The organism is Undibacterium sp. Ji50W (genome assembly GCF_049340445.1).
Lineage (GTDB): Bacteria > Pseudomonadota > Gammaproteobacteria > Burkholderiales > Burkholderiaceae_D > Undibacterium.
The window spans coordinates 115,343-172,310 of record NZ_JBMPOX010000002.1; the positions used below are offsets into that span (position 1 = coordinate 115,343).

55 protein-coding genes and 1 tRNA gene (2 of these 56 cut by a window edge) are annotated in these 56,968 nt (G+C 51.4%); 30 read left to right on the top strand and 26 right to left on the bottom strand.

The annotated features are described in order from the left end of the window. Positions 1-171, top strand: the end of a protein-coding gene (locus ACO0K9_RS05780) for an SRPBCC family protein (RefSeq protein WP_422982729.1). The gene continues 480 nt to the left of window position 1, outside the view; the window shows 171 of its 651 coding nt (coding positions 481-651); the start codon falls outside the window, past its left edge; the stop codon is at positions 169-171. 186 nt (positions 172-357) lie between these two features. On the opposite strand, the gene ACO0K9_RS05785 is transcribed toward ACO0K9_RS05780, so the two are convergent. Then, the gene (locus tag ACO0K9_RS05785) at positions 358-549 is read right to left on the bottom strand and encodes a Thivi_2564 family membrane protein (RefSeq protein WP_422982731.1); all 192 of its coding nucleotides are present in this window, start codon (positions 547-549) and stop codon (positions 358-360) included. Positions 550-617: 68 nt separating this feature from the next. Next, positions 618-950: a collagen-like protein gene (locus ACO0K9_RS05790; protein WP_422982733.1), complete on the bottom strand. Its 333-nt coding sequence runs from the start codon at positions 948-950 to the stop codon at positions 618-620. A gap of 388 nt (positions 951-1,338) precedes the next feature. On the opposite strand from ACO0K9_RS05790, the gene ACO0K9_RS05795 reads away from it, so the two are divergent. After that, positions 1,339-2,442, top strand: a complete 1,104-nt coding sequence (locus ACO0K9_RS05795; protein WP_422982735.1) for a carbohydrate kinase — start codon at positions 1,339-1,341, stop codon at positions 2,440-2,442. Next, the gene (locus ACO0K9_RS05800; protein ID WP_422982737.1) at positions 2,442-3,368 is read left to right on the top strand and encodes a pseudouridine-5'-phosphate glycosidase; all 927 of its coding nucleotides are present in this window, start codon (positions 2,442-2,444) and stop codon (positions 3,366-3,368) included. Before ACO0K9_RS05795 ends, ACO0K9_RS05800 begins: the two co-directional genes overlap by 1 nt. Before the next feature lie 56 nt (positions 3,369-3,424). On the opposite strand, the gene ACO0K9_RS05805 is transcribed toward ACO0K9_RS05800, so the two are convergent. The 7 genes from ACO0K9_RS05805 to ACO0K9_RS05835 all read right to left on the bottom strand — a co-directional run bounded on the left by ACO0K9_RS05805 (position 3,425) and on the right by ACO0K9_RS05835 (position 10,288). Further along, positions 3,425-5,167, bottom strand: a complete 1,743-nt coding sequence (locus tag ACO0K9_RS05805; protein WP_422982739.1) for a DUF3426 domain-containing protein — start codon at positions 5,165-5,167, stop codon at positions 3,425-3,427. Positions 5,168-5,172: 5 nt separating this feature from the next. Continuing rightward, positions 5,173-6,084 carry a 50S ribosomal protein L11 methyltransferase gene (prmA, locus tag ACO0K9_RS05810; RefSeq protein WP_422982741.1) on the bottom strand — a complete coding sequence of 304 codons (912 nt, stop codon included), beginning with the start codon at positions 6,082-6,084 and terminating at the stop codon, positions 5,173-5,175. Between the two features lie 387 nt (positions 6,085-6,471). After that, positions 6,472-7,839, bottom strand: coding sequence for an acetyl-CoA carboxylase biotin carboxylase subunit (gene accC / locus ACO0K9_RS05815; protein WP_422982743.1), 1,368 nt, complete (start codon positions 7,837-7,839; stop codon positions 6,472-6,474). A gap of 110 nt (positions 7,840-7,949) precedes the next feature. Continuing rightward, positions 7,950-8,402, bottom strand: coding sequence for an acetyl-CoA carboxylase biotin carboxyl carrier protein (gene accB / locus ACO0K9_RS05820; RefSeq protein ID WP_422982745.1), 453 nt, complete (start codon positions 8,400-8,402; stop codon positions 7,950-7,952). A 144-nt stretch (positions 8,403-8,546) separates the two neighbouring features. Next, positions 8,547-8,984, bottom strand: a complete 438-nt coding sequence (gene aroQ / locus ACO0K9_RS05825) for a type II 3-dehydroquinate dehydratase (protein WP_186946907.1) — start codon at positions 8,982-8,984, stop codon at positions 8,547-8,549. 78 nt (positions 8,985-9,062) lie between these two features. Next, complete coding sequence (locus ACO0K9_RS05830; protein WP_422982747.1) at positions 9,063-9,599, bottom strand: TlpA family protein disulfide reductase; 537 nt, start codon at positions 9,597-9,599, stop codon at positions 9,063-9,065. A gap of 83 nt (positions 9,600-9,682) precedes the next feature. Continuing rightward, positions 9,683-10,288: a hypothetical protein gene (locus ACO0K9_RS05835; RefSeq protein ID WP_422982749.1), complete on the bottom strand. Its 606-nt coding sequence runs from the start codon at positions 10,286-10,288 to the stop codon at positions 9,683-9,685. A gap of 303 nt (positions 10,289-10,591) precedes the next feature. Here ACO0K9_RS05835 and mpl point away from each other — a divergent pair, with 303 nt between their 5' ends. From mpl to ACO0K9_RS05875, 8 genes are all read left to right on the top strand, one after another. After that, entirely contained in the window at positions 10,592-11,998 is a 1,407-nt protein-coding gene (gene mpl, locus ACO0K9_RS05840) for a UDP-N-acetylmuramate:L-alanyl-gamma-D-glutamyl-meso-diaminopimelate ligase (RefSeq protein ID WP_422982751.1), read from the top strand. After that, complete coding sequence (locus ACO0K9_RS05845) at positions 11,995-12,567, top strand: YqiA/YcfP family alpha/beta fold hydrolase (protein ID WP_422982753.1); 573 nt, start codon at positions 11,995-11,997, stop codon at positions 12,565-12,567. The genes mpl and ACO0K9_RS05845 overlap by 4 nt, the downstream gene beginning before the upstream one ends. Positions 12,568-12,601: 34 nt before the next feature. After that, the gene (locus ACO0K9_RS05850; RefSeq protein ID WP_422982755.1) at positions 12,602-13,168 is read left to right on the top strand and encodes a chorismate--pyruvate lyase family protein; all 567 of its coding nucleotides are present in this window, start codon (positions 12,602-12,604) and stop codon (positions 13,166-13,168) included. 537 nt (positions 13,169-13,705) lie between these two features. Next, on the top strand, positions 13,706-15,784 hold the full coding sequence (locus ACO0K9_RS05855) for a ribonuclease catalytic domain-containing protein (protein WP_422982757.1): 2,079 nt from the start codon (positions 13,706-13,708) through the stop codon (positions 15,782-15,784). A 26-nt stretch (positions 15,785-15,810) separates the two neighbouring features. After that, positions 15,811-16,737, top strand: a complete 927-nt coding sequence (locus ACO0K9_RS05860; protein WP_422983169.1) for a TonB C-terminal domain-containing protein — start codon at positions 15,811-15,813, stop codon at positions 16,735-16,737. After that, complete coding sequence (aroE, locus tag ACO0K9_RS05865; protein ID WP_422982759.1) at positions 16,734-17,585, top strand: shikimate dehydrogenase; 852 nt, start codon at positions 16,734-16,736, stop codon at positions 17,583-17,585. Before ACO0K9_RS05860 ends, aroE begins: the two co-directional genes overlap by 4 nt. Then, positions 17,585-18,280 (top strand): monofunctional biosynthetic peptidoglycan transglycosylase, encoded by a 696-nt coding sequence (gene mtgA, locus ACO0K9_RS05870; protein WP_422982761.1) that lies wholly within the window; start codon positions 17,585-17,587, stop codon positions 18,278-18,280. The genes aroE and mtgA overlap by 1 nt, the downstream gene beginning before the upstream one ends. Then, entirely contained in the window at positions 18,277-18,747 is a 471-nt protein-coding gene (locus ACO0K9_RS05875) for a hypothetical protein (protein ID WP_422982763.1), read from the top strand. Before mtgA ends, ACO0K9_RS05875 begins: the two co-directional genes overlap by 4 nt. Before the next feature lie 17 nt (positions 18,748-18,764). Here the strand turns inward: ACO0K9_RS05875 and ACO0K9_RS05880 are convergent, their stop codons facing one another. Then, positions 18,765-19,262: a GNAT family N-acetyltransferase gene (locus ACO0K9_RS05880; RefSeq protein WP_422982765.1), complete on the bottom strand. Its 498-nt coding sequence runs from the start codon at positions 19,260-19,262 to the stop codon at positions 18,765-18,767. A 42-nt stretch (positions 19,263-19,304) separates the two neighbouring features. Further along, a complete protein-coding gene (locus ACO0K9_RS05885) occupies positions 19,305-19,709 on the bottom strand; it encodes a VOC family protein (protein ID WP_422982767.1) in 405 nt (134 codons plus the stop codon). Positions 19,710-19,872: 163 nt separating this feature from the next. On the opposite strand from ACO0K9_RS05885, the gene ACO0K9_RS05890 reads away from it, so the two are divergent. The 3 genes from ACO0K9_RS05890 (at position 19,873) to ACO0K9_RS05900 (ending at position 21,848) form a co-directional block, all read left to right on the top strand. Beyond that, positions 19,873-20,271: a hypothetical protein gene (locus tag ACO0K9_RS05890; RefSeq protein ID WP_422982769.1), complete on the top strand. Its 399-nt coding sequence runs from the start codon at positions 19,873-19,875 to the stop codon at positions 20,269-20,271. A gap of 208 nt (positions 20,272-20,479) precedes the next feature. Beyond that, complete coding sequence (gene corA, locus ACO0K9_RS05895; RefSeq protein ID WP_422982771.1) at positions 20,480-21,448, top strand: magnesium/cobalt transporter CorA; 969 nt, start codon at positions 20,480-20,482, stop codon at positions 21,446-21,448. A 1-nt stretch (position 21,449) separates the two neighbouring features. Next, on the top strand, positions 21,450-21,848 hold the full coding sequence (locus tag ACO0K9_RS05900) for a VOC family protein (RefSeq protein WP_422982773.1): 399 nt from the start codon (positions 21,450-21,452) through the stop codon (positions 21,846-21,848). 33 nt (positions 21,849-21,881) lie between these two features. Here ACO0K9_RS05900 and ACO0K9_RS05905 read toward each other — a convergent pair whose 3' ends face one another. Beyond that, positions 21,882-23,873 carry a hypothetical protein gene (locus tag ACO0K9_RS05905; protein WP_422982775.1) on the bottom strand — a complete coding sequence of 664 codons (1,992 nt, stop codon included), beginning with the start codon at positions 23,871-23,873 and terminating at the stop codon, positions 21,882-21,884. Between the two features lie 317 nt (positions 23,874-24,190). Here ACO0K9_RS05905 and ACO0K9_RS05910 point away from each other — a divergent pair, with 317 nt between their 5' ends. Beyond that, positions 24,191-24,895: a hypothetical protein gene (locus ACO0K9_RS05910; protein WP_422982777.1), complete on the top strand. Its 705-nt coding sequence runs from the start codon at positions 24,191-24,193 to the stop codon at positions 24,893-24,895. Between the two features lie 188 nt (positions 24,896-25,083). On the opposite strand, the gene fusA is transcribed toward ACO0K9_RS05910, so the two are convergent. Further along, a complete protein-coding gene (gene fusA, locus ACO0K9_RS05915; protein WP_422982779.1) occupies positions 25,084-27,189 on the bottom strand; it encodes an elongation factor G in 2,106 nt (701 codons plus the stop codon). A gap of 650 nt (positions 27,190-27,839) precedes the next feature. Between fusA and ACO0K9_RS05920 the strand changes: the two genes are divergently transcribed. Both ACO0K9_RS05920 and ACO0K9_RS05925 read left to right on the top strand, forming a co-directional pair. Continuing rightward, positions 27,840-28,301 carry a hypothetical protein gene (locus tag ACO0K9_RS05920; RefSeq protein WP_422982781.1) on the top strand — a complete coding sequence of 154 codons (462 nt, stop codon included), beginning with the start codon at positions 27,840-27,842 and terminating at the stop codon, positions 28,299-28,301. After that, a complete protein-coding gene (locus ACO0K9_RS05925) occupies positions 28,298-28,570 on the top strand; it encodes a type II toxin-antitoxin system RelE/ParE family toxin (RefSeq protein WP_422982783.1) in 273 nt (90 codons plus the stop codon). The genes ACO0K9_RS05920 and ACO0K9_RS05925 overlap by 4 nt, the downstream gene beginning before the upstream one ends. A 507-nt stretch (positions 28,571-29,077) precedes the next feature. Here the strand turns inward: ACO0K9_RS05925 and ACO0K9_RS05930 are convergent. Together ACO0K9_RS05930 and ACO0K9_RS05935 are read right to left on the bottom strand one after the other, a co-directional pair. Then, entirely contained in the window at positions 29,078-29,293 is a 216-nt protein-coding gene (locus tag ACO0K9_RS05930; RefSeq protein WP_422982785.1) for a hypothetical protein, read from the bottom strand. Positions 29,294-29,427: 134 nt separating this feature from the next. Next, positions 29,428-31,098 carry a SulP family inorganic anion transporter gene (locus ACO0K9_RS05935; RefSeq protein WP_422982787.1) on the bottom strand — a complete coding sequence of 557 codons (1,671 nt, stop codon included), beginning with the start codon at positions 31,096-31,098 and terminating at the stop codon, positions 29,428-29,430. Between the two features lie 156 nt (positions 31,099-31,254). Between ACO0K9_RS05935 and ACO0K9_RS05940 the strand changes: the two genes are divergently transcribed. The 4 genes from ACO0K9_RS05940 (at position 31,255) to ACO0K9_RS05955 (ending at position 39,338) form a co-directional block, all read left to right on the top strand. Beyond that, a complete protein-coding gene (locus ACO0K9_RS05940) occupies positions 31,255-32,463 on the top strand; it encodes a DUF2252 domain-containing protein (protein WP_422982789.1) in 1,209 nt (402 codons plus the stop codon). Positions 32,464-32,849: 386 nt separating this feature from the next. Continuing rightward, complete coding sequence (locus tag ACO0K9_RS05945) at positions 32,850-33,824, top strand: VirK/YbjX family protein (RefSeq protein WP_422982791.1); 975 nt, start codon at positions 32,850-32,852, stop codon at positions 33,822-33,824. 473 nt (positions 33,825-34,297) lie between these two features. Further along, positions 34,298-38,290 (top strand): response regulator, encoded by a 3,993-nt coding sequence (locus tag ACO0K9_RS05950; RefSeq protein WP_422982793.1) that lies wholly within the window; start codon positions 34,298-34,300, stop codon positions 38,288-38,290. Positions 38,291-38,393: 103 nt separating this feature from the next. Beyond that, entirely contained in the window at positions 38,394-39,338 is a 945-nt protein-coding gene (locus ACO0K9_RS05955) for a diguanylate cyclase (RefSeq protein ID WP_422982795.1), read from the top strand. A 40-nt stretch (positions 39,339-39,378) separates the two neighbouring features. Here the strand turns inward: ACO0K9_RS05955 and ACO0K9_RS05960 are convergent, their stop codons facing one another. Next, positions 39,379-39,600: a helix-turn-helix domain-containing protein gene (locus ACO0K9_RS05960; protein ID WP_422982797.1), complete on the bottom strand. Its 222-nt coding sequence runs from the start codon at positions 39,598-39,600 to the stop codon at positions 39,379-39,381. Between the two features lie 90 nt (positions 39,601-39,690). On the opposite strand from ACO0K9_RS05960, the gene ACO0K9_RS05965 reads away from it, so the two are divergent. Further along, positions 39,691-40,377 carry a S24 family peptidase gene (locus tag ACO0K9_RS05965; RefSeq protein WP_422982799.1) on the top strand — a complete coding sequence of 229 codons (687 nt, stop codon included), beginning with the start codon at positions 39,691-39,693 and terminating at the stop codon, positions 40,375-40,377. A 73-nt stretch (positions 40,378-40,450) separates the two neighbouring features. Here ACO0K9_RS05965 and ACO0K9_RS05970 read toward each other — a convergent pair whose 3' ends face one another. The 6 genes from ACO0K9_RS05970 to ACO0K9_RS05995 all read right to left on the bottom strand — a co-directional run bounded on the left by ACO0K9_RS05970 (position 40,451) and on the right by ACO0K9_RS05995 (position 44,564). Then, on the bottom strand, positions 40,451-41,461 hold the full coding sequence (locus ACO0K9_RS05970; RefSeq protein WP_422982801.1) for a ribonuclease T2 family protein: 1,011 nt from the start codon (positions 41,459-41,461) through the stop codon (positions 40,451-40,453). Positions 41,462-41,591: 130 nt separating this feature from the next. Then, a tRNA-Gly gene (locus ACO0K9_RS05975) sits at positions 41,592-41,665 on the bottom strand. 77 nt (positions 41,666-41,742) lie between these two features. Then, complete coding sequence (locus ACO0K9_RS05980) at positions 41,743-42,045, bottom strand: hypothetical protein (protein ID WP_422982803.1); 303 nt, start codon at positions 42,043-42,045, stop codon at positions 41,743-41,745. Then, positions 41,982-42,212: a hypothetical protein gene (locus ACO0K9_RS05985; RefSeq protein ID WP_422982805.1), complete on the bottom strand. Its 231-nt coding sequence runs from the start codon at positions 42,210-42,212 to the stop codon at positions 41,982-41,984. The genes ACO0K9_RS05980 and ACO0K9_RS05985 overlap by 64 nt, the downstream gene beginning before the upstream one ends. Positions 42,213-43,162: 950 nt before the next feature. Beyond that, a complete protein-coding gene (locus ACO0K9_RS05990; protein WP_422982807.1) occupies positions 43,163-43,927 on the bottom strand; it encodes a VOC family protein in 765 nt (254 codons plus the stop codon). Continuing rightward, positions 43,917-44,564 carry a TetR/AcrR family transcriptional regulator gene (locus ACO0K9_RS05995; protein ID WP_422982809.1) on the bottom strand — a complete coding sequence of 216 codons (648 nt, stop codon included), beginning with the start codon at positions 44,562-44,564 and terminating at the stop codon, positions 43,917-43,919. Before ACO0K9_RS05995 ends, ACO0K9_RS05990 begins: the two co-directional genes overlap by 11 nt. An 855-nt stretch (positions 44,565-45,419) precedes the next feature. Between ACO0K9_RS05995 and ACO0K9_RS06000 the strand changes: the two genes are divergently transcribed. From ACO0K9_RS06000 to ACO0K9_RS06015, 4 genes are all read left to right on the top strand, one after another. After that, complete coding sequence (locus ACO0K9_RS06000) at positions 45,420-45,854, top strand: GNAT family N-acetyltransferase (protein ID WP_422982811.1); 435 nt, start codon at positions 45,420-45,422, stop codon at positions 45,852-45,854. Between the two features lie 54 nt (positions 45,855-45,908). Continuing rightward, the gene (locus tag ACO0K9_RS06005; RefSeq protein WP_422982813.1) at positions 45,909-46,493 is read left to right on the top strand and encodes a transglutaminase-like domain-containing protein; all 585 of its coding nucleotides are present in this window, start codon (positions 45,909-45,911) and stop codon (positions 46,491-46,493) included. Between the two features lie 45 nt (positions 46,494-46,538). After that, entirely contained in the window at positions 46,539-46,910 is a 372-nt protein-coding gene (locus ACO0K9_RS06010; RefSeq protein WP_422982815.1) for a nuclear transport factor 2 family protein, read from the top strand. Between the two features lie 80 nt (positions 46,911-46,990). Continuing rightward, the gene (locus tag ACO0K9_RS06015) at positions 46,991-47,434 is read left to right on the top strand and encodes a thioesterase family protein (protein ID WP_422982817.1); all 444 of its coding nucleotides are present in this window, start codon (positions 46,991-46,993) and stop codon (positions 47,432-47,434) included. 66 nt (positions 47,435-47,500) lie between these two features. Here the strand turns inward: ACO0K9_RS06015 and ACO0K9_RS06020 are convergent, their stop codons facing one another. The 3 genes from ACO0K9_RS06020 to ACO0K9_RS06030 form a co-directional block, all read right to left on the bottom strand. After that, a complete protein-coding gene (locus ACO0K9_RS06020) occupies positions 47,501-47,716 on the bottom strand; it encodes a hypothetical protein (RefSeq protein WP_422982819.1) in 216 nt (71 codons plus the stop codon). Between the two features lie 44 nt (positions 47,717-47,760). Next, entirely contained in the window at positions 47,761-48,657 is an 897-nt protein-coding gene (locus ACO0K9_RS06025) for an amino acid ABC transporter substrate-binding protein (protein ID WP_422982821.1), read from the bottom strand. 67 nt (positions 48,658-48,724) lie between these two features. After that, positions 48,725-50,191, bottom strand: coding sequence for an aspartate/glutamate racemase family protein (locus tag ACO0K9_RS06030; protein WP_422982823.1), 1,467 nt, complete (start codon positions 50,189-50,191; stop codon positions 48,725-48,727). 259 nt (positions 50,192-50,450) lie between these two features. On the opposite strand from ACO0K9_RS06030, the gene ACO0K9_RS06035 reads away from it, so the two are divergent. The 3 genes from ACO0K9_RS06035 (at position 50,451) to ACO0K9_RS06045 (ending at position 54,417) form a co-directional block, all read left to right on the top strand. Then, a complete protein-coding gene (locus ACO0K9_RS06035) occupies positions 50,451-51,347 on the top strand; it encodes a LysR substrate-binding domain-containing protein (RefSeq protein WP_422982825.1) in 897 nt (298 codons plus the stop codon). A 186-nt stretch (positions 51,348-51,533) separates the two neighbouring features. Continuing rightward, the gene (gene aspA, locus ACO0K9_RS06040; protein ID WP_422982827.1) at positions 51,534-52,958 is read left to right on the top strand and encodes an aspartate ammonia-lyase; all 1,425 of its coding nucleotides are present in this window, start codon (positions 51,534-51,536) and stop codon (positions 52,956-52,958) included. 157 nt (positions 52,959-53,115) lie between these two features. Next, on the top strand, positions 53,116-54,417 hold the full coding sequence (locus ACO0K9_RS06045) for a dicarboxylate/amino acid:cation symporter (protein ID WP_422982829.1): 1,302 nt from the start codon (positions 53,116-53,118) through the stop codon (positions 54,415-54,417). 75 nt (positions 54,418-54,492) lie between these two features. Here the strand turns inward: ACO0K9_RS06045 and ACO0K9_RS06050 are convergent, their stop codons facing one another. Next, positions 54,493-55,230, bottom strand: a complete 738-nt coding sequence (locus tag ACO0K9_RS06050; protein WP_422982833.1) for a TIGR00730 family Rossman fold protein — start codon at positions 55,228-55,230, stop codon at positions 54,493-54,495. Here ACO0K9_RS06050 and polA point away from each other — a divergent pair, their 5' ends adjacent. Further along, positions 55,231-56,968: the 5' portion of a DNA polymerase I gene (gene polA, locus ACO0K9_RS06055; protein ID WP_422982835.1), read on the top strand. The gene runs 1,052 nt beyond the window's last position; 1,738 of the gene's 2,790 nt are visible here — the first part of the coding sequence; the start codon lies at positions 55,231-55,233; the stop codon falls past the right edge of the window. It begins immediately after the preceding gene.

Here is a 56,968-nt window from a genome sequence, read left to right on the forward strand (position 1 = left end):
TATTTAACTATAAGCCTGGCTCCGTCGGCGGCGGGAACCCTTGTGTCCTGGTCGCAGGCATTCGACGACCCCGATGTTGCTCGCCATATCGAGCACATCGTCGTCCCGGCCAACGAACAAAATCTGGACCGTTTGTCTGCGGAGGTCATGCGCAAGCTGGCTAGTGACTGAGCCGCCCTTGCAGCGAATCCTGTACGAGTGCTGCGCTTGCTAGCGATTTTTGATGCTGTTGGAGGCTGATCTGGTAATAAAGATCGCTTGGAGATTTTCTGCCGGAAGGTTAAAAAAACCGCCAGTAGGCGGTTTTTTCACATCTGTGACACTGGTAACTGGTACATGGTCATTCCTGAAAGGAAGCTACCAGTGTATGGTCGGTATGTGTATGCCGGGCATGATTCCCAGCGCCGACAAAATGATCACGATCAGCAAAATAATAAACAGCACGCGTACTATTTGCCCTACTGGGGCAGGTAAGGGAAGCATCCCCACCAGCCACCAGATTAGCCCGAAGACGACCAGATAGATAATGAGATTGATGATCTGATTCATATTTTCTCCTCAGGTAAAGTACGGGCAGGTCAATGCCCGCATTTTTTGCTAAATGGTATTGCGGCTAATTATTTAGGTGGCAATACAACGATAGTATCACCAGGTTTGCCGGGTTCGCCGGTTTTTCCTTTGGCGCCGTCATAACCAGGGGAACCTGGAACACCTTTTTCACCGGTTGCGCCTTGCATGCCTTCTGCACCTGTTGCGCCGGTAGCGCCAGTTGCACCAACCGAGGCGGGCGCACCTGTTGCGCCGGTAGCGCCGGTTGCACCAGGCGCACCAGCCGGGCCGGGTACTGCTACAGGCACAGGCACAGGAACAACTACCTGAGCCGGTTGGCGATCACATGCGCTTGTCGCCAAAACGCCAATAATTGACAGTAAAAGAATGGAAAATTTCATAATAGGGACCTTGGTTGTAGACAAATAAAGAAGAAAAAGAAGCAGGACCGGGCAAAGGCAGGGAAAGAGTTTTCTTTATACTTACCCATGTCACTGCACTTTTCTGAGGATGCATGTAAAAACATTTACATTCCGTGCGCTAGCAAACATATTGAAAATTAGTTTTGTTTTATATTGGTTGAACCGGTAATAAAGAGTGTTGCTGATACCAGATTTGATAAGTTGTACAAACATCAAACCGGTGTCGGCTTTCATGGAAAGTGATCAAACCCGCTGCCGCAAGGTAAGCGGGATTTTTTTTGTGAAACAATTTAATTGACATTGAAAAGACAAATGTTTATTGTGTTAAACAATTGTTTGTTTGAGATTTTTCCAGGTAAACCTTGCCATGAGTCCCGTTATCTCTAAAAAAGAACAGCTTTACCAGTTGATTGCTGCCCATCCTTTCATCTCACAGCAAGACCTGGCGGATCAGCTTGGTTTGTCGCGTTCTGCCGTGGCGGGGCATGTCGCTGCACTGATACGTGAAAAACGCCTGCTGGGGCGGGCCTATGTCTTGCCGGATCAGCATGCCGTAGTGTGTATAGGCGGGGCAAATATTGACCGCAAAATGCGCACGCTGGGGCCTATGCAGATGGGCACATCCAACCCTGTGAGTCAGCATGAAGCCTTTGGCGGCGTGGCACGCAATATTGCAGAAAACCTTGCACGTCTGGGTTTGCCTGTGAATCTATTGTGTGCAGTGGGTGATGATGCTGCCGGACAGAGCATCTTGACGCAGGCGCAGTCCGTCGGCATTGATGCCAGAGCCAGCTTGCAAATTGCCGGTACCCTTAGCGGCAGCTATACCGCCTTGCTGAATGACGAAGGCGATATGGTGTTGGCGCTGGCGCATATGGAATGCTGCGAAGCCATGACGCCCGAGTATTTGCGTAGCCGTGCCCCCCAGCGCAGTGCCGCTGCTTTCACTATTGCAGACTTGAATTTGCCCGCAGATAGCATAGCCTTGCTATTGGAAGAGGCTCACTTGCAGGCCAGTCCATTGCTGCTGGTTGCAGTGTCGCAACCCAAGATGGCGCGCCTGCCTGAGCAGTTGCAGGGGCTGCGTTGCCTGGTACTGAACCGTGGCGAACTGGAAACGGTAGCGGGGCGCAGTTTGCCTCAGCTAGAGGACGTGGCCATTGCCTGCCACCAGTTACAGCAGCGCGGTGCCCGGGACGTGATCATTACCCTGGGTAGCGACGGTGTTTTATATACCGATGTTGCAGGCAAGCATGGCATCAGTCATCTCGCTGCACCAAAGGTCCGTGTGAAAGATGCGACTGGCGCTGGCGATGCCTTCTCGGCCGGAGTGGCCTGGTCTTTGTACCATAGTGCCGATGATCTGGGACTGGCTTGCCGGCGTGGTTTGAAGCTGGCTGTGCTGACCATACAAAGTGAGGCGACTGTTGCGCCTGCGCTGAACCACCATATTTTTAATGAGGAAACATGATGCAATCTTATCTGGTCTTGTCGGACGAAGTCCGCGCTGCCCGCCTGGCAGCCAAACCCGTGGTGGCGCTGGAATCCACCATCATTTCTCACGGCATGCCTTACCCGCAGAATGTGCAGACGGCGCGCGAGCTGGAACAGATCATCCGTGACCGTGGCGCCGTGCCGGCCACCATCGCCATCATGAATGGCAAGATACACATAGGCTTGTCTGACGCCGAACTGGAATTGCTGGGCAACACGCCGGATGCCATGAAGGTCAGTCGCCGTGATCTGGCGTATGCCCTGACCAACAACAAACTTGGTGCCACCACTGTGGCCGCCACCATGATCTGCGCAGCATTGGCAGACATAGAAGTCTTTGTTACCGGTGGTATAGGTGGTGTACATCGCGGGGCAGAAACCAGTTTTGATATTTCTGCAGACTTGCAGGAGCTGGCAAGAACTTCAGTTGCCGTGGTCTGTGCCGGAGCCAAATCCATACTCGATATCGGTTTGACGCTGGAATATCTGGAAACCCATGGCGTGCCTGTGGTCAGTGTGGGCCAGTCCGCTTTCCCGGCATTCTTTACCAGGGACAGTGCTTACCAGGCAGATTTCCAGCTGGATACGGCAGAGCAGCAGGCCGACTTTATCCATGCCAAATGGACGCTGGGCCTGGCAGGTGGCGTGGTGATTGCCAATCCGGTACCTGAGGTGGCAGCCATGCCAAGAGAAGAAATTGAAAGCATTACCCAGTCAGCCTTGCAGCAGGCCGATGAGCTGGGTATCAAGGGCAAGGCGATTACCCCTTTCCTGCTCAATCGCATCAAGCAGATGAGCGATGGGCGCAGCCTGGAAACCAATATTTCCCTGGTAAAAAACAATGCCGTAGTCGGTGCGCGACTGGCGCTGGCCTTGCATCATTTGCGCAAGCGTACGGTATAAAGAACCATAGCGGTGATGGCGCACAGTGCCGTCACCGCGGATGAATTGAGTCCTGGTCAGGGATAGAAGACACTGACGTGATAGCCAGCTGCTTTCAGCTTGGGCAATTCGAAATACAGTTTGATATTCTGATCGCCGCCTGCCGTGAAGCCTTTCGCCAACTTGTCTTTTTCGGTCAGGTAATCTTCCGGGCCGAAGACGCGTTGTAATACGGCCTTGTCCTTGGTATCGTTCAATATCAACTCTACCGTTGGCCATGCCTGCACGATGCTGCTGCGGTTCTGGATTTGCATGACCAGCAAAAAGACATTCCTGTCCGGTGCCAGCGCCTGCAATTCATTCGACTCTACCGTGATCTGCTCGATTTGTGCCGGCAAGTTAACCTGGCATTGCAATAGCTTGCAGGCTTGTTGCAGATACGGCTTGCTCTCTGGCAGCCAGGCCGCCAGTTGACTGCGAAAAATATATGCACTTTGGGCCAGCAGCAATGGGAAAAGCAAGAGCACCATCAGCGTCAGCATGACGGTCGTGACACGTTTGCGTCGCTGCTGCTTTTCAGCCTGGATGACAAAATTGGGGCGATGTTCATCTGCATCGCTGCTTGAATCTTCGCTGACGGCTGCCTGATTTGCCAGCGCTGCTTCTTCAGCGCCGATATACGCGGCCTTATCGGCTTTATCGTCAGATGGTTTGATCTCAGCCTCAGCCTGTGAGGTTGAATCAGCTTCTACGGGCGCTGTTTCCTTGTGCCGCCAGACTTTGGTCGTCGTGGCTGGCGCTGCATCGCTGTTTGTGGGCTTGGTGTTTTCTACACCTTCATTCATGGACCAGTCTGCAGTTGGCGGATCCATCAATGCGGCGCGGGTTTCCAGCTCGGCTCTTGCGACGTCGCTGTCACTGACATCTTCCATGGTGGTAGGGAAGCTACCATCGCCCAGGTCAAAGTCAATAGTAGAAGCACTGACCACTGGCGCTGGCTTGACGGCAGCAGTGGGCGGTACTGCAGCAGTTATGGCGGCAATAGGTTTGCTTGCTTCGACGACTGCATTTGTCGGTTTGTTGGCCTTGCTTTCGGCCGTTGCAGCGGCAACTGGTTTTGCTGGTACTGGTGTTGTCTTGGGCTGGTCCAGGTTCTCTGCTTCAAATTCTTTTTCTGCCTTGGAAATGGCGGCCAATACTTCATTGCCCGGCTTGTTGACCAAGGGTTTACTTGCGGATGAAGCGGTGGCAGGAGCGGCGGCAGTGACTGGCGCTGCTGGTTCAGCGGGCGAGCGTGTACTGACAGGCGCCTCTGTCCTGGCTGCTGCTTTTATCTCAGGAGCAGGACTTGCTCCTACAGCAGATGCCACTACTGGTGCAGGTTTGGCCGGGTCAGGGGCGGGGACCGGCGGTGTCGCAGCTGTAACCCAAGGCGCGTCCCATAATAGAATGCGATGGGTAGTGTCGGTGACTGGCGGTGTCGTAGCTGTAGCTGGAGCTGGAGCTGGAACACTAGTCGCAGCTGGTGCCGGGGCACTAATGCTTGCTGCCGGTGTTACCGGTTTGGCTGCATTACTGGTCGCTGTTGGCGTGGCTGGTGTAGTTGGTGTGCTTGCCTTGGCAACTGGGCCTGGAACTGCTGGTGTTGCAGCTACTGGTGTTGCAACTACTTTTTGGCCATCAGCCGAGATCAGGTTTTCAACCGCATTAAAGGTTTGCTGACACGAACCGCACCTCACCAGGCCCGCATGCAATTTCAACTGGTCATTCGCTACCTTGAAGGCAGTTTGACAGTGGGGGCAGCGGGTAGCCAGGGCCATTTGCGTTAGCCGTCCAGTCTACCTGACAGGGCAACCCAGCCTTCGTGTTCGGCCCAGACGCTGAGCTGAATGAATGGGGCATACGCTGCGGCCACTTCTTCGGCCTGTCTTGCCAGTACGCCAGACAGTATCAAGGCACCGCCGGGCGCAACACGGCCAGCCAGCATGGGAGCCATCAATTTCAGCGGGCTGGACAAGATGTTGGCGACCACGATATCAAACTTTTCTGGTGCCGGATGCGCAGCGCCAAATGCTTCCGGCAATGCGTATTCGATCTGGCACTGATTGCGTTCTGCATTGTAGTTGGCCGATTCTATCGCCTGCGGGTCAATATCAACACCGATGACTTTGACAGCCCCCAGTTTGCTGGCCACCATCGCCAATATGCCAGAACCGCAACCATAGTCGAGTACTGACAGGTTGTGCGGTGCATGCGCTTCCAGCCATTCCATGCACAGTCGTGTGGTGGGGTGGCTGCCAGTACCAAAAGCCAGGCCGGGATCGAGTTCAAGGATCAGGCCATTGCTGTCAGGAGCATCGTGCCAGCTCGGTACGACCCAGATATTTTTACCAATATGGATGGGGGCAAACTGTGATTGAGTGAGACGCACCCAGTCCTGCTCTTCAACCTGACGGGTGATATAGGCAGGTGCGGTTGCCAGGCTGATGGCAGCTGCAGCTTCGGTTACCAGTGTGGCATGGTCGCAATCTATGTTGGCCAGGGCGACAACGCGGCTGCGGTCCCAGGCGGCTTCATCCGGCTCCATGCCGGGTTCGCCAAACAATGGCCTTTCGGCATCCGTGCCCTCGTCGGCATCCTCGACGGAAACAGACAGCGCGCCCGCATCCATCAGGGCATCCGACAATGCCTCTGCCTGCTCGCGCGCCACTTCAATCACTATTTCTATCCAACCCATATTGCTACTTTCTTATACGACGTTATTGCTTCAAGAAGCTTCAAAACCAAAAGGCTCTCCACAGAGACACAGAGGAAGCACAGAGAAAATCAAGAGAAAAACCAACTCATCATCGATATCAACACTGCGCGTCAGCAATACAGGTCTGCTGCGCTGATTTATTGCATTAAAACATATCAACAGCAAAAAAGCTTACCACAGAGGCTAGATAACAAAGCCAAAAGCACAGGGAAAAACTGGTGTTTTCTCTGTGCTTGTTTTCCCTATTTGTAGATTGGGTCGGGCCTCGCTAGGCCAGCCCAACCTACGATTTTGAGGTAAGCTTAAAGCTTTCCTCTGCACCCCTCGGTGTCTCTGAGTCTCTGTGTTGAGAGGTCTTTACTTCGATTACTTAGACTTTTTGGACAACTCTGGCATATCCGCCAATTTGTGTTCCAGGTAATGAATATTCGTGCCACCTTCAATGAAGCGGGCATCGATCATCAACTCGCGGTGCAGCGGGATGTTGGTCTGTATGCCTTCGACCACCATTTCCGACAAGGCGATCTGCATGCGACGGATAGCCTGTTCGCGCGTTTCACCATAAGCGATGACCTTGCCTATCATGGAATCATAATTCGGCGGCACGAAATAGCCTGCGTAAGCATGCGAATCCACACGGATGCCAGGACCACCCGGTGTATGCCAGGACGTGATGCGACCTGGTGAAGGGGTGAACTTGAACGCGTCTTCGGCATTGATGCGGCACTCAATGGCGTGGCCCTTGAGGATGATATCGGTTTGCTTGAAGCGCAGCTTTTCATTGAAAGCGATACGTATCTGTTCTTGCACGATGTCGACGCCGGTGATCATTTCCGTTACTGGATGTTCAACCTGTACGCGGGTATTCATTTCAATGAAATAGAATTCACCGTTTTCGTACAAAAATTCAAACGTACCTGCACCACGATAATTGATCTTGCGGCAGGCAGCGGCGCAACGGTCGCCGATTTTTTCTATGATTTTGCGCGGAATGCCAGGCGCAGGTGCTTCTTCGATCACCTTTTGATGGCGGCGTTGCATGGAGCAATCGCGCTCACCCAGCCAGATGGCACTGCCGTGCTGGTCGGCCAGAATCTGGATTTCCACATGGCGCGGATTTTCCAGAAATTTTTCCATATACACTTCCGGATTGCCAAAGGCTGCGCCAGCTTCCGACTTGGTCATGGTGACCGCGTTCAGTAAGGCAGCTTCGGTATGCACCACGCGCATGCCGCGACCACCACCACCACCGGCAGCCTTGATGATGACCGGGTAACCGACCTTGCGGGCGATTTGCACGATGGCTTTTGGGTCATCCGGCAATGCACCTTCAGAGCCAGGTACGCATGGCACACCTGCCTTGATCATGGCATGTTTGGCCGAGACCTTGTCACCCATCAGGCGGATGGATTCGGCACGTGGGCCAATGAAGACAAAGCCGGATTGTTCTACGCGTTCGGCAAAATCGGCGTTTTCAGACAAAAAGCCGTAACCTGGGTGAATCGCCTGGGCATCAGTAACTTCAGCGGCGCTGATGATGGCCGGCATGCTCAGGTAACTCAGATTGGAGGGAGCCGGGCCTATGCAAACAGATTCGTCGGCCAGCTTCACATATTTTGCTTCGCGGTCGGCTTCAGAATGCACGACCACGGTTTTGATACCCATCTCGCGGCAGGCGCGCTGAATACGGAGCGCGATTTCACCACGATTGGCGATAAGAATTTTTTCAAACATGATTTAACTTTGCTGTGGCAATGGTTGCAATTGCATTAGCGGAAAATCCGGTTTCCGTGCTCGCTGGCTGATTGCCGCATGCACCGACATTTCCCTAATGCGCGCCTGGATTAGCCAATCACGAACAGCGGCTGACCGTACTCAACAGGCTGACCATTTTCAACCAGGATCTGTTTGACCGTGCCTGAGAAATCGCTTTCGATTTCATTCAGCAGTTTCATCGCTTCGATAATGCAGAGAGTGTCGCCAACATTGACGCTCTTGCCGATATCGGCAAATGGGGCTGCGCCAGGAGAGGCAGAACGGTAGAACGTACCAACCATAGGGGATTTGACGATATGGCCATCCGGCACCACGGGTGCTGCTGTGACCGGTGCTGCGGCGACAGGTGCGGCTGCCGGCATCATTTGATGCTGGGGTTGCTGCATCATGACGACTTGATTTTGTGGCATCGCAGATGATTTGACGATGCGGACTTTTCCTTCACCTTCAGTCACTTCCAGTTCTGCGATATCTGATTCTGCTACGAGGTCGATCAGGGTCTTGAGTTTTCTTAAATCCATGTGGAATCCCCTTGAAAAAGTGGTTCTGAATTAATTGAGACGCGCAATTCCGAGCAGGAAAACAGCTCTGATGATGCCGCCGAAGCTTGGATTATATACGAAATAAGCCGTCATTATCGGCAAATTGCGCGAAGATGCGAGAATTTAAATATTTTTGAGGGAAAAGTCAATCGCCAGGCGATAGCCATCGGTACCGAGGCCGCAAATGACCCCTTTGGCAATTGCCGACAGAAAGGAATGATGTCTGAAGGCTTCTCTCTGATGCACATTGGAGATGTGCACTTCGATAAATGGTATGGCAACAGCAGCCAGCGCATCCCTTAAGGCAACGCTGGTATGTGTCAGGCCGCCCGGGTTGATGATAATAGCATCGACTTGCTCTTTTTGGGCAGCATGAATGCGATCAATTAATGCGCCTTCATGATTACTCTGGAAAAAAGCCAGTTCAGCACCTGCGGCACGGGCTTGCGCCTGGGCTGCAGTCTCTATTTCTGCCAGGGTCGTGGCACCGTAAGTGGCAGGCTCACGACTGCCCAGCAGGTTCAGATTGGGGCCATTCAGCAGCAGGAGTTTGCTTGCCATAGTCACATTCAATTTGACGAAGATGGGCGCATTTTGCCGCTAATGGCGTTAGATTGGCAAGGAAAACCGTCGCAACTTTTATTTTTCAGAAGAAAATTTGGCGATGTCGGCACGCAATTCCTCCATTTTCAGGCGGCCAAGGTAGTTTTTGACAACTTTACCGTCCGGTGCAAGCAGAATAGTAAACGGCAGGCCACCAGCCTGATTTCCCAACTGACGCGACAATTCGCTGCCTTCCATACCGGCGGCAAACAGCGGGTAACTGATTTTGTATTTTTTTGCAAATTCGGCAATATTGCTGGGACTATCTATACCCAGGCCTAGTATCTGTACTTTTTTCCCTTTCAGTTCTTGCTGCAAGGTGGATAGTTCCGGCATTTCCTGTACGCAGGGCGCGCACCAGGTCGCCCAGAAATTGACCAACAAATAACGCCCTTGCCATTGCGTCATGGCCTGGGGTTTGCCATCGCTGTCCTTGAATTGCTGCGCCATTAACTGCGCCACTGCTTTGTTCTCGGGCGATGTGGGCGCGGTCTGGACGTTACCGGCATAGATGCCCAGACCGGTCGATAACAGGCCGAGCACGATGGCCAGACTAATAAACTTCTTGTTCATACGGGGATTCTTTCACAGAGCTGCATCCAGACGGTGATGGTAGCGCAGCTTGTTGATTCGTGCTGAGAGATCATTGCGGCCACTCATGCTTCTTGCGTATCATCTTCCGCCATCAACGCTCGCAAGCCATGGAGATTCACTCTTTCCGTGCTTTTGCCATGGCCGCTACGGATGTCGTCCTGATCGTGCAAGACCAGGTGAACGCCTTCGTTCTTGTGCATGAAACTCAGGGTTTCTATGCGGTCATTACGATTATTGAAACTTTCAGATACCTCGAACTGCACGTCCTTATTCAGCAAATGAATGGCGACATCCTTGGTATTGTCGGCAAACAGGTGCAGGTAAATGTCAGAATGGTTACCCGCCGTGCCGTTGAGTACTGCACCCACCAGATAGGGATGGAAGCGTTCGAGTTCTTCCATGAGTTCGACGGCAAGTTGGCGCAAATGCAATAACCGTTGAGGCTGGGTATCGCCAAAGAACAATTCATTGTATTCGCGCACTTCCTGTTCGACCTGGGCGTTGTCGGGCAGGACATCGCCCTTGATTTTCTGGTTGCCCAGCAGTTGCTTGGCAGCCTTGCGCTTGGCTGAGGCATAGTCGGCACCATCTTCGGCGATCATGCGCGCTGCCAGGGCAGCAATCTCAGCCCGCAGGCTTTCGGCTTCGTTTGGTGTATGGATCATCATGTGGTCATCATAACTGAATACGTAAGCCCCCTCAATACAGAGAAGAGCAAGGCTGCTTGTGGGTGGGGCCTTCGTTCGGCATGTCGCCCCCCTCTATGACTTCGCGGGGATGCATGGGAGGGCAGCCTAAAGGCAAACTAAAATCAAGTCTGTTAAAAATTATTCTTTTAATATTTTTCTCTGTGACACTCTGTGCCCCCTCTGTGACTCTGTGTTGAGTGGTTTTCAGCTTCTGTTACGAGTGGTGACAAGAACATGCCTTCTCTCAGGTAGAATTGCGGGATTCTGGAATTTGGTTCAATTATGCATATTCATATTTTAGGTATCTGCGGCACTTTCATGGGTGGCCTGGCGGTGTTGGCGAAAGAGGCCGGTCATACGGTGACGGGCTGCGATGCCAATGTCTATCCGCCTATGAGTACCCAGCTTGAATCGCAGGGCATCACCCTGACGCAGGGCTATGGCGCCGAGCAAATTGCATTGGAGCCGGATTTATATGTCATAGGCAACGTGGTATCGCGTGGCAACCCTTTGATGGAAGAAATCCTCAATCGGGGCTTGCCCTATGTATCTGGCCCGCAATGGATGGGTGACCATATATTGCATGATAAGTGGGTACTTGCTGTCGCTGGCACTCACGGCAAGACAACCACCTCGGCCATGCTGGCCTGGATACTTGAATATGCCGGTTATGCACCAGGCTTCCTGATCGGTGGCGTACCGCTGAATTTTGGTATCTCTGCCCGCTTATGGGGTAACCATGCTTCAGATTTCTTCGTGATCGAAGCGGACGAATACGATACGGCGTTTTTCGACAAGCGCAGCAAATTCGTGCATTACCATGCCAAGACAGCGGTATTGAATAACCTTGAATATGATCATGCTGACATTTTTCCCGATGTGGCAGCGATAGAAAACCAGTTCCACCACCTGGTGCGTACCGTACCCGGTGTCGGTCGCCTTATCGTCAACGGCGATAATGGCTCGCTGGAACGGGTGTTGAAGCGCGGTTGCTGGAGTGAAAAAGAATTCTTTGGTGCCGGCAATCAGGCCTGGCGTCTGGTCATGCAGGCTGATGAAGACTTTGATGTTGTCTTCAATGACGAAGTGCAAGGCACAGTTCACTGGAACCTGAATGGCGAACATAATCGCCAGAACGCGCTGGCTGCCATCGCCGCTGCACGCCATGTCGGCGTCACGCCGGATATTGCTATTGAAGCGCTGGGCCAGTTCATCAGCGTCAAGCGCCGTATGGAAGTGCGTGGCATTGCCGACGGCGTCACCGTCATCGACGACTTTGCCCATCATCCCACGGCGGTTGCCACTACCGTTGCCGGCTTGCGGCATAAGGTTGGGGCTGCACGTATCCTGGCCGTGCTGGAACCGCGTTCCAACACCATGAAGCTGGGCACCATGAAGCAGGCTTTGCCCGGCAGCCTGGAACAGGCCGATCTGGTATTTGGTTTTGGTGCAGCAGAAGGCAAGGATGCCCTGGGCTGGGATCTGGCAGAAGCGCTGGCCCCGCTGGGCGATAAAGTCAATTGCCACAGCAAGATTGCTGACCTGGTAGACGCCATCGTCGGGCAAGCCCGGCCAGGTGACCACGTACTGATCATGAGCAATGGCGGTTTTGGTGGTGTTCATCAAAAATTGCTGGATGCGCTGCAAAATCGGGCACAGCAGAATGGCAGCGAGGCCAGGGCGGCATGATCCTGTATCTGCACGGTTTTCGCTCATCGCCTGATTCATACAAGGCGCGCGTCATGCGTGAACACATGCAGGCATTGGGCCGGGCCGGGGAGATTGTCTGCCCTGAACTGTCACCTTCGCCCTTGCTGGCGATACAACAGGCAGAAGCGATACTGGCAGGTCAGGATGCCAGACAGGTAAGCGTCATTGGTTCTTCACTCGGTGGCTATTATGCGACCTGGCTGGCCGAAAAATATGGCTGCAAGGCAGTATTGTTAAACCCGGCCGTCAAGCCACCACGCGACCTGGAAAGCTATGTCGGTGTGACGACGTATTATCACAGCGACCGCATCTTTGAATTCAAGGCTGACTACGTGGCAGAGTTGCGTTCCCTCGCTGTTCAACAGATCAGCCAGCCCGAACGCTATTTCCTGATTGCTGCAACCGGTGATGAAGTGCTGGACTGGCGTGAAATGGTCGCCCATTACCCGGCTGCAAAACAATATGTAATAGAAGGCAGCGATCACGGCATTGCCGAATTTGCTGATTATCTCGATATGGTCATGGCGTTTTGTGACAAGGCGCACTGATTTGGAAGCACAGCTTTTGCAAACGAAGAAAAAGATGCAACGCCCACGGGCGGCCAGATGGGTGGAGCATGTCAATGCCGTACAAACCAGCGCCAGGATGGAAGACTGGCTGAGCAATCGCGATTCTTTGACGGCCAGACTGATGGCAAGATGCGCGCAGTTTCGTGTACAGCGTTTGTCGCAGCACAAGGCGATTTGCCTGCAGGATGAATATGCTGCCATAGGCTTGCCAAGAAGCTTGAAGGTGCATGAGCGGGAAGTGTTTTTACGCTGTGATGGTGAAGCCATGGTGTATGGACACACTGTAGTGCCGCAGACAGCGACAGCCAATGAATGGCCATTGTTTCATGCCCTGGGTGAAAAGTCTTTGGGTAGTACCCTGTTCAATGATCCGCTGGTGGTCAGGGGCGAATTGAGTTACGCCAGACTACGCCAAAGCCACCCGCTGATACGCCGCATCGTGGCAAGGCAGCCAGAACTGGCAGACGTACCTGGCATGCTGGCGCGCCGTTCCCTGTTCTGGCGCAAGAGTGGGTGTTTGCTGGTGACGGAAGTGTTTTTGCCTGGGGTTGAGGGTTTGCGGCTTGTTGAAAAGCGTTAAGGACTTAAAACCTTAAGACCTCTCAACACAGAGGCACAGAGAAATGCAAAAAAGACGTAGAGAGAAACACGGCCCTATCGTACTAATGAAGTCGCTCTCTCAAAGTCGTCATTCCTGCGAAGGCAGGAATCCACCGGGTGGCGATCCACCGGGTGGCGATCCACCGGGCTGGCGGGCCAGCGGCGTTCGTGACAAACTGGTTTGGCCAAAACGCGAGCCGCAATATATAAAGCTCCTTCCCCTTCAAGGGGAAGGTTGGGATGGGGATGGGGGTTCTGCAGCAAACGAAATAAGTAGTTAATCAACCGAACCCCATTCCCACCCTAGCCTTTTCCTTCAAGGGGAGGGTAATTGATAAGTATTTGAATGATTTCCGCTTTGCTGATAAAGCAAAGTAAGAATAGAAACAACAAACGTCTCAACCAGGAGGGACTGACAATAGCAGGGTAGAAAAAAGTACAAAGATTTTCTCTTGCTTTTCTCTGTGTCTCCGCGCCTCTGTGTTGAGCTTTTTGGTCTTAATTAAAGAAGTATTGAATGAATTTATTTTTTGAAGAATCCGGCGATTTCAAGGCAGGCAGCATCATGACGCAGTCTGGTGAGGCTTATCAGGTCGAGATGGCCAGTGGCAAGCGCACCAAGGTCAAGGCCAAGGACGTGCTGTTGCAATTCGCTTCCCCTGATCCTGTCGGCCTGATTGAGCAGGCCAAGGCCGCTGCAGGCGAGATAGACCTGGAATTTTTATGGGAAGTCGCCGGTCAGGACGAATTTGGTTTTGCCGAACTTGGCGCTGAATATTTTGGTCATGCACCGCAACCGGTGGAAGCAGCAGGGCTGATTTTGGCTTTGCATAATGCCCCCATTTATTTCTACAAAAAAGGCCGGGGCCGCTACAAGGCCGCGCCGGAAGCAGCATTAAAAGCCGCGCTGGCTGGTATAGAAAAGAAAAAACAGCAAGCCCTGATACAGGCTGGCTATGTAGAAGAACTGAAACAAAACCACCTGCCCGACGTCATGAAGCCGCTGGCCTTGCAGCTTTTGTTCAAGCCGGATAAAAACAGTATCGAATACAAAGCCCTGGCAGAAGCCTGCGACCTCATGCAAATGTCACCGCAACGTCTGATGCTGGCAACCGGCGGCATCGCCAGCCCCAAGCATCTGCACCTGGCCAGGTTTCATTACGAGCACTTCCCCAAGGGCGTGGCTTTCCCGGCCATCACGGTTCCGGCCTTGCCAACGGATTTGCCGGTTGCCGATGTACAGGCTTTTTCTATCGATGACGTCACCACTACCGAGATCGATGATGCTTTTTCTGTCGTTGACATTGGCAATGGGCAATTGCGCGTCGGCATACATATCGCCGCCCCTGCCTTGGGCATACAGCGTGGTGATGCACTCGACCAGATTGCGCGTGGCCGCATGTCCACCGTCTACATGCCTGGCGACAAGATCACCATGCTGCCGGATGAACTGGTAGAAACTTACACCCTCGGTGCCGGCCAGACCCGCCCCGCCTTGTCCCTGTATGCAACCCTGAATACCGAAGACTGGTCCGTCATCAGTACTGAAACCAAGCTGGAAGCTATTCCCATGGCCAGCAATTTGCGCCACAATGACCTCGATGCGCTGGTGACAGAAGATAACCTGGCGAACGATGCCGGCGAGTATCCGCACAAGGCAGATATTGCCCAATTGTGGAAATGGGCGCAGGTGCTGGAGCAGGGCCGCATGCTCAAGCGCGAAAGCTTTGGCATGAAGCCGGAACAGAATAACCGCGTCGATTTCAATTTTTATGTCGAAGATGACGTGGTCTCCATCGTCCGTCGCAAGCGTGGTGCGCCGCTGGACAAGATCGTGGCTGAACTGATGATCTTTGCCAACAGCACCTGGGGCAAGCTCATGGCTGACCATGGCATTCCTGGCATTTACCGGGCCCAGGGTGTGGCCGGTGGCCGTGGCCCTGGTGGCTGGGCGGCACGTATGCAGGTGCGCATGCTGACCCATGCAGCGCCACATCAGGGCTTGGGCGTGGATCAATATGCCTGGAGTACCTCACCGCTGCGTCGCTATACTGATCTGGTGAATCAATGGCAAATCATCGCCTGTGTACAGCATGGCGTGACTGCACCGCTGGTTGCGCCGTTCAAACCCAAGGATGCCGACCTGTTTGCCATCGTCTCCGGCTTTGATGCGGCCTATGCGGCTTATGCCGATTTCCAGAACAATATGGAGCGTTACTGGTGCCTGCGCTGGCTGGGGCAGGAAGAGGCACGCCAGGTGGAAGCTGTGGTATTGAAGGATGAAGTCTTGCGTCTGGTCGATATTCCCCTCATCATTCGTTTGCCGGGTATGCCGCAAACCGCACGCGGTGCCCAGGTCAGGCTGGATATTTTGCGCTGGGATGAAGTCGATCTCACTGTTGAAGCCCGCCTGCTGGAATTATTGTCCACCGTCACCGAACTGGGTGAAGATGAAGAACTGGATGAAGATACTACCGAAGTAATGGAAGAAATGCCCACCACGGAACAAGATGGTGCAGCCGCTGATATAGAGGACGCCAGTGCAGTAATAGATAAAAGCGATGAACCTGCTGCCGAGCAGCCACAAGCAGATTAATGAATAGCCAGACCGATCAATCACCGATGTCGTCAACAAAACTTAAAGACAAGCAGCCTGAGAAAACAACTTTCGACAAGTTGATACTGACCGTTGCCGTCATCATTTCACTGGTGATCCATGCGACCTTGCTGCTATTGCATTTCGTCGCCCCAAGGCCAGAAGAAAGCCGGCCAGCAGACCCGGGGCTGGAAGTCATACTGGTTAACGCCAAACACAACAAGGCACCGTTGAAGGCCGAGGCATTGGCCCAGGTTGATCTGGATGGCGGCGGTGCCCATGACAGTGGCCGCAGCAAATCTCCTTTGCCGGATATGCGCAAGACAGAAGATGGCGACAGTGCCCAAACCACCAAGCGCCGTATTGCCGAGCTGGAGCAGCAACAACAGCAATTGATAGACCAGGCCAAGCGCAAGGAATTATTCCGCCTGCCACAGCAAGAAAAAAAACCGCTGGATGATAGCCGCAAGCCCGCCACCGGGTCAGATCAGGTAGATACCTCGCAGGCATTGGCACGCATGGCGGCAGAAATTTCTCAAACCATAGAAGACCAGAACAAGCGCCCGCGTAAAACCTTTATTACCCCGAGTACGCAAAAAGCCGGGTATGCGATTTATTACAAGGCGATGCAAAAACGTATCGAAGATACCGGCACGCTGAACTTTCCGCAAAAAGATGGCAAGAAGCTGTATGGCGAATTGATCGTCTATATCCCGATTTTCCAGGATGGCACCATCTATGAAAAAGAGGGTGGCCCGCGCATAGAAAAATCTTCTGGTGACAAAGCCCTTGACACTGCCGCCCTGCGCATTGTCAGACGGTCAGCCCCATTCGGACGTTTTCCGCAAAACATGCGTTCTACTGACAAGGATGACTTGTGGGTAGTGATTACCCGCTTCAAGTTTACCCGTGAACTGCAACTTGAAACCGAACTGCGCGGAGATAAAAGTTGAAGACCACGGACACCAGATCAGATGCCTACGTCGTCATCGGCAACCCGATCGCACACAGCAAATCACCCGCCATTCATGCCCGCTTTGCCGAACTGACTGCACAGCATATTGATTACCAACGCCTGTTGGCACCACTGGATGGTTTTACAGTCAGCGTGCATGATTTCATCAAGGCAGGTGGCAGGGGGGCGAACGTGACATTGCCGTTCAAGCTCGAAGCCTTTGCCCTGGCGGACGAACTAAGCCCGCGCGCCCAGGCGGCCGGTGCTGTCAATACCCTGAAGTTTGAGCAAGGCCGCATTTATGGTGATAACACCGACGGTATAGGCCTGGTGGCCGATATCGTGCGGAATGCCGGTGTCAGCCTGCGTGGCAAACGTGTTCTTTTGCTGGGGGCCGGTGGTGCCGCGCGTGGTGCCCTGTTGCCCCTGTTGCAGGAACAACCGGCAGTCTTATTGATTGCCAATCGTACGCTGGCCAAGGCGCAGGATTTGCTGGTACAGGCACACAAGCTGGCCGGTAATTGCACACTGCAAGCCTGTCGTTTTGAAGACATTCATCAGACTGCGGATGTCATCATCAATGCTACCTCGGCCAGCCTGAATGATGATGTGCCGCCGCTGTCGCCAGCTTTGTTCACAGACACTACTCTGGCTTATGACATGATGTATGCCGCTGCACCCACCAGCTTTTTGCGCTTTGCCGCCAGCCATGGCGCACAATGCCGTGATGGCCTGGGCATGCTGGTAGAGCAGGCGGCAGAAGCTTTCGCACTGTGGCGTGGTGTACGCCCGCCAAGTGACGTGGTGCTGGCAGAAATGCGTGCCGCCATGCAGGTGAATAGCTGATGAAACTCCTCGGTCGCCTCTTGTTCTGGCTGCTGTTGATGCCCCTGCTGCTATTCACGCTGGTGCAGGCTTATTTCCTGGTACAGATATGGTGGTGGATCGATCATAACCCCAGTTCCACCAGCTTCATGCGCCATCAGCTTGATGTCTTGCAGGAAAAGAAGCCGGACTTCAAGCTCCAGCATAAATGGGTGCCCTATAACCGCATTTCCAATAACCTGAAACATGCCGTGATTGCATCCGAAGATGACAGTTTTGTTGATCATGAAGGTGTGGATTGGGAAGCCATGCAAAAGGCTTACGAAAAAAATCAAAAGAAGGGTAAGGTTGTTTCAGGCGGCTCCACCATTACCCAGCAACTGGCTAAAAACCTGTTTCTGTCGGCTGAACGCAGCTATTTCCGCAAAGGTGAAGAACTGATCATTACCTATATGCTGGAAAAGTGCATGGACAAGCAACGCATCTTGGAAATTTACCTGAATGTCGTAGAATGGGGGGTAGGCGTGTTTGGTGCCGAAGCCGCAGCGCAACATTACTTCCATACCAGTGCGGCCAATCTGGGACCATCCCAGGCGGCCCGACTGGCAGTCATGTTGCCCAAGCCACGGTATTTTGATAAAAACCAGGGATCCGGGTATTTACAAAGGCGCAGTGAAGTGATTTTGCAACGGATGAATAGTGCGGAGTTGCCATGAGTCTACGTCATCAAAGGGGCATCAGCCTGATAGCAGTAGCCATCGGCTCCATGCTGGTGGCGCTGTTGTCCATGGGTTTGCTGTACTACATGCGCAATGGTCATCTGCCCATGCCAGAGATGTGGGCACGCTGGGGTAAATCGGCCAATGTCATCACGAATGAATTGAAAAATGCCACTGACGTGCAATTACCTGGCAACAGCAGCAATAGCAACAGCGCCCCCGGCCTGCGCCAGGCTGCGACTGTAGAGGAAGGTGTACGCCGTTGCACTATCAATGGCAAGACCGTCTATTCAGACACACTGTGCACCGATACCAATCCCACTACCCGTCAGGTCAAACTGCATGATGCCAGAGGGATGGAAGCCGCTAAAAGCACGGCATCGCAGGCTTCTGCGTCCGAACCTGGTGAAGAAGAGCTCAAGAAAAAGATCATGGAACAGGCACTGGGTAATGGTAAAAAATAAGCTCTGTATTCTATTTTTCAGATAGTCTCAGACAGTTTTATTGCCAGCCAATGTGTCAGCAGTTCTTGCTGATCATCCACCGCATTACCATTACTTTCAAACCCCAGTTTTTGCACTACCCTGGTCGATGCCAGATTATTTGGGCTGACTGTCGCCAGAATGCTGGTTGCGCCACCCGCAAAAGCCAGTTGCAACAGGCTACGCACGGCAGCGCTGGCTGCTCCCTGCCTTCTGCATTCCGGCGAGATACCATAGCCAATTTCTACGCGGCCGTTCTGCGGTGGTGATTTGAATCCGCAACTGCCTACGATCAGGCGGTCTTCAATCGATACGATATAAAAAGTGCTGCACCAGTAAGCCGGCGCACCGACATCAATTTGTGACAAGGCACGGGCCGCCACAAAAGCAGGTGGCAGTGCATCCGTGGCGAGATGGTAGTTCAGCGTAGCGGGTATGACGGATCGTTCCAGATCACGCAGGTGTTCCAGGGATACGCTGACAAGTTGATAGCTCATGGTGTGTGGTTTATGTTCATCGATGGAGTAAGCTCGGGCCTGCTACAGCGCGGGTCCTTTCAGCTCAACCACATTCCCTTCCGGATCGCTGATATAGATGGAAGGGCCTTCGCCTTCTGCACCATATCTTTGCTGAACTTCGCCGGTTTCAATACCGTGGGTGTGCAGATAGGCCTGTATGCTGGCGGCATCGAAGGGCTCAACCCGTAGACACAGGTGATCAAGATTGCGTGCTTCCTTGCCTGGTGCAGCACCACCCATGCGCCCCAATTTCCCATCGACAGGTACCAGGTCTATCATCGACCGGCCGACGCGCAATTGCACTAGGCCAATTTCATCCTGCCTGCGCTCAACCGGGCATCCAAGTACCTCGCAATAAAAATGCAACATGGCATTCAAATCCACTACCCGCAATACCAGATGATCAATTTCACGTATCCTTATCATGAGATGGCCCAGATGCTGTTTTTTGTTGGATGATATTAACTTGCTTCAGCAAATGCTGCAGATCAGGGCGAAATGTATATTTTCACTTCCCGGTTTCAGTGCTGATAAAATAAGCGCAATCATTTCTTTTTGTGATGTATATCTAAAATCAGGAGAGACAACCATGAGCGTCGCCTATTACATCGTACTTGATAACGATGAGCCGGGTTTTGATTCCTTCGTCAATGGCAAGGCGATTGCCCATGCCATTGAAGAACTGGATACATTGTGCGAACAAGCTGACTTGCCCAGACTGGAATCCTTCATGGGGCAATCTGCTGAGGATATGGCAGACATGCTGGGCGAAGAAATAGACTTACCTGAAGATGATGCGGCTCCACTTGTCTGGCACACGGCAGACGCCGGCATCGCTTATATTGAGGCCGTGATCTATGCAATAGACAATATGCAGCATGGCTTGCAGGCGTCCGACGAGGTGCTGGAAGACCTTGAAGAATATCGACGTGTACTGGAACAGGCGAAAGAAGTTGACGCAAAGTGGTATTTGGCGCTGGATATGTGAGACCTTGGCTGGCCATGAATCAATGCCGGGCATAACGGAAGGTAGTGGACTGGGTTTGCGTTGTTCATTTATATGCCAATGATAATGAGTAAATGCCAATGTCATTGCCATTCAGAGAAAAAATAAAACCCACTCCCGTTCCGCCCATCTACGCAAAACGGGTTTACAATCCAGCCAAACCTGAACCTTGCTTTTCCGGAATTTGCCTATGATTAATGTCTTTGTTTTGCACAATGGCCGGCTAAGCCAGATCAATGTGGAAAACCGCGCTGATCTTGAAAATACGCTGCCTATCTGGGTTGACCTGACCGACCCCAACGAAGAAGAGCGTGAGTGGGTCAAGAGTATCTATGGCGTTACCCTGCCAGGCGAGGACGAGGTCAAGGATATTGAAGCCTCTGCCCGTTACTATGAAGCCGACAATGGCGACCTGCATCTGCGCACCGATTTTCTGATCGATGATGATGACGAACCTGCGCGCACGGTAACGGTGGCGTTTATCCTGGCGCGCGATATTTTGTTTTCTGTGCATACCATTGATCTGCCGGTGTTTCGCCTGGTGCGCATGCGTGCGCGTTCACGCCCCGGCTCGATTGCTGATTACAAAGATGTGTTGCTGGATCTGTATGCCACCGATGCCGAATATTCGGCAGATGCGCTGGAAGGCATTTATCAAAATCTGGAAGATGTCAGCCGTAGCGTGCTGCAAAAAAACTTCAGCGATCAGGATGCCGCTGCGGCCCTGAATGCGATTGCGCAAGAAGAAGATTTGAATGGCCGCATACGTCGCAACATGATGGATACCCGTCGCGCGGTCAGCTTTTTGATGCGCGGTCGCTTGTTGAATGCAGATCAGTTTGAAGAAGCGCGGCAGATTTTGCGCGATATCGAATCACTGGATGGTCATACTTCATTTTTGTTCGACAAGATCAACTTCCTGATGGATGCGACTGTCGGTTTCATTAACATTAATCAGAACAAGATCATCAAGATATTCTCGGTGGCAAGCGTAGCGTTCTTGCCGCCTACACTGATTGCCAGTATCTATGGCATGAACTTCAGGGGCTGGTTTCCTGAACTGGACTGGCAACTTGGTTATCCGTTTGCGCTGGCATTGATGCTGGCGTCAGCAATTACTCCTTTCTGGTATTTCCGTCGTCGGGGATGGTTAAAATAAAATGGCAGCGATAGCACTCAATCATTACAATCTGCGCGGCGACCGCGCGACTTTGGATAAGCTCAAAGATTTTTATCTGGCGTATGTTGGCCTGGAGGTTGGCCCGCGTCCGCTGAACAGTTTTGGTTATTGGCTGTATGCGGGCGGGCGTGATGTCTTGCATTTGTCAGAGCCCCGGCCTGGTGAGGTACGCCAGACCGAAATAAAAACCGGCTTTGACCATGTCGCCTTTACCTGTACAGACCTGCCTGCCATGCTGGCTAAATTACAGCAGGATGGTATTGTCTACCGCCATGCTGTGGTCGCTGCCAAGGCCGGGTTCGCCACCCAGCAGCAGGTATTCTTCAGTGATCCTGAAGGCAATGGTATAGAGCTTAATTTTGTCGAGGCAGCGGCATAAGTGGCGTATGCGGCATACGCCGCATACGCATTGTCAATTGTCTTGCAGTATCCCGCTCAACACGATATGCCTTTCTACGGGGCGCAGCCGTAATATGTTTTGGTACAGGGCAATCATGGCATCACACTGCAAGGCCGGCTGGTTTGCATAAGCTGGCGGGTTACCCACTATTTTCAACTGCTCCGGGGATAATTTTGTAGTGACTTGCAACAGGCTGGTCTGGAATTCCCTGGATTGCTTTTTAATGACTTTGCTGCGTGGCGCTGATTTTAAGGCGCTTTCCAGGAACTGCTTTTCCTTTTCCACTATGGCTGGTGGCAATGTGTGCCGTATATCCAGTTCAGATTTCAGCAATTGGCCGCAAGCCTGGGGGCTGACCTGTCTGGCTGCCTGCATTTGGTCTGTCATCAATTGCGCAAACAGGTCCAGGTGTTCGTCGTCCACGGTTTTTAGCAACTCTGCAAAAGCGGTGGTCATGTATTTGCGCACGGCATTTTGCATGGAAGAATCATTCGCGCCCTGTAGTTTCATTTTCCACAGGATATCGCTGACAGCATCAATTTTCCCCGGATAGTGGGCTTCATAACCTTGCCAGATCGTATTGCTTTTTAAAGTCAGTGCAATTTCAGCTTTTGAGCTCATCCCGGAAAAAGGACTGGTACTTGCTTCACCACCCAGAGAAATGCGGGTGATGACACGGGCGGCAATCATTTCTTCCCGGCTGGGGTACCACATATTGCTGGCCGGTGTCTGACCAATTTTTCTGACAAAACTTTCAGGCAGATTGATGCTGCGATACTTGTCCAGCATCTGATTGGTGGCCGCAATCAAGGCTGCTCCTTCCAGACCAGGAAAGCTCGGTTGATGGAAGCCAATTTTTGCATTCACGGTAGCGGCACGGTCCCTGCCAGCCAGAAATACGTAGGTGCAGGCGCTGACACAGACAGCTTCTACATAGGTATCCAGTTTTCTCTCTCTGACCATAGCGGCGATATGATCTGCTTCCAGCAACCTGCCACCTTGCGAATTCACCACGATGAATTTAATTTGTCCGGCTTTGCTCAGTTCTGCTGCAAATTTATCTGCGCTGCCTTCACCAAAGCTACCGCGCAAGTACAGTGAATCACCTGTGGGTGAAGCGCTGATGTCGATTTTCGGCATGCTGTCTTTGCCCATGGCGATCAGCGCATATTCATGCATTTGCGGCCAGACTACGTCCCTGACTTTTTGACCAAGATAAATCACGCTGATGACGATCGATGCCTGTACCAGCAAGGCTACGCCGGTTGAGCCACCCCTGCGATTGTGTCTGGAGGCGGAACGCCAGACGCCGACCATGGCCCAGCTCCAGGCCAGCCCAGTCAGTACGTAGCTTGCCAGCCCAATCGCAGAAATCGTGCGCAGCGAGCTGGCGCTCAGTTCGTTCAAACCCGTCAGGATGGTAACGACGATGCCGATCAGCAGGTTACCAATCACTACCCCGTTTAACCAATACGCCACGCCCAACGACAATTCGCCGCGCCAATGCCTGAGAAAATAATTTCCCGACTGCTGCTGATCTGCATCATCGGCAAATTCTGTCGAAAGATTTTTGTTGATACGCGCTGCCAGTGTCATTTCTGCGGCAGCCTGTACACCATGCTCTGCCGACGGCGCATCCTGGATGGCAGCCACTTCCAGTTCCAGCAAACGCCTGTTCAAGGCAATGATATTGAGTACGAAGGGTGCGGAAAATATCAACAAGCCCACTAGCGTCTTGGCAAACAATCTTCCTTCAACGAACAGGAAGATGCTGGTCAGACTCAGCAAGATGATGCCGGCGATAGAGAATTTTTTTGCCCGGCTGATTTTGCTTGGGGTGGTGTGTTGACCCAGTGCCTGCCAGGGCAGGAAATAAGCGGCAGTCCATAGGCAAAAAGCCAGCAGCGCACCAATAAAGCCTGGGGTGTTATGTACGAGCTTGAACATGGACGTCGAACCGACACCAACAAGAATAATCAAGATCAACAGGTTGACAACGCGCATTGCCGTAATCATGAAGAGACTGAGCCTTAAGAAATTAAGAATGTATGCATAAAGCACGGCAGCATCGCATAAGATCAGTCCGCCAGCAAGCATGGCAGACGACGCACTTTATTCATTATTGACGCAGCTTGATTTGTGACTTAATCTGCAAGTGTTTTTGTCATTTGCTGTTGTAGCGTGAAATGTTTGTACCAATGCGCGTATGAATGGTTTTACTGGTAGAGATTTTCTTGTTGGCAATATTTGTTGCAAAAAAATGGCAAATGCATGGGGTGTTTGCCGTACCGGATTCACAACTTGTTCCTGAGTGACACGCCATGCAAACAGCACAGCCATTGAATGTATCTAAATCACCGATCTACTTCTTTCTGTTGTTCCTGGTTGTACTGATAGGATTTTATCCCTCCTATTTCGCCAGATTGACCCAGCTCGATCCCAAGCATCACTTTCATGCCATTCTGGCGACGGGCTGGATGTTGATGTTGGTAGTGCAAAGCTGGCTTGCCAGCCGGCGGAAGATTTATATTCACCGCACCATAGGCAAGTTATCCCTGGTCATCGTACCTTTGTTCATCGTGTCTGGCATCATGATCATGCATACGATGCTAGCCAGCCATGGTGGGTTCACCAAGGCGTTTGGCAGTCGTCTCGCCTTTGTTGATATGACGACGTTGCTGGGCTTTGCACTGGCTTATGGCTTGGCCATTCATTTCCGCACTAATCGTGCCGTACATTCACGCTGGATGGCGTGTACAGCCCTGCTGGCTTTACCGCCAGCGGTAGCCCGTGTGTTCCTGAATTTTATTCCTGGCATCGATTCTTTTCCTGCGGCTTTTCATGCTGCGTATTTTTCTACCGAGATACTGACAGTGATATTGATTGCAAACGACATTAACCTGAAGAAAGCAAAAACACCGTATTGGATGGCGCTTGGTGTACTGCTGGTTCAGCATGTCAGTTTTTTGCTGTTACAACAGTTTCCTGCCTGGACTGCGTTCACGAATTGGCTGGGTAGCCTGTAGATTGATATCTGATCCTGGATCGGGGGGGGCGAATTGCTCACTGGGGTCTGTTCCGTGGCATTTAATCTGGACTTGATAAACTTGAATAAAAAAAGCCAGAGCATCAGCCCTGGCTTTTTCTCATACTACTTCGCAGACAACAAACAAGCTAAAAATCCAGCCCACTCGTCATCCACATTCAACACGGCCTATACAAAAGAAGCCTCTTCCACATCACAAGCTGCATGACGTGCATACACGGCACTGGCAAATGCCCTGCCTTGCGACAGCGAACGCAGGTCAGTCGTATGACCGAATAGCTTGGTCAAGGGCACATCTGCCACCACTTCAACACGGCCGGTGTTTTCTGTGATGCCCAAAACGCGGCCACTGCGTTTTTGTAAGTCACCGATGACGTCGCCAGTGTTGATGGCTGGGGCATCGACGGTCACTTTCATGACGGGTTCGAGCAAGACCGGGTTGGCCTTGCGCAAGCCTGTCAGCACGGCTTCTTTGGCGGCGATGATGAAGGCCATTTCGTTACTGTCAACTGCATGGAAATCACCATCAAGCAAAGTGACTTTGACGCCAGTCACTTTTTGCCCCAGCGGGCCCTGCTGCAGAGCCTGCTGCACACCTTTTTCAACAGCCGGGAAAAACGCCGTTGGTATCACGCCGCCTTTGACGACATTGGCAAAGGCAAATTCACCGTCTTTGGCATCCAGCAATTCCAGCCTTACAACGACGCGGGCATACATACCCTTGCCACCGTTTTGTTTGTCCAGCTTGCCTTCTGCTTCGACCATGGACAGGCCCATGGTTTCCTTGTACGCCACATGCGGCGCACCGACACGTATGTCCACCGCAGCTTCACGGCGGGCGCGTTCCAGCACCACATCCAGATGCAATTCACCCATGCCCCACAGCACGGTTTCACCGGTTTCTGCATCACTTTCCAGCCGCAAGGACGGATCTTCACGACGGAACTTATCCAGCACCGCCAACATCTTTGCCCGGTCTGTGCCATTACCCGGTTCTACCGCCAGCGCCACTACCGGCTCACCGGCATGGATGGTTTCCAGCGTCCATGGCTGCGCCTTGCTGGCCAGGGTTTGCCCGGTCAGCGCGTCTTTCAGGTTGGCGATGGCGATGATGCTGCCGGCACCAGACTGCGTTGTGCCAGTGCGTTCATCCGCATGCACGACATACAGACGCCCGATACGTACAGATGTATCCAGGCTGGCATTCCAGATGGTTTCACCTTCATGCAGGCTACCACCGTAAATGCGCACAAAGGCGAGCGAGCCATGTTCATCATGCGTTACCTTGAACACCAGTGCCGCCAAAGGATCGGCATCACCCGTGGCCACGGTCACACTGTCACCATTCAGCGTTGCAACAGGCGCAGCGCGGTCATCCGGTGCGGGCAGCCAGTCAATCACGGCATCCAGCAACGGTTCTATGCCTGCGTTTTTATACGCAGAGCCAGCTAGCATGGGCACGGCTTTCCTGGCAAGCGTCAGGGCACGCAAGCCTTGCAGAATGTCTGCATGGCTTAGTGTGTCATTGGCCAGATAGGCATCTGTCAGCGCATCATTGGCTTCTGCCGCCACCGAGGCTGCATAGGCGTACGCAGCCTGCGCCTGTGCTTGCAATTCTGCTGGCAAAGCCGATACCGTCATGTTGCCCTTGACATCCCATTGCAAGAAACGCTGTTGCAAGACATCAATGACGCCTGTGAATTCATCCGCTGCACCAATCGGTATTGCCAACGGCACGGGGCGAGCGCCAAGATGCGTACGCACCTGTTCAGTGACACGGGCAAAGTCTGCACCGACCTGATCCATCTTGTTGACGAAGATGATCATGGGTACACCATGTTTTTCGGCCTGATGCCAGACCGTTTCAGTCTGTGGCTGTACACCGGCGACGCCGGACAGAACCGTGATGGCACCGTCAAGCACGCGCAACGAGCGTTCAACTTCAATCGCAAAGTCGATATGGCCCGGAGTGTCAATCAGGGTGAATTCGTGGCCGTTCCAGACGCAGCGGGTCGCCGCTGCACCAATGGTGATGCCACGTTCTTTTTCCAGGTCCATATGATCCATGGCGGCATTGCCTTCATGGACTTCGCCAGTGCGATGGATTTCGCCGGTTTTAAACAGGATGCGTTCAGACAGCGTGGTCTTGCCAGCGTCTATGTGCGCGATGATGCCAAAGTTGCGCCAATGCTTACGCAAATGAGGATGGGCAGGATGCGCATTCGCCTTAAAGTTAGCCTTGTTGGTTGCGGCACGGGGTGTGGTGTTCGTCATGATGATCTTTCCATAGCGAGCGGTCGTGAATTGTCTGGGGTGACAGCGCCGCGGGGCCATGCGACCACCCTTGTTTCAGTGGTCCCGCGCGCGTTCTACATCGGCTAACTTCATGCTATATGGCTCCTCAAAAGAGAGTGTGTGGTAAAACTGTGATTCAAAGTGCTTACTAAAGTGGTGCTTTGTGATTGGATATCAAGGGCAAAAACAAAGTCCCGGAAAACAAAAAAGGCCCATGTGGGCCTTTGTTTTTTGACTCTTAACAGAGTTTCAACGGGCACACATCAGCGGCCCCGGGAAGTCATCCGACATGCCGGGAGGGCGTAGGTAAAAAAGAGTATGCTCAGTGTTTTCATGCTTGCAGGATAGTCCTGTTTTTGTGGCTTGTCAAATGGGGGGCAATAGAAGGCTTGCGTATTGCTTATTGAAGCAAGACTACAAATTCCGTATATTCATCTACTATCGTTTGCAAATTTATTAGATAAAATGCATAATCTGCTCATGAAATACAATTAATAGGACTTACGCAAAATTGTCCCAGCAAGGCGCCGCGCGACGAAGACAGTACGAATGTACGCGGTTTCTAGGAGAGGAGCTGCAACGCAGCTGGGGCGGTTTTGCGTAAGTCCTAATTAAGCAGAAAGTATTTAATGATCAACAATACCATAGACACCGCCATGGCAAAGCGCATGGTTGATGCGGCTGCCATACACGGAGCATCCATCATAGGCCAGCCCGGTGGTTGGGGCGTGATGCTGAAATTCGGGGCCACAGAAAAACCGTTGGGTGCACAGAGAACTGGCCAGCCACGTGTCTGGCGCTCACTTGATCGCTGCATGGATTATCTGAAAACCGAATTACATATCACTCGTGTCGATTTGCTGGATGCGAGCAAACATAGCGAAACACCAGACAAAATCAAAGTCCGCACAGACACGTCTGAACGCATGCGCCGCGCGCATGAAGCGGCTGCCTATGACAAGTGGTTTCGTGAACAGGTACAAGTTTCACTGGATGATCCTACTCCTGGTATCGCAAACGAAGAGGTCAAACAAAAATTTGCCGCCAAGCGCGCGGCATTGACCCAGCGCATTGCGGGTAACAAAGTTTGAAGTTAATCTGGAAACCGATTGCGTTGGCAGACCGCGAACGTATCATGGACTACATCGCTGTAGACAAACCGCAAGCTGCGATTGAACTTGATGAATCCTTTGAACACACGGCGGATCAGCTCTTGCTCAATCCGCGTATGTACAAGCCTGGTCGTGTAAAGAAAACTCGTGAAGCAGTGGTCCATCCCAATTACATCATGGTGTATGTGATTGAAGGTGGCACCATTAGCATACTCAGAGTTTTACATAGTGCACAGGCATGGCCTTGATGTAGGCTTGAAATAAAAGAAGAGAATAGACCAGGATGTTCGAAATATATCACTACATCAATACAAGCCCTGTTCGCATGGTCTCTCACAGAATTCCATACCAGCAGGGCCCTGTCATTCATGTTGACATCTGCGAGGGCGAACATGTTATCGCAGCAGCACGCGTCATGCCACCCTACCACCGCAGCATGTTGGAAATTGCAAGCAAGAAAACGGAATCCGAGATTGAGTGGGAAGTATTGACACTGTTTAGCTCGGGATCTCTGCCATTGACACCGGGGCGGGTTTTAGAGCTCAGGCGTACCATGGAAGCAAATGGATTTCACAAAATCACACCTATGTACCAGCACCCAGCAGATGTAGCAGTTTGATCTGCACCAGATTTTATTTGTAAGTGTGCCGTGCGCAGAGATGCATAAAAAATTTGGCGTGTGTAATACGAATCGGTGCGCGCGGCGCACCCTACCAGAGTGACCAACAGAATTACGACTCAGACTTCGCATTTCCTCACATAAACAGTGTCTTGTGACGCAAATAATAGCGATAGGCGATCTTGGAGTGATCAAGATTTCTGTTGTCATCCTGAATCAGCAAGTCGCGGACTTCGCAGTTTTTATCGTCGATTTTGTAAACCCAGAAATCCAGTATCACTTCGGGGTGGTCTTGTGACACGATGGAGACACATTTGCCACCGCCGACGAAGTTGGAATACTGGTAGGCCATGAATTTTCCTTTCAGGATATTTGCTGCATTTTTTTTATGCGGTTATTTCAGCGCGCGTTCACGTACCTGTTCAGGAATTTTCGCAGATGGATGACTTCTTTTCTTGTCAATTTTTAGTGAGTCGTAATTACCTACTAGTGTTTTATTGCGTCTTGCTGTGGCTCGCGCAGATCATTTTCCTGGTTTAAATATTTTTCCTGCGCTACCACTACCACGTCATCTACGCTGAGTTCACTGCCTGGTCCTATGTTTGAGTGTTCGATCAGTGCGCTTTGCAAGACCTGGCGTGATGCACTTTTCAGGCGGGCAAACATCAGGTGTTTTTTCTGGTTCTGAAGTGCTGCACAAAAATCAGTGATGGCTTCCGCGCTGGAACTGTCCAGATCGGGAGATTCTTCCAGACTGAGAATGACGACCTTTATATTGTCAGCGGCAGTGAGATATTTTTTTGCCTGTGCCATGGTGCGTTCGGCATTGGCAAAAAACAAGCCAGCTTCTGGACGCATGATGAGTATACCGGGGATGCTCAGGGCGTCCGGATAATCCGTCTTGCTGACAAAGTCATGGCCGCCGCGCAGACGACCAAGGACCGAGATATTGGATTCTGCCAGCTTGCGTAGCAACATCAGCAGGCTTACGCCGATGGCAACCAGCAAGCCATCCAGCACCCCCAACAAGAGTACGGCAACGACAGCACCGACGGCAACGAATCTGTCGCGACGCATGGTGAAATAAGGCGTAAATGCTGACAGGCGCAATGAATGACTGACTGCGTGAATAACGATGGCGGCCAGTATCGGGGATGGCGTCAGCGCGATAGTGGGCAGCATGGTCAGGATGACGAGCAGCAAGCCCGCGGCTGCGGCCCAGCCTGCCCATTTCGATTGCGCACCACAGGCTTCGTTGGCTGCGGTGGCAGAAAATCCGGCACCGACAGGCATGCCCTGAAAGATGCCTGACATCAGATTTGCCGTGCCCAAGGCAAACAGATCGCGATTGGGCAATATGGTGTCGCCATGTTTCATCGCAAAATTGCGTATTGAACTATAGGATTCAGCATACAAGATCAGCAGCAGAGCTATACTTAATTCGCCGATGCGCAGCCACTGTATATAGGTCATGGTTGGCAGAATGGGAACTTGCAAATCCAGATCAATCTGGCCAACGAAGCTGACGCCATACTGTTCCAGCCCCAGCCATTTTCCGGCGAGTATGCCCAGAAAGATCGCCATCAGGCCACCGGGCATATACGGTATTTTTGCCAATCCAAACAAGAGTAGCAGGGCCAGCAGACCTACTGCGAAGGAAGCCCAGTTCCAGGCATGGATTTGGCTAGCCAGTTCATAGGCAAACCGTATCATGTCGGTATGATGGGTGTGCACGCCAACCACATGCGCAAACTGTTTGAAAATGATGACAATGGCCAGGCCGAATGCAAAGCCGCGCAAGACGGGTTTGGCAATAAAGTCTGAAATGCCACCCAGACGTGCCGCGCTGGCAACAATGAAGAAGACACCTGTTAATAACACCATGCCAGTGGCAACCAGCAGGCGCAGACCGGTATCGCCATTCGACATGGCGGCAGTCGCCGATGCCAGTACCGCTGCCGATGACGAGGTCGCAGCAACGATAGCAAAGCGGCTGCTGCCGATCAGTCCGTAACAAACCAGGCCAGCAAACAGTGCCACTATCCCTGCCTGTGGCGGCAGGTTAGCGATACTGGAATAGGCAACTGCTTCAGGAAGCAAGAGGCCCGCCAGGGATAAACCTGCAACGATATCTGACCAGGTCCAAGGGGTTTTCATATTATTTTTCTAAAGGTAATTTGGTTTTTATCTGTTCTAGTATAAGCTTTGTCTATTCGATAATAGTTATTAATGCTTATTTGATGCTTATTTAATAGTACTAAATGTGGTTATGCGCCACTTTGAATGTTTGACGTCCACGAAAGCCTGCCTATCATGCTTGATCCATGCCAAAGAATTTTTTCTTACAATACAGGACGTGACCCTGAAAGACTGAGAATGAAGTATGCCAATATGCGGCATAACGCCTTCGTTTTTTTACGTGGCAGTTGTCATCTCTTTTATGATCGCCTGGCAGAAGACAAGGCCGTGCCGCGCACGCCGCTGGTATGGTGTTGCGGTGATTTGCACCTGGAAAATTTCGGCACCTATAAGGGCGATAACCGGCTCAGCTATTTTGATATCACCGACTTTGATGAATCAGCCCTGGCACCGCTTGCATGGGATTTGCTGCGGTTTGTGACCAGCGTGCAGGTGGGTGCGCAAAGCCTGGGATTGAAATTATCCCAGGCAAAAGCGCTGGCCAGGAGCTTCTTGGTGGCATACAAAAAAACGATGTGTACGGGCAAAGGCTATTGGGTAGAAAGGGATAATGCGGATGGTCTGGTCGGTCAACTGCTGGAAAAACTGCGCAATAGACAAAGGACAGCATTTCTTGATCAGCGTACTGTATTGAAAGGAAACCGCAGGCGTTTGCGTATTGATGGCAAGAAGGCCTTGTCAGTCACACCTGAACAACGGGAAAGAATAAGCGCTTTCTTTGATGACTATGCAAGGCAACAGAGCAATCCTGAATTCTTCAAACTGGAAGACATGGCCCGGCGCATAGCCGGCACCGGCAGCCTGGGCGTGGATCGCTACATCATTCTTGTACAGGGCAAGGGCGGGCCAAATGGCCATTATTTGCTGGATTTGAAAGAGGCCCTGCCTTCATCATTGGTGCCGCATTTGAAAACGAAACAGCCTAAATGGAAATCAGAAGCAGAGCGTGTGGTTACTTTGCAGCGACGCTTGCAAGCCGTGTCGCTGGCTTTTCTGCAGCCTGTCAAGGTAGAGAAAAAAGCGTATATCCTGCGTGCATTGCAACCAACCGAAGACCGTGTTGCGCTTGATCATTCGGTCAGCTCATTGGATGAACTGGACAATGTCATGCAATGGATGGGCTGTATCGTCGCCTCTGCGCATATCCGCGGTTCTGGCCGGCAGGGGTCGGCAATCAATGATGAATTGATCGCATTTGCAGAAAAAAATAAATGGATCGATGTTATGTTGAGCCAGGCGGCACTTTGCAGCAAACAGGTCAACAAGGACTGGAAGGCATATAGCAAGGCATTTGATCTCGGATACTTCAGGTCTGCGGTGTAGCCTGGAAAGCGTCTGAAAAAGTCCCCGCGAAAACCCCAATTGCCGTTGCGGCAGAAAAATCTCTCTAGCGTTTCTCATCAAAGCCTCTCATCCGACAGCATGGGTTAACGGCTGTTCTGCGATATCGCCTCCATATTTCTCAAAAGCAATTTCTATACTTTATGTTACAAGCCGGCTTCTATAGCCAGCAAATCTGCTACTCTGCATCCGTCCAAAAATCCATTTAGTTGTCGCAAAGCAGGTTTGAGGAACAGTTTTCAGGCTATTTTCTGTTAATTTTCTGCAAATTGATGACAAATTGACGACAAAATTACTGTTGCATACTGCTGCCATTTTGGGATACATTCAGTTACATTGATATACGTTAAGATGCAAATGGTGCAGCTGTGAATATTTTGAATTGGCGAGAGGTATGGCATGCCTACCAGTCTCATGAAGAACCTGCAGTAAAACAGACTCAACAATCAGCATCATTGCTGGATAGTTTGCGTTGGGCCGTGCATCTGCGCCTGACAGACGGCAATAGCCATTTCAAGAGCAAATGTCTGTTTCTGTTGCGTAGCGGTTTGCGACCGCGCACCAGCCTGGCCTGGTACGCTTATCTGCATCAGACATATCTGCGCAAGGCCATACGCAAGGACATTGCATTGCTGGATGCGATACACCGCCCTTTCTTTGATCGCAACATCGGTCCGGGCTCACGCTTGGCGCTGATGCAGAACCATTTTCATTTATCCGGTATTTTATTTGGCAAAAATGTGGCGCAAGACCTGCTCGCAGGTAAGGCCTTTGATATTGCCAGCCTGCAGGGCAAGAATCAGGAACAATATCGCCTGAGCCTGTTCCGCTGCAGTTCGTTCAAGCGTGAAGGTGGATTGACGCTGGGCCTGTTTCAGGGAGCGCATTTGCTGCAATGCCTGAGTTTTTCTTTCGATCATCAACAGCAGCAACGGTCAATACGTGTAGGTGGCGTGCAGTCCTGCAAGCAGGATGCGCGTGAATTGATACGTGTCTGTACCAAGAGCCTGCACGGCATACAGCCGCGTTTGTTGCTGATAGAAGCCTTGCGTTGCATCGCGCAGGAATTGAATTGCGTGACGATAGAATGCATCGCCAAAAAGAATCATATTTATCAATCCTGGCGCTACCGGTTCAGTAAATGCATACGCGCCGAATATGATACCTTGTGGCAGAGTGCCGGTGCTGTACCGCACAGTAACGGCAACTATCTGCTGCCACTCAGCGTAGAAGAAAAACCCTGGTCGGCCCGGCCCAGCAATAAACGCAGCGAATATCGTGCGCGTGATGTGTTGACAACGGACATGCGCAAGGACATTGCGCAAAGCCTGGCCGCAGCCTGATTTCATATTGCGTATTGCCTGCGGCGCTTGCAGCATGCAGGGCTTTTCGCCTGATTCGCGCCTGAAAAAATGGAAATACATGCAGGAACTAACGCATGCTGTTGTGTGTAAGCTGCGTCATTCAAGACATGGAGCCATTCTGGGCTTTTAGAACCTGTTTACGATCTTACTGCGCGGGCGTGATCGGGGCTCATGCGCTGCTCAAAATGCTCATGGTCTTAAGTACATTCCGCTTTTTGCGCTGCTCTTCACTCCCGCTGACGCTCGCTCGCTACAGATCGTAAACACGTTCTTAGTCAAAACTTACCGAAAAATCATCTTTTCTTTCCGTTTCTCCCTTGTTCTGCCTTATTCTCTATTAATATCATGTAAACTTAAGCGCAAGGCAAGATGCGTGGCCTGATATCCGGCATCTCAGCCGCCCAGCTGTCGCCATATCAATAGCGCTGCACTACATACGGAGAACGAGCTTGATGAGTGCTCAGCAATATCCGCCGTTGGCAGTAAACTCTATGGTACAGGCCAGCCTGCTGTACTTTGTGCTGGCCGTGGCGGGCATGTTGTTGTCACGTAATGCGGAGAATGTTGCCATTCTCTGGTATGCCAATGCGGTCGCCGTTGCCTATCTGTGTGACCAGCCTCTCAGGCGCAATGGTCCCCTGCTATTGTTCTTCGCCGCTGCCAATTTCAGTGCCAATATGTTGCTGGGGGATGGTTTGCTGCTGTCGGGATTGTTTACGCTCTCGAACGGAATTGAAGTCCTGCTGGTCAGCTATACCCTGCGCAGTGCCGATCTGGTGAAAGATTTTGACAAAGCGGGCAGCAAACTGACCAAGCTGATCTTGCTGGGATTTTTCTTGCCTTGCGCCTGTAGCGCGACCATTGGTGCGGCGCTGGCTACATGGGCAGGAATGGGAAACTTCAACCATATTTTCCCCACCTGGTATGTCGGGGCCACGCTGGGCCTGGCTCTGATCTTTCCCATGATGCGCATGGCGATGCGTCATACGGCGGCGGCCTGGTCGGCCAATATTCAATGGTGGAGGGTTGTCCGTTACGCCCTGCCTACCATTGCCATGGTGTTTGTGGCACTGACATTCTTACCGTTTCCTTTCGTGTATGTGCTGGTTGCGCTGACTTTCGGCATACAAAAACTCAGCTACGAAGAATCGCAGTTGCTGATCGTACTGGCGGTTACCAGTTTGGGGCTGATGATTTCACTGGGGCACTTCGTGTCACCCGACATTGAGTCCAACTGGCAGCTTTTTTTGGTGTATTTGCCGGTGCTGATTACCGCCATTCCACCCATGATATTGTCTGCCAGCCTGAATGAGGGGCGTATCAAGGAAGCTGAACGCCTGCAATTTGCGGTCGAATTATCAAACAGTCAGGCGGCCCTGCAAACCGTGATTGATCACATGCAAGCCATGATTGGCTATTGGGACGTCGATTTGAAAAACCGTTTTGCCAACGGCGCCTATAAAAAATGGTTTGGCTTTGATGCGCATGCCATGCAGGGCATGCACATACGTGAATTAATAGGGGAAGACGGTTTTCAGCAAAGCTGGTTTCATATCCAGGCAGCGCTGTTAGGTGAGGCGCAATTATTTGAGCGCACCATCGTCGATACGGAAGGTGAAAAAAAACATGCGTTGATTTCGTATATCCCGCATGCGCTGGATGGTGTGGTGCATGGCTTTTATAGCTTTGTGACAGATATTACGCAATTGCGGCAGGCACAAATGCAAGAAATACTGGCGCGCGCCAAGCTTACCAGCATGTTTGAAGCTGCCAGTGAATTTGCCATTATCGCCACCGATACTGTGGGCAATATCCAGATTTTTAGCAAAGGTGCCGAACGCCTGCTGGGTTACCGGGCCGATGAAGTCATCAACCAGCAACCCAGCATTGAGATACATCTGCGTGAAGAAGTGCGACTGCGTGGCCAGGTACTGAGCGCCGAAATGGCCTATCAGGTATCTGGCTTCGAAGTGTTTGTTGCCAAGGCACGCATGGGCCAGTCTGAAGTCCAGCAATGGACGTATGTCACCAAGCAGAGGCAGCACATACCTGTCAGCCTGGTTGTCAGTGCCATACGCAATGACAAGAACGAGATAGAAGGTTTTCTTGGCATTGCTTCCGACATCAGCCGCCAGAAGCAACTGGAAGCTTCGCTGATTGCCGCCAAAGAGCAGGCCGAAATGGCCAGCCGTGCCAAATCTGAGTTTCTGGCAAACATGAGCCATGAAATCCGTACGCCCATGAATGCCGTATTGGGCATGAGCTATTTGCTCAACAAGACAGAGCTGTCTACGGTACAAAGAAATTACCTGAACATGATACGTTCTTCGGGACAGTCCTTGCTTAGCATACTGAATGATATTCTGGACATTTCAAAGATCGAGGCGGGTCGCATCGAGTTGTCACCGACACGGTTTTTCCTGAAAGACGTGCTGAGTGCTTTGGCCAATATGATGTCGGTGAATGTCGGTGAAAAAAACCTGGAGCTATCGCTGGGTATCGATGCCGGTGTACCAGGCGAGATGATAGGCGACGCCTTGCGCCTGCAACAGATATTGATCAACATCATAGGCAATGCCATCAAATTTACCGAAAGCGGTGAAGTGTCGCTGCTGGTGCAAAAGCAGGGACAGGTGGAAATAACAGATAACGTAGATAGCGCAGCACTGTTGATACAGTTTATCGTGCGCGATACCGGCATAGGGATGTCGGCTGAACAGATAGGCAGATTGTTTACCGCCTTTGAACAGGCTGATGCATCCACCTCGCGCCGCTTTGGTGGCACAGGACTGGGGCTGGCTATTTCCCGCCGGTTTGTTGAATTGATGGATGGTTCCATCGAAGTCAACAGTATCGAAGGGCAGGGGACCGAATTCCGCGTCAGCATACCCATGCTGCCAGTTGTCAGTGATGCGGATGTTCCTGTAGGTATGCAGCGCATGTCGGGTACTGTACCAGCCCAGGGAAACTTGCAACACATCCGGAAAATACTGGTGGTCGACGACAATATTACCAGTCGGACCTACATTGCCAAGACCATACAGGCCTGGGGCTGGCAGGCAGATGTGGCGGCATCCGGTGCCGAAGCCATACAAAAAGTCGAGACACTGGTGAATACTGATGCCGCCTATAACGCTATCCTGATTGACTGGCATATGCCCGTACAGGATGGCCTGGAAACCGTGCAAGTGCTCGATAAGCTGCTGGCAGAAACCCAAATGCCAAAAGTGCCGCTGATATTGATGAGCAGTGCCTATGACCGCAGTGCACTGGTACTGGAAAACACCCGGCGCAAGCCGGATGCCATCTTGCTGAAGCCGGTGACGGGGTCCAGCCTGTACGATATCTTGCAAGAAACCTCCGGACATGCCAATGGGGCAGGGGGATTCAGGCAGGTGCCGGTCGCTGGCCAGGGCAGCTTTGCCGGTGCCCGCATCCTGCTGGTGGAAGACAATAAATTCAACCAGATTGTTGCTGCCGAAATTCTGGAGCAGGCAGGTATCAGCATAGAGATAGCCAACAACGGTAGCGAAGCGGTTGAACTGCTGAAAACCTCGGCTGATCGTTTCGACCTGGTGTTGATGGATGTGCAAATGCCTATCATGGATGGCTGGACAGCGACTGAAGTGTTGCGCAAGGAATACGCCCTGCAACTCCCCATACTGGCGATGACCGCAGGCGTCATGCAGGCTGAACGCGAACGCTGTCTCGGTGTTGGTATGAATGACCTGATTTTCAAGCCCATCGATGTTGAACAAATGATGGCTGCGCTGGCGCGTCATTTACCGCGGGCTGCAGTCAACGTCGATCAGGCATTGCCTGTGCCGCAGCAGAGTGGTGCGCCTGCCGGTACAGAGCCGGGTATTTTTGACCCGGTCAAATTACTGTCCCTGGCCAAGGGCAACCCGGCCATCATCAAGACCCTGCTGGCTGCCATTGAAAACATGACGGGCGTGGCGCAAGTCGAATTTGGCAAGGCAGATCATTGCTGGCGTGAAGGCAATGCCGTGCAGGCCGCCCGCATTTTGCATACCTTGCGCGGCAGCATAGGTACACTGGGGGCCAATGAATTTGCGCAAAGCGCACTCAGCCTAGAAAATGCCATCAACAGCAATCAGCAAGACCTGGTTGAAACTTTGTTTATCGTGGCAAAAACCCGGCTGGATCAGGTTGTTGTCAGAGTGAGCGACTGGCTGAAGACGCAACGTCAGGATGAAAAAGTTGAGCTGCCTGTTGCAGCAAAAACACAACCAGACCGCTTGAAGCTGGCCGAACTCAAAAGCCTGCTGACAACCCAGAATATGCGGGCCAGCGAATTACACCAGATCATGCGCACAGACCTGTCTGTCTGGCTGACGGAAGACGGACGCCAAAAGCTGGATGACGCCATGATACAACTGGATTTTCAGGCAGCGCTGCATATCTTGCAACAGCAGGAACTGTAATTTCATTGCTCTATGAACATTTTTTTATGTATGATGCATTTGCTGTTATGCTTGGAAAATACGATTAAAACCACGCTCAGCCATGGTCTGATATTTTAAGCTTATGCCGACACCCAAATACCTGGAAGCACTTCAGGGCAATCTCTCTATGCTGACAAGGCGTCCGCGCGTCCTGATTGTTGATGATCAGGCAATCAATATACAAGCCCTGTATCAGATTTTCTCTGAAGACCATGACGTATTCATGGCCACCAGTGGCCAGAAGGCACTGGAATTTTGTCGCCAGACCCCACCCGACCTGATTTTGATGGACATCATGATGCCGGAAATGGATGGACTGGAAGTCTGTCGACATCTGAAAGGTGATGAACATACTGCCGATATACCCGTACTGTTTGTGACGGCGCAAAGCGATCCCGATGAAGAATCACGTGCATTGATGGCAGGTGGCATGGATTTCATCAGCAAGCCGGTGAATCCGGATGTGGTGCGGGCCCGCGTCAAAACCCATATCACCCTGAAATTGCAGCGCGACTTGTTGCGAAAACTGGTCTACACCGATGCCTTGACCGGCCTTGCCAATCGCCGCAGTTTTGATGATTCTTTTGACCGCGAATGGCGACATTGTCAGCGTTACGGCAAGTCATTGTCCATTCTGATGCTGGATATTGATTACTTTAAAAAGTACAACGACCGTTATGGGCATCAGGAAGGGGACCAGTGCCTGGCCGCTGTGGCTGCCAGCCTGCAGGCGAATTTTGGCAGGCCGCATGATGTGGTCGCCCGTTTTGGCGGCGAGGAATTCATATGCCTGATGCCAGAATGTGAATTGACCGGTGCCGTCAGCAAGGCAGAAAACCTGCGTCATACCGTGATGGCCATGGCGATTCCACATGTGGATTCGAAAGTGGCACAAGTGGTGACGCTCAGTATGGGTGTGGCATCCGTGGTACCGAATGACAGGCAAAGCAAGTCGGCCCTGATTGCCGCCGCCGACGCCAAACTCTATGAAGCCAAGCACACTGGCCGCAATTGCGTGGCATTCTGAACTATTACCCATTGGTTGATATGCAGCCTGCTTGATATGGTCAGCGTGCTGCACCTGCTGGTGTTACCAATACTGTGATGGGTGGCTGGCTGTTTTGCAATGCTTCTTCCAGGCGTTTTCCCTCACGATAAGAAAGATCGGATGATTTGCCATTGATCAGGCGACTGATAGTGGCCTGATTGACTCCAGCAATAGCAGCGACTTCTGCCTGACTCTTTCCATCTGCCAGCAGTGCCAGTGCAAGATTTTTCGATGAATTCATGTTGATACAATTATATTCCAATATGAATTAAAACAACACCATTTCGTTTTCTTTGCTTGCATTTTCTATGCATTAATGCATAATCCGGGCATGGACGCTAAAACAAACATCAAATACTTACTGGAGCGGTCGGGCATGAACCCGACCTCGTTGGCAACTGCGCTGGAAAAATTCTTTCCGGAAGATAAATGGGTGCCACAGGCAACCATTTTCAGGATAGTCGAGGGGATCACCAAAGATCCGCGCACCTCTTCGCTGGCACCTATCGCTGAATACTTCGGCGTCAATATCTCTGACTTGCGCACCAAAGACTTGCGCGTCATGGAAGAGAGCACGCCCCGGATACAGGATGAGAACGGCATTGCCTGCATCAACTATTACTCAGCCAAAGGCTCTTGCGGTGGTGGTGCTCATAACGAAGATGCCGAACCCAAGGGCCAGCTCATCAAGGAAGCCAGCTTCTTCAAGAAATACAATGTCAAGCCAGAAAACCTGGCCGCCATTTATGCCGATGGCAGCTCCATGGCCGATTTCATCGTCGATGGCGACATGGTCATCATCGACAAGACCAAGACCGAGCCACAGAGCGGCAAGATCTTTGCCATTCAGCATCCGGATGGCTTGCGCATCAAACAGTTGCGCCGCGAGATAGATGGCACCTGGGTGTTGGAAAGCCGCAATCCCGATAAACGCAATTATCCGGATGAACGCATCACGCCAGAGAACGTTGGTTTGCTTAAAATACTGGGGCGTTTTGTCTATCGACAGGGTGGTTAGGGCAGCATATCAGCAGTTAATACGAAATTGTATTAATTGCTGACGATGTCTATGCTCAAGACATGGATTGTTATTAATGGCTTTTGCCACTGGATTCAACAACAATCTCTGCCCCACATCTATCCAGCTGATTGGAAAAACCATCTGCCTGCCCTATAAGTTTTTCCAGTCCTTTACCTGTCTCGAAATTCAGTGGAAGACTAAAACGGATCTCCTGCAGATATTTGCCACCTGCACAACTCAACATAATGCTTCTTGCTACTTTGTCGCCATAGTTTTTCTTTACATCAGCAAAAAAATCGGCAGCAGAAAAAGATTTACCTACTCGTGACAGAATAAATTTGCCAACTGCTGAATTGTTGACTTCCTCCACGGCGGCAACCGCAGTCCTGAAATAGGTGTCTGCATCACGGGCCTGACAGACACCATGTTTTTGCCATTCATATTCACCAAATTTGCTCTCATACATAAAATTGGGCATCCAAGGCGATATGCTTGAGACTGTTTCTTTGGATAAGGCCAGCGGCGATGAAGGGCAATTGCCATAGTTGGTGCCACATTCTTTCTTGTTAGGCCACAAACCATGCAGCGTCAGATTGGTAACGACCAGTTCACCGTTATGGATGGCATCACATTCCGGCTTTTTCCCCTTATACGGAAAGTGTTCACAAAACCCCGGTTGCCAGGTAACGGCCAGCACATAACTGTCTTCCAAGTTTGGGGTAGAACAAACATCACCTGTACTTGCAACTTTATTTTGTGGTGACGCTGGCTTGTTGTTTGCCGCATCCAATTGAAACGTGCCACAATCCCGCGCCACCCAGCGCAAATTGGGGCTGGCTTCAGGCACATCAACTCTTATCCATTCAAAATCACCTGCCTTGTTGATTTCGCGTATTTCATACGTTAGCCCCGGTTTTGTTTTTACTGAATCGGGATTAGTGCCCTTGGCAAACGATGCATACAGATCACAAGATCTGGCAGCAGTAAAGCTGCCAGCTGCGCGTTCGCTGGCATATGCGGCGAGTCCGGAAAAAGTAGCTACAAACAAAAGCAAAGCTTGTTTCAATAAGAGTTTTTTCACAGTGTTTTTCCGGTTTCAGATCATTGTTGATGTTGAAATGCAGCACGATGAAATACCAGGGTATTCACCGCCAGAAAGAGCCAAGAATGAATAAGCCGGAAGCAAGGCATGCCACAGACTGGTGAGCGACTGGAGCGGGTGAAGGGAATCGAACCCTCGTATGAAGCTTGGGAAGCTGCCGTTCTGCCATTAAACTACACCCGCGAGAGCCTTATTCTACGGGGGTTTTGGCAGGATTGGCAACCCCCGTTTTTCCCGCAATTATTACAACTTTTCCGCAATTATCGGGTTGGTACTACAATTTTACCTCTGCGCAGATTGTGTCTGCTGGTGGCTTTTACGTCGTCATGGCAGAGCAAATCAGCGGCCTTCTGTTCGCTTAACATATCGGACGTATCATCGGCGGCCTTTGCGCGCAGGTCATAAAACCAAAAATTGATAATGGAACTTTCGAGTGCTGGATTTTCAGTGATGGCCAGGCCTCTTGCTTCATGAAAATGATTTCTGAGAACCGCCTGAGTCAGTCGCTTTCCATGCGTATTAACGAGCAAAGCAGCACTGGCGATAGCGTATTCCTCTTCCATGTCTTTGTTTTGCCGGCGCGTGCCGTTGCCATTGGCAAGAAGCTGGTTTGGATGTCACCAATTTGCAGGCGCACTTGCGGTACGCGGCCATGCTTCGCTTCGGCAATGGTGCCAAAGCGGATCAGGTTTTGTAGGCGGCGGGAGAGGTCGGCAAGGGTGAATTCCATGCTGACTATTGTGACGTGAGCGGGCTAGCCAGTCACGCGGGAGGGAGTTGCTATTTGACTTATCAACTTATGAAATACCCTCGCGCGTGCGGGCAAGTTGATTACCTTACCTTTTGCAATTCGCTTGAAAGCCTTATGTATCAACGGTTTCCACGGTTTCTAAAAATTCCATCACCTCGGTTACCATTTTCCCGAGGGGTACCTTATTTTAGAAAGGATGTGCTTTCACGGGGATTTCCCTTAATGTTTGATGAAGGCAAATCTCTTTAATCTGAGCAATTTAATTGAAACCACCAGCTTCACGCACATGCACGGTGCCATCAATGATTACAAACTCAGTCAAACACTTCTTGCAACGAAAAGCATTAAGGTTAACGGTAGTTTTTTCCATATGCGTATAACCGAGAAAGTGTGATTTCCTGCTCCCACAATTTGGGCAGACTTTGAACTGAAAATTTGCCCAAAAGCTTACGGCAACCCACAAATATCCAGCCGATGCAATTACGATCGCAATCACACAAATCCAAATAAGTAGACTCATTTTGAATACCTAACTTACACAAGTTTGTACATTAGAAGGAATTATACGTGTGCTGCAGCTTTGACGATCCTTTGAGCATATCCATAAAGCTTGGGAAGCTGCCGTTCTGCCATTAAACTACACCCGCGATACCAACATTCTACGCGGGTTTCACGGGTGTTTGCAATCTACCAAAATGCCTGCTGCAGTGAAAACTGTGATGACTGCTCTCTTCTCCGGCGATCAAAGTTTCAAGCCGACTGACGTATGGTCAAACCTTGGAGTAATCTCCCGCTAGAGTCGAGGGGATTATTTTATTTTTTAGCGATAAGTACATTTCATCATTACGATGATTAATCAAGCAATGTAGGTTAGTGAAGCACTGCCCAAGCGCGCTGTTAGCTATTTTTTTCATTGTTACCGACATTGTTCAATTCTTTGGCCCAACCAGTGCAAATTTGCATTGCTGCGGATCGGTTGCATGAATAATCCAGCCACCACCTGGAACCTGCTGTGGCCCAAAGCTTACTATACCGCCCGCAGTGACTACTCTTTCCATGGCTGCTTCTATATCATCAACGCAGAAATAATAAAGCCACATAGGAGTTTGGCATTCTGGAGACATAGTCATTATGCCGCCTATGTCGCCGGAGCCCGCACTAAAAACGTGATAGGTTCCCATAGGCCCCATATCCATGCTGTTGGTGTTTGTCCAGCCAAATTGTTCAGAATAAAACCGCAGTCCGGCTTTGCCATCGCTAGTTTGCAATTCGTTCCAGCTACAGTGACCTGGAACGCCCTCTGCATAGGCAGTGCTCTTTCCCTCGCCGCTAGGAGTCATGATATAAAAGCCGGCTCCCTGTGGATCAGTCATTCGTGCAATGCGGCCTACATTGGGAATATCAGTTGCGGGCCATTGAACTAATCCTCCGGCAGCAGTAATTTGGGTGATCGCTGCATCAATATCTGGCACATTGATATAACCAAACCAGATTGGCTTCATTCCCAATGAGATGGCCTCCATCGGGATGGCCATGATGCCACCTATTCCCTCATCTTTTGCCATCAGAATGCGGTAGTTTATGTCGGCTTGGCCGGAGTCCGTTGTTTTCCATCCCACCACATGGCCATAAAATTTCTGCGCTGCGTCAACATCAGTTGTCATCAGCTCATACCAAATGAAATTACTTGTCATCATCATTCTCCTTAAGTTGTTGCGGCTTGAACAAAAACTCAAAATATCGACGCAAATGCTTGATACTGTCGAGAGCAATGTCTGGATCGTCCTTGGCTTTGGCGAGGACGAACGCCCCTTGCAACACGGCTTGCGTATGCAGCGCCAGACTCTTCGCTGTCAGCCGTTTATTTACCTGATTTTCTGCCAACGCTTCCGCAATGTCGCTTACCAGTGTTTCTGCATGATCAGCCATGCTGGCGTAGCAGGCATTTCGGATTGCCGGGTTTGTTTGAAAAATTTCCTGTGTCATCGTTCCTGCCAGGCAGGTAAACTCAGCGATCGTGCCTTGAATAATCTGAGCGCGAAAATCTATGTAGCCAAGCACTCTATCCCGTGCGTTTGCATGTCGGTGATAAGGTGCAGTTGAAAAAAGCGTATTTGCCCTCTCGGTCCAGTATTCAGCTGCTGCCACGGCCAACTCTTCTTTGCTTTTGAAATAATGGAAGAACGCACCCTTAGTGACACCAGCTGCGCTGCACATGTCATCTACGGTTGAGCTGGAATAGCCTTTTTCACGGATGACCTGCACAGCCGCGTCCAGCAACTTGGTACGTGCAGTACTTATCGTTTTTAGGGAAGAGTGAAGATTTGTCATTTGCAAACAATACCAACCAGTTGGTATGTTGTCAATAATAATATATTGTGAATTTATAGATCACCGCAGGAAGGCTTGTCTTTTCTGATTATTGGACACAAAGCTAAGGCTAGTGCCTTAGCAAGCGCGTTGTAACAACCTCCCGCTGCAATGCGCCCGCAAAGTGTAAATACGGCCAGCTCCCGAAGGGTTTGCCTCATAACGCGTGCTGGACTGCAAGGTGTGAACAATTCGACTCGTCGTCAATTGACCCGCTATAGACTGCCTCATCCATAGTTTTACCATTGCCAGCCCACGTTATGAGACAAACACATCTCACCTCTATTTACGAAATGAGTTCTGATCTTTGTTGAGGCATATGCAAACCACACCAGCAACCCCTTTAAGACGTGGTGTCGCAGAAAATGTGATGGCTGATAACTCCGTGATTACGGTGGCGTTTTTTGAGGGGGAAATTTTGAAGTTGTGAAGAATTATATGAACAGTGGGGGATTTAAACCATAGAGGTGCTTGGGAAGCTGCCGTTCTACCATTAAATTACATTCGCACACCTGAACAAATTACGGCTTTATTCTAGTGTAGTGCTTTGCAAATTCTTGAGCCATCAAGAATCGACTGTTACTGAGTTGTTCGATGAAGGCTGTAGATCGGACATTTCGCAAGCACCACACTAGCAGGAATTTTCTGGCTATTGCGACATGCATGGTGACTGTTTCCCACGGCCATGTTCTTGCAAGATGATGCATAGGGATTTCATTAAAATCAGTAGCAAAACAATTTCTCGCTGCATATGATAAATTCTAAGCTCGTACTGATTTTCACATCGCTTACCTGCCGGTTTTTACTACTTGAGAAATGACTGCTAACACTATTGTCACTACCTATCACGCCCTGTCTGCCATACCTGATGTCGCTACCTATCGTCATTTGCGTGTTGCGGCCGGCCTTAGCCCTAAAACGCAGGATGCTGCTGAGCGTGGTTTGCCAGGTAGTCTGTTTGCCGTACAGATACTGCAAGGCGATATAGTGGTGGGCATGGGGCGTCTGATTGGTGACGGCGGCTGTTTTTATCAGGTCGTGGATATCGCAGTCCTGCCCGAGCATCAGGGGCGCGGCCTGGGCAAGATGATCATGGGTGAGATCATGCAGCATATCGACCAGCATTTGCCAGACAGTGCCTATGTCAGTCTGATTGCAGACGGGCAAGCGCAAGACCTGTATGCGCAGTTTGGGTTCAAGCACACGGCACCACGTTCAGTCGGCATGGCGATCAAAGTCGCACGTGCATGAGGCTGATGTCTCTTTTTTTACAATGAATTCACGAATGAACCTAGCCTGAACTCTATGGAACAATTTCTGGCAAGCACTACCTATATTGATTGGCAACACCCGGCCGTACTGCGCCAGGCGCAACTATTGGCAGAGGGCAGCCAGGACGTGGAAGAGATAGCTCGCCGCTGTTTTCATTTTGTCCGTGACCAGATCCGGCATAGCTGGGATTATCGCCAGAACCCGGTCACCTGCAAGGCGTCTGAGGTGCTGGAACACGGCACTGGCTATTGCTATGCCAAAAGTCATTTACTGGCGGCGCTGCTCAGGGCGAATCAAATACCTGCTGGTCTTTGCTATCAGCGTTTAACAATCACTGAAGAACCGCCTTATTGCCTGCATGGTCTCAATGCGGTGTATTTGCCGGTGCATGGCTGGTACAGGGTCGATGCGCGCGGCAATAAGCCGGGTGTCGATGCCGCCTTTTGCCCACCGACAGAACAACTGGCATTTGCCATTGTCAGAGACGGTGAAAAGAATTTTGACCCTATCTGGGATGCACCGCATCCTGCTGTACTGAAGTCCTTGACGAGCTGTGCTACGGTAGAGCAGGTTATCGAAAACCTGCCTGATATCGTCCCCGGCACTGAACTACAATAGCAGACTGCGCATCAATCATTATTGGATTACAGACGGAGTACAGACATGACAGCAATTTATCCCTCTCCCGAAGTCGTGGTGCAGCGCCAGCTCGACGCCTACAATGCCCGCGACGTTGATGCCATCATGAAAACCTATGCGGCGCATGCCCTGCAGTTTGAATTTCCCGGCAAGCTGCTTGCCAGCGGCCATGCTGAAATTCGTGAGCGTATGGTGATCCGTTTCCAGGAAACCAATCTGTATGCAAAACTGGTCAGACGTGAAGTGATTGGCAATATCGTCATCGATTATGAAGATATTACCCGCACCTTTCCTGAAGGCACGGGCCGCCTGGAGATGATCGCTATCTATGAAGTTAAAGAAGGGCTGATACAAAGCGCATCCGTTGCGATTGGCGCCAAGACGCTGGATAGCTAATAGCGTTTACAGCGCTTTATGATAGGCGCGCAGGCATTGCGCTGTAAAATGGCGTTATCCCCATTTATCTTTGAATCGCCATGGCACGCCTGCAACTGCATTTTCCTGAGGACCAGTACTATTATTCAACCCAGTTGACGGTACGCGTCACGGATATCAATGGTGCCAATCACCTGGGTAATGATTCCATGATCTCCATGATTTCAGAAGCCCGTGCGCGTTTCCTGTATGAATTCGGGATACGTGAAACCGCCGCCAGCGGCAGCGGCATTATCGTGACGGACCTGGCAACTACCTATAAGGCAGAAGCGCATGCGCGTGACCAGTTGCTGTTTGAAGTCGGCGTCATGGATTTCAATCAGTATGGTGGCGACATCACTTTCCGCATCACGCGTCCGGCAGACCAGAAACTGATTGCCATGGCGAAATCAGGTTTTGTATTTTTTGATTACCGTGCCGGTCGTGTGGTGGAAATGCCGGAAGATTTCAGGGCAAAGTTTGCCAGAGTCAATTACCTGGCGTAATCAAAGCTTGACCTGGTTTTTGCTTGTGTATTTACCCAACTTATTTGCTCAACTTATTTGCCCAACTTATTTGGTCGGTTTTTTACTGATCGCATCCTGGCAAGCCGTGTACCATCGCCAGCGGCTACGCATCAGTGCGTACAGCATTTGATATTCCTCTTCTTCCGTACTGCTACGCGGGCTTTGTTCAAAAAGCTGTACAAAGCGCAACGAGATCACATTCGGGTTGGCGGCTTCTTTGGTAAGCTGAATTTCCCGCTGCAGATAGCGTTTTAGCTTCATGGGTGTTTTATCTGATCAATGTGCTTCATGTCGGGCTTGATCAATTAGTGCGGCAGGTCGGCGACATCATCGACAGGGAAGCGGATGGATGAACGTAGCAGGTGCCCCATGGGCATATTCAAATTGATTGCCTGTGGCGGGATAGGTCGCTGAAACCATTTTTCGTAGATTGCATGAATTTCTCCATCCAGCATGAGGCGGCTTAGTTCCCGGTTCACTACCTGTTTGAAGGCGGGGTCGTTCTTGCGGATGACGATGGCATAAGGCTCAGTCGATAGCGAGTCACCTACCACCTGGAAATCCGCAGGGTTTTTAGCCGATGCTTTCAGGCCGGATAGCAATACGTCATCCATGGCAAAGGCAGCTGCCACGCGTTGCTCCACCATGCCAAAGCCTTCTGCATGGTCCTTGCTTTCCAGCAGTTTCAAGTTGAGCGAACGAATTTGCCCGCGATCGGCCAGCGTCCTTGCATTGGTTGTTCCCCTGGTGGTGACGACGCTCTTGTCACGCAGGTCAGACCAGTTCTTGATGCCTGAATCTGCTCTCACCACCATTTTTGCACTGGCAATAAAATACGCAATGCTGAAATCAACCTGCTGCTTGCGTTCTGCTGTATTGGTAGTGGAACCGCATTCCATGTCTGCATCACCGCTGGCGATAAGCTGCAGACGGTTGGCCGGGGTTACCGGAACATATTTGACAGCCAATGTTGGTAGTTTCAATTCACGCCTGACTGCATCCACCACTTTCATACACAAGTCGATGGCATAGCCCACAGCTTGCTGATGGCCATCCAGATAGGAAAAGGGTATCGATGATTCACGATGTGCAATGGTGATGGTTTTCCGTTCGCGTATTGTACTCAGCGTATCCGTGGCATTGGCCATGACGGGAAGCGCACATACAAGCAGGGCAGCGGTCTTGCGGGCAAGAGTTGGCATACATATCTCCGTCAATGAAAATGCTATGGCACCAGTGTTCCAGATTTATTGTGTCTGCGTTGCAGATTCAACGCTGCTGGCTGCTGATTTCGGAACGCGCGACACAACTGCGCGCCAGTATGGTGGTGGGGTCCAATAAGGCAATGTGCGATCCCGCTATTGGAAAAGCCAGGTCCTGCTTCAACAATAAAGGTAGTTCTGTGCAGCCAAGGACGATGACAGTTGCCCCTCTTTGTACCAGGTGCAGTAAGGCAGCCATCAAATCATCCCGGCATGCACCCTCGGTATAGCCTGCCTTGATGCCTTCCGGGCCATAGATGGCATGCATGACCCTGCCTTGATGGTCGTCGTCAGGTACCAGCAATTCGAAAGCCTGCCCATTCGCTGCTTCATGATAGACGCGGCTGGCAATGGTACCCGACGTCGCCAGCAAGCCTGCTTTGACTCCTGGGGGAAAATGTTGGCTGATATAGGCAACGGTTTCTTCCAGCATATTGACGATTGGTATCGACAGGTGAGCCTGGATTCTTTTGACATAGGCATGGGCCGTATTGCAAGGGATGGCGATCAGTGCTGCGTCGTTTTCTTCCAGGCGCTTGCAGGCTGCATACAGGGCGATGGTAGGGTCTTCGCCATCTGCAATCAGGTTGGCGGTTCTGTCGGGTATTTTTGGATTATGCTCAACGATAATCTTGATGTGATCCTGATCGCGTGAGGCACTGGTGTTGTGGATGATTTTATTCATGAAATCAACCGTGGCGGCTGGCCCCACCCCACCCACCACACCAATTTTGAAGCTGCGCGGGATGGGTTTTTCCCTGTTTCTTAATGCATAATCGACATAGACTTGATTGGTATCGACAATGGGTATGCCGCGGCTACGCAGCAAATCTGCCACGATGGCAATATCGGTAGCACCAGATACGATGACATCCGCACCGCGGTCCAGCAAATGTACGCAGGCCTGATGCAAAAGATCAACAGCATCTCCCCGCAAGTTGCCCGCCTTGATGCCCTGGTCGCCATAGATGGCGTGCATGACGCAATGGGTTTGAATGGAATCTTCAGGGTAGCTCAGGCGGATGTCATGGCCTGAAAAAGCATTTTCAAAAAGCTTTTTGCTCTTGACATAATCAGATGCCAGGATGCCGATGTGACAGGCGCCTGTAAATTGTTCTTCCAGATGAAAACGCAAGGCATCCATGATATTGACGATGGGCGTCGTCACTTCGGTCTGCAGTTCCCGGATGAAGGTATGACTGATAAAGCAGGGTACCAGCACACTTTCGACATGGTGTTTTTCAAACTGCCTGATCATATCGAAAATGTATAATTTTCTTGCATTAAGATTGGGTTTTTCGCCACCCGAATTTTCATTGCCATCGAAGGGGTGTTGTTCGAAAAATAATTCATAATCTTCGGAAATACCTTCCCTGGCCAGGCTTCTGACAAGCTTGAAATAAACGTCCACGCCTGCCAGTGCGCCTAAGCCACCTATGATGCCTAGGCTGGTCTTGGGGTTTTGTGTACTCATGAAATTCTCGCTCGCCAATGGTTAGTGCTAAAGATAACTCAGCCACGTCCCAAGATTATGCAAATTCGGTCTAGCTTTATGTCATTGCCACATAGATAGGTTTGTGGCATCGCATTCGGATGAATTGCGGATATACAATGGCCAGGCAGGCATGGTAAAGCGTGATAGAACGTAATAAGCGCGGTGTGTTGAGTGATCAAATAACAGGGACACAATAGGGACACAACAGGGATACAACAGGGATACAACAGGAAAACAAATGGACATTAAATGGCTGGAAGATTTCTTGAGCCTGGCACAGACGCGGAATTTTTCGCGTACCGCTGACGACAGGCATGTGACGCAGTCTGCACTGAGTCGCCGTATCCGCGCACTGGAAGCCTGGGTAGGCGCAGACCTGGTGGACAGAAGCACTTACCCACTCATACTGACACCCGCTGGCAAGGTGTTCAGCAATTCGGCAAGCGAGGCCATGCGCTTGCTGAATGATGCCAAGGCACAATTGCGAGTGCGTGGACAGAATGAAAACCTGTTGCGCATTTCTGCTGGCCATACCCTGTCATTGAACTTTTTTCCCATGTGGCTGAACGGCATGCAGGCTCAGGCAGGTGATATCCATGCCAGCATCCTGCCCGCCAATGTGCATGATTCAGTGCTTTCTCTGGTTGAGGGCAACTGTGACCTGTTGCTGTCCTACTACCATGCCGAACTGCCGGTTGAACTGGATGCCTCGCGCTATGCCTTCGTCAGCCTTGGCAGCGAAGTGGTATTGCCAGTCTCCGTGCCTAATCGTGAAGGTGCACCGACTTATTCCCTGCCTGGCAGCAAGATTCACCCCATCCCTTGCCTGACCTATATCAAGGCTTCATTTTTTGGGCGGGTCGTCGATCGCATTTTGTCGAGAGCTGGGCAGACCTGCTATTTCACTTGCGCCTACGAAAGCGACATGGCCGAACTATTAAAGAGAATGGCCCTGACCGGCCACGGCCTGGCCTGGTTGCCAGAGAGCAGTATTGTTCGGGAATTGGCCGAGGGCCGCCTGGTGCGTGCCGGTGGCGATCAATGGTCGATGACCATGGATATTCGTTTGTATCGTTCCATGGACAATCAAAATGCCGCGCTTGACAGGCTTTGGCAACATTTACTGAATCGCTGAAGGCTTTTCATTTAGCCAGGCAGCCAGGCTACAAGCAGAAAATCACACGCATGCTGATTCGGAATACATGTATGTCGAATCAGAATAGATTCATTCAAATTCCTCCCTAAAATCCGGGCATGGGATGTTTGCCGGGCATTCGGCCCGCAGGCATATGACCAGACATGCTTTATTCAGGAGGTAATTTTGTCTTCTCTTTCAATCAGGATCGAGCATGATTTGCTCGGTGATCGCGCAGTACCAGCCGATGCCTATTATGGTATTCATACCTTGCGTGCACTGGAAAATTTCCCTATTACAGGCATACCTGTTTCCAGCTATCCAGATCTGATCGACGCGCTGGCCATCGTCAAACAGGCGGCGGTACAGGCGAATCAATCACTGGGCCTGGTCAGTGATGAGCATGCTGCCGCCATCACGCTTGCCTGCGAAAAAATCCGCCAGGGTCAATTCCACACCCATTTTGTGGTGGATGTCATACAGGGTGGTGCCGGTACTTCCACCAACATGAATGCGAATGAAGTCATTACCAATATCGCGCTCGAACATCTGGGTCATGCACGCGGCAGCTATGGAATTCTGCATCCCAATGAGCAAGTCAATTTCAGTCAGAGCACCAATGATGTGTATCCAACTGCCTTGCGTCTCGCCGCATACAAAGGCATTTTTCGCCTGATTGATGCGATGGAAATTTTGAAAATCGCCTTTAACAAAAAAGCGCAGGAATTTAAAGATGTACTGAAGATGGGGCGTACCCAACTGCAGGATGCCGTGCCAATGACACTGGGACAGGAATTCAGTACCTATGCCGTGATGATAGACGAAGACCAGGAACGCCTGCGGGAAGCCGCAAAACTGATGTGTGAAGTGAACCTGGGTGCCACCGCTATTGGTACCGGGATCAATACGCATCCTGATTACGCAGGCCGGGTGTGCCAGGCCTTACTGGAAATCAGTGGCATACCGGTGACGACGTCACCCAATCTGATTGAAGCAACCCAGGATGTCGGCTCGTTCGTGCAATTGTCAGGCGTGTTAAAACGTGTGGCCGTGAAACTGTCCAAAATCTGCAACGACCTGCGCCTGCTCTCCAGTGGCCCGCGTGCAGGCTTTGGCGAAATCAACCTGCCGGCGGTACAGGCCGGCTCCAGCATCATGCCCGGTAAGGTCAATCCTGTCATCCCGGAAGTCGTCAATCAGATTGCTTTTGAAGTGATAGGCAATGATGTCACCATCAGTTTTGCTGCAGAAGCCGGGCAATTGCAACTGAATGCCTTTGAACCCATCATCGCGCATAGCCTGTTCAAAAGTGCAGCACACCTGACCCGGGGTTGCCAGGTGCTGGCCGAGCGCTGCGTCGATGGCATCACAGCGAATCATCAGCGCTTGCGTGACATCGTTGAAAATTCCATAGGTATGGTTACCGCACTGAATCCTTACATAGGTTACAGCGCATCAACCGAGCTGGCACAAGAGGCGCTGTTGACTGGCAAAAGTGTCTATAAGCTGGTGCTGGAAAAGAAACTGCTGACAGAAACAGAACTGGCAGAAATATTGCAGCCACACAGACTGACTGCGCCACGTCGGATGCTGGCACCAGAAGTACCTTGATCCCTGGCTGTAATTCACATCAGTTTCCTGCAATTTTCCTTCTCATCCACCCGGTGAGAGTGAACGCTGCACAGGCTGATTTTTAATCCCCCTGTTCTGCACACATAAAATCACCAGACTCTGGCAGGCAGGGAAAATTTTTCTGGAGGAGATAGTAATGAAAAAAAATCGACTGACCACATGGATCATCGGCGGCATGATCCTGGGACTGATAGTGGGCTACCTGTGTCATTCGCAGGCACATGATGCTGCTGAAGCCAAAGTGATTGCGGGTTATTTTTCTGTAGTGACGGATATATTCCTGCGACTCATCAAGATGATTATCGCGCCGCTGGTGTTTGCCACCCTGGTGTCGGGCATGGCCCGCAGTGAACCGGGCTCGATCGGACGAATCGGCCTGAAAGCCATGACCTGGTTTTTAAGTGCATCGGTCATCTCATTGCTGATAGGCATGCTGTTTTCAAATTATTTTGAACCTGGGCGCTCCTTGGCTCTGCCTTTGCCTGATGCCAGTGCCACCACCAAACTGGCGACAGGGTCGCTGAACTTCAAGGATTTCCTGACGCATGTATTCCCGCGCAGCTTCTTTGAAGCGATGGCAGGCAATGAAATTTTGCAGATACTGGTGTTTTCCATCTTCTTTGGTTTTGCCCTGTCGTCGCTGCAAGGTAAAGGCCCGCGCGTGTTGGTGCATGCCATAGACGAAACGGCCAACACCATGTTGAAGATCACCGATTACGTCATGCGTTTTGCACCCATAGGTGTGTTTGCTGCGGTCGCGGCGGCGATTACCGTGCAGGGCCTGGATGTATTGACTACCTACGGAAAATTTTTGGGCTCATTCTTCCTGGCGCTGGCTGTATTGTGGCTGGTACTGATAGGCGTCGGTTTCCTGTTCCTTGGCCGGGATGTGTTCCGTCTTATTGGCCTGATCAAAGAGCCTATGATCATCGCATTTTCAACTGCCAGCAGTGAAGCGTCTTATCCAAAAACCATAGAACAACTGGAAAAATTTGGTGTCAGCAGCAAGATCACCGGCTTTGTCTTGCCGCTGGGGTATTCCTTCAATCTGGATGGTTCCATGGTGTACCAGGCTTTTGCAGTACTGTTCATTGCCCAGGCCTATGGCATACACATGAGCATCTCGCATCAGATCACCATATTGCTGGTGTTAATGGTCAGCAGCAAGGGGATGGCCGGTGTGTCGCGTGCATCGCTGGTGGTCGTGGCGGCAGTATTGCCCATGTTTAACTTGCCGGAGGCGGGCTTGCTGCTAATTATGGGTGTGGATCAGTTTTTGGATATGGGCAGAACCGCAACCAATGTACTGGGTAATAGCATCGCCACTGCCGTTGTCGCAAAATGGGAAGGGGTTGAAAAGGAAAGCCAGGTCATTCCTATGGAATCCGCAGCGCATGCCGAACACCTGCCTGTGCTGGCAAAAGTGGCTAATGGCTAAAAAGGTTTAAAATTTGATATATAAGGATGCAGGGGCATGTATGACATGCCCCTGTTTTTTGTGTACAGACGCAGATTACAGATACAGCATCTTTTGCCGTTCGTCCTCAGACGGCTCGATATCCCTGGCTTCATAATAAGCAAAGATGGCATCGACGATGTTTGCCGGTTCATCGATCAACTGAACCAGGTTAAGGTCACTAATATCTATCATGCCGTTGCCAGCCATCTGCACCTTGATCCATTCCAGCAGCCCGCTCCAGAAGCTGGTGCCAACTAGAATGACCGGGATATGGCGGGTCTTGCCAGTTTGTATCAGGGTTAACACTTCACTGACTTCGTCCATGGTGCCAAAACCACCTGGGTAGACCACATAGGCGTCGGCGTATTTGACAAACGCCACCTTGCGCGCAAAAAAATGACGGAAAGACAGGCTGATGTTTTGCCAGGGGTTAGTGCGTTGTTCGTGCGGCAATTCTATGTTCAGGCCAACCGAGGGTGATGCGCCCTCGAACGCGCCTTTGTTGGCTGCTTCCATGATGCCAGGGCCACCGCCAGAGATGACGGCAAATCCTTCGTCGGACAGGCGACGCGACAAATCCACACAACTGAGATAATACGGGTTGTCCGGCTTGATTCTGGCCGAGCCAAAAATGGTGACTGCCGGGCGTATTGTTGAAAGGCGCTCGGTGGACTCGATAAATTCTGCCATAATCGTGAACATATGCCATGATTCACGCGCTTTCAGCGAGGTTGCCTTCTCCTGATCGATAATCTGGCGCAATCTCGTTACATCTTTCCGGTTTCCGTTCATATGCAAAATACCCTCTTGTTAGTTGATGGCTCCAGCTATCTGTACCGTGCCTTCCATGCCATGCCAGACTTGCGCAACCCGCAAGGCGAACCGACAGGCGCCATCTACGGCATGATCAATATGTTACGCCGTTTGCGTACTGATTACCCGGCAGCATACATGGCCTGTGTTTTTGATGCAAAAGGCAAAACCTTCCGCGATGATCTCTACCCTGAATACAAGGCCCAGCGCGCCCCCATGCCAGACGACTTGCGCCTGCAGATAGAACCCATCCATGCCGCAGTCAAAGCCATGGGCTGGCCTATCCTGATGGTGGAAGGGGTAGAGGCAGACGACGTCATCGGCACGCTGGCGGTGGAAGCCACCAAGCTGGGCTTCAATACCATCGTCTCTACCGGCGACAAGGATCTGGCGCAATTGGTGAATGCCAATGTCACCCTGATCAATACCATGAGCAATGAAACGCTGGACGAACCCGGCGTGCTGGCCAAGTTTGGCGTGCCGCCAAACCGCATTATCGATTACTTGACCCTGATCGGCGACACCGTCGATAACGTGCCCGGTGTGACCAAATGCGGCCCCAAAACTGCCGTCAAATGGTTGGGCGAATATGACAGCCTGGATGGCGTCATCGCCAATGCCGACAAGATCAAGGGCGTGGTCGGCGACAACCTGCGCCAGGCGCTGGAATGGTTGCCGCAAGGCCGCGTGCTGATCACTGTCAAGACCGATTGTGACCTGGCCGAGCATTACGCTTCCATACAAGACAGCCTGGTGGCCAAAGAAGAAAGCCGCGAAGACATGCTTGCCTTCTTTAGCCGCTATGGTTTCAAGACCTGGCTGCGTGAAATTACCGGCGATGCTACCGCAGGCGCGACACCATTGCCTGCTGCCAAAGCCGCAAGCAGTGGCAGCAACCACGCCCAGGCCGGATTGTTCAATGATGATGCTTCGGCAGACGACAGTCAACCTGCTGTACCCGTCAATCAGAATTACGAAATGGTTCTGACTGAAGCCGCCCTCAATGAATGGCTGGCACGCATCAATGCCGCCAAGCTGACATCGGTGGACACCGAAACCACCTCGCTGGAACCGATGACGGCGCAACTGGTCGGTATTTCGTTATGCTGCGAAGTGGGTCATGCGGCTTACATTCCCGTTGCCCACAACTACCCCGGCGCGCCCGAGCAATTGTCGCGTGAATTTGTGCTGGGTAAACTCAAAGCCTGGCTGGAAGACGACAGCAAGGCCAAGGTCGGCCAAAACCTCAAATACGATAGCCACATCTTCGCCAACCAGGGCGTGCAATTGCACGGTATTGTGCATGACACCCTGCTTGAATCCTATGTGTTTGAATCACATAAATCGCATGACATGGACAGCCTGGCCATGCGTCACCTCGGTAAAAAAACCATCAGCTTTGAAGAAGTCTGCGGCAAAGGTGCCAGCCAGATCGGTTTTGATCAGGTAGATATAGAACGCGCTACGGCTTATGCTGCCGAAGATGCCGACATCACCCTGCAACTGCACCTGGCCATGTGGCCAGAAATTGAGCCAGATGCCAATCTGCTGCGCGTGTATCACGACATAGAATTACCGACTTCGGTCGTGCTGCAAAAGATAGAACGCAATGGCGTACTCATCAACAAAGACCTGCTGGAAACACAATCGCATGAAATCGGCATACGCTTGCTGGAACTGGAACAAAAGGCCTATGAATTGGCAGAACAGCCTTTCA

Bases quoted from the DNA above. Each gene is read 5' to 3' on its own strand.
- ACO0K9_RS05785 (WP_422982731.1), bottom strand. From the start codon at position 549: ATGAATCAGATCATCAATCTCATTATCTATCTGGTCGTCTTCGGGCTA.
- ACO0K9_RS05790 (WP_422982733.1), bottom strand. From the start codon at position 950: ATGAAATTTTCCATTCTTTTACTGTCAATTATTGGCGTTTTGGCGACA.
- ACO0K9_RS05795 (WP_422982735.1), top strand. From the start codon at position 1,339: ATGAGTCCCGTTATCTCTAAAAAAGAACAGCTTTACCAGTTGATTGCT.
- ACO0K9_RS05800 (WP_422982737.1), top strand. From the start codon at position 2,442: ATGCAATCTTATCTGGTCTTGTCGGACGAAGTCCGCGCTGCCCGCCTG.
- ACO0K9_RS05805 (WP_422982739.1), bottom strand. From the start codon at position 5,167: ATGGCCCTGGCTACCCGCTGCCCCCACTGTCAAACTGCCTTCAAGGTA.
- prmA (WP_422982741.1), bottom strand. From the start codon at position 6,084: ATGGGTTGGATAGAAATAGTGATTGAAGTGGCGCGCGAGCAGGCAGAG.
- accC (WP_422982743.1), bottom strand. From the start codon at position 7,839: ATGTTTGAAAAAATTCTTATCGCCAATCGTGGTGAAATCGCGCTCCGT.
- accB (WP_422982745.1), bottom strand. From the start codon at position 8,402: ATGGATTTAAGAAAACTCAAGACCCTGATCGACCTCGTAGCAGAATCA.
- aroQ (WP_186946907.1), bottom strand. From the start codon at position 8,984: ATGGCAAGCAAACTCCTGCTGCTGAATGGCCCCAATCTGAACCTGCTG.
- ACO0K9_RS05830 (WP_422982747.1), bottom strand. From the start codon at position 9,599: ATGAACAAGAAGTTTATTAGTCTGGCCATCGTGCTCGGCCTGTTATCG.
- ACO0K9_RS05835 (WP_422982749.1), bottom strand. From the start codon at position 10,288: ATGATGATCCATACACCAAACGAAGCCGAAAGCCTGCGGGCTGAGATT.
- mpl (WP_422982751.1), top strand. From the start codon at position 10,592: ATGCATATTCATATTTTAGGTATCTGCGGCACTTTCATGGGTGGCCTG.
- ACO0K9_RS05845 (WP_422982753.1), top strand. From the start codon at position 11,995: ATGATCCTGTATCTGCACGGTTTTCGCTCATCGCCTGATTCATACAAG.
- ACO0K9_RS05850 (WP_422982755.1), top strand. From the start codon at position 12,602: ATGCAACGCCCACGGGCGGCCAGATGGGTGGAGCATGTCAATGCCGTA.
- ACO0K9_RS05855 (WP_422982757.1), top strand. From the start codon at position 13,706: ATGAATTTATTTTTTGAAGAATCCGGCGATTTCAAGGCAGGCAGCATC.
- ACO0K9_RS05860 (WP_422983169.1), top strand. From the start codon at position 15,811: ATGTCGTCAACAAAACTTAAAGACAAGCAGCCTGAGAAAACAACTTTC.
- mtgA (WP_422982761.1), top strand. From the start codon at position 17,585: ATGAAACTCCTCGGTCGCCTCTTGTTCTGGCTGCTGTTGATGCCCCTG.
- ACO0K9_RS05875 (WP_422982763.1), top strand. From the start codon at position 18,277: ATGAGTCTACGTCATCAAAGGGGCATCAGCCTGATAGCAGTAGCCATC.
- ACO0K9_RS05880 (WP_422982765.1), bottom strand. From the start codon at position 19,262: ATGAGCTATCAACTTGTCAGCGTATCCCTGGAACACCTGCGTGATCTG.
- ACO0K9_RS05885 (WP_422982767.1), bottom strand. From the start codon at position 19,709: ATGATAAGGATACGTGAAATTGATCATCTGGTATTGCGGGTAGTGGAT.
- ACO0K9_RS05890 (WP_422982769.1), top strand. From the start codon at position 19,873: ATGAGCGTCGCCTATTACATCGTACTTGATAACGATGAGCCGGGTTTT.
- corA (WP_422982771.1), top strand. From the start codon at position 20,480: ATGATTAATGTCTTTGTTTTGCACAATGGCCGGCTAAGCCAGATCAAT.
- ACO0K9_RS05900 (WP_422982773.1), top strand. From the start codon at position 21,450: ATGGCAGCGATAGCACTCAATCATTACAATCTGCGCGGCGACCGCGCG.
- ACO0K9_RS05905 (WP_422982775.1), bottom strand. From the start codon at position 23,873: ATGCGCGTTGTCAACCTGTTGATCTTGATTATTCTTGTTGGTGTCGGT.
- ACO0K9_RS05910 (WP_422982777.1), top strand. From the start codon at position 24,191: ATGCAAACAGCACAGCCATTGAATGTATCTAAATCACCGATCTACTTC.
- fusA (WP_422982779.1), bottom strand. From the start codon at position 27,189: ATGACGAACACCACACCCCGTGCCGCAACCAACAAGGCTAACTTTAAG.
- ACO0K9_RS05920 (WP_422982781.1), top strand. From the start codon at position 27,840: ATGATCAACAATACCATAGACACCGCCATGGCAAAGCGCATGGTTGAT.
- ACO0K9_RS05930 (WP_422982785.1), bottom strand. From the start codon at position 29,293: ATGGCCTACCAGTATTCCAACTTCGTCGGCGGTGGCAAATGTGTCTCC.
- ACO0K9_RS05935 (WP_422982787.1), bottom strand. From the start codon at position 31,098: ATGAAAACCCCTTGGACCTGGTCAGATATCGTTGCAGGTTTATCCCTG.
- ACO0K9_RS05940 (WP_422982789.1), top strand. From the start codon at position 31,255: ATGCTTGATCCATGCCAAAGAATTTTTTCTTACAATACAGGACGTGAC.
- ACO0K9_RS05950 (WP_422982793.1), top strand. From the start codon at position 34,298: ATGAGTGCTCAGCAATATCCGCCGTTGGCAGTAAACTCTATGGTACAG.
- ACO0K9_RS05955 (WP_422982795.1), top strand. From the start codon at position 38,394: ATGCCGACACCCAAATACCTGGAAGCACTTCAGGGCAATCTCTCTATG.
- ACO0K9_RS05960 (WP_422982797.1), bottom strand. From the start codon at position 39,600: ATGAATTCATCGAAAAATCTTGCACTGGCACTGCTGGCAGATGGAAAG.
- ACO0K9_RS05965 (WP_422982799.1), top strand. From the start codon at position 39,691: ATGGACGCTAAAACAAACATCAAATACTTACTGGAGCGGTCGGGCATG.
- ACO0K9_RS05980 (WP_422982803.1), bottom strand. From the start codon at position 42,045: ATGGAAGAGGAATACGCTATCGCCAGTGCTGCTTTGCTCGTTAATACG.
- ACO0K9_RS05985 (WP_422982805.1), bottom strand. From the start codon at position 42,212: ATGGAATTCACCCTTGCCGACCTCTCCCGCCGCCTACAAAACCTGATC.
- ACO0K9_RS05990 (WP_422982807.1), bottom strand. From the start codon at position 43,927: ATGACAAGTAATTTCATTTGGTATGAGCTGATGACAACTGATGTTGAC.
- ACO0K9_RS05995 (WP_422982809.1), bottom strand. From the start codon at position 44,564: ATGACAAATCTTCACTCTTCCCTAAAAACGATAAGTACTGCACGTACC.
- ACO0K9_RS06000 (WP_422982811.1), top strand. From the start codon at position 45,420: ATGACTGCTAACACTATTGTCACTACCTATCACGCCCTGTCTGCCATA.
- ACO0K9_RS06005 (WP_422982813.1), top strand. From the start codon at position 45,909: ATGGAACAATTTCTGGCAAGCACTACCTATATTGATTGGCAACACCCG.
- ACO0K9_RS06010 (WP_422982815.1), top strand. From the start codon at position 46,539: ATGACAGCAATTTATCCCTCTCCCGAAGTCGTGGTGCAGCGCCAGCTC.
- ACO0K9_RS06015 (WP_422982817.1), top strand. From the start codon at position 46,991: ATGGCACGCCTGCAACTGCATTTTCCTGAGGACCAGTACTATTATTCA.
- ACO0K9_RS06020 (WP_422982819.1), bottom strand. From the start codon at position 47,716: ATGAAGCTAAAACGCTATCTGCAGCGGGAAATTCAGCTTACCAAAGAA.
- ACO0K9_RS06025 (WP_422982821.1), bottom strand. From the start codon at position 48,657: ATGCCAACTCTTGCCCGCAAGACCGCTGCCCTGCTTGTATGTGCGCTT.
- ACO0K9_RS06030 (WP_422982823.1), bottom strand. From the start codon at position 50,191: ATGAGTACACAAAACCCCAAGACCAGCCTAGGCATCATAGGTGGCTTA.
- ACO0K9_RS06035 (WP_422982825.1), top strand. From the start codon at position 50,451: ATGGACATTAAATGGCTGGAAGATTTCTTGAGCCTGGCACAGACGCGG.
- ACO0K9_RS06045 (WP_422982829.1), top strand. From the start codon at position 53,116: ATGAAAAAAAATCGACTGACCACATGGATCATCGGCGGCATGATCCTG.
- ACO0K9_RS06050 (WP_422982833.1), bottom strand. From the start codon at position 55,230: ATGAACGGAAACCGGAAAGATGTAACGAGATTGCGCCAGATTATCGAT.